The sequence below is a fragment of the Streptomyces lacrimifluminis genome, from assembly GCF_014646095.1.
Taxonomy (GTDB): domain Bacteria; phylum Actinomycetota; class Actinomycetes; order Streptomycetales; family Streptomycetaceae; genus Streptomyces; species Streptomyces lacrimifluminis.
The window spans coordinates 57,672-113,663 of sequence record NZ_BMMU01000006.1; the positions used below are offsets into that span (position 1 = coordinate 57,672).

At 70.4% G+C, this 55,992-nt stretch carries 53 protein-coding genes and 2 pseudogenes (2 of these 55 running past the window's edge); 18 read left to right on the top strand and 37 right to left on the bottom strand.

The genetic code is table 11. From position 1 onward, the window contains the following. A protein-coding gene (locus IEY89_RS11700) for a LysR family transcriptional regulator (protein ID WP_189147283.1) crosses the window boundary here: on the top strand, window positions 1-635 show its 3' portion. It extends 268 nt beyond the left edge of the window; only the last 635 of its 903 coding nucleotides appear in the window; its start codon lies off the left edge, out of view; the stop codon is at window positions 633-635. An 84-nt stretch (window positions 636-719) separates the two neighbouring features. Here the strand turns inward: IEY89_RS11700 and IEY89_RS11705 are convergent, their stop codons facing one another. Next, window positions 720-1,586 (bottom strand): phosphotransferase enzyme family protein, encoded by an 867-nt coding sequence (locus tag IEY89_RS11705; RefSeq protein WP_189147284.1) that lies wholly within the window; start codon window positions 1,584-1,586, stop codon window positions 720-722. Window positions 1,587-1,781: 195 nt separating this feature from the next. Here IEY89_RS11705 and IEY89_RS11710 point away from each other — a divergent pair, with 195 nt between their 5' ends. From IEY89_RS11710 to mgt, 4 genes and pseudogenes are all read left to right on the top strand, one after another. Next, on the top strand, window positions 1,782-2,720 hold the full coding sequence (locus IEY89_RS11710; RefSeq protein ID WP_189147285.1) for a carbohydrate ABC transporter permease: 939 nt from the start codon (window positions 1,782-1,784) through the stop codon (window positions 2,718-2,720). Continuing rightward, the gene (locus tag IEY89_RS11715; RefSeq protein ID WP_189147286.1) at window positions 2,717-3,550 is read left to right on the top strand and encodes a carbohydrate ABC transporter permease; all 834 of its coding nucleotides are present in this window, start codon (window positions 2,717-2,719) and stop codon (window positions 3,548-3,550) included. The genes IEY89_RS11710 and IEY89_RS11715 overlap by 4 nt, the downstream gene beginning before the upstream one ends. Continuing rightward, window positions 3,550-4,830, top strand: a complete 1,281-nt coding sequence (locus IEY89_RS11720; protein WP_189147287.1) for an ABC transporter substrate-binding protein — start codon at window positions 3,550-3,552, stop codon at window positions 4,828-4,830. The genes IEY89_RS11715 and IEY89_RS11720 overlap by 1 nt, the downstream gene beginning before the upstream one ends. A 16-nt stretch (window positions 4,831-4,846) precedes the next feature. Beyond that, a pseudogene (gene mgt, locus IEY89_RS11725) lies at window positions 4,847-6,167 on the top strand (macrolide-inactivating glycosyltransferase). A 126-nt stretch (window positions 6,168-6,293) separates the two neighbouring features. On the opposite strand, the gene IEY89_RS11730 reads toward mgt, so the two are convergent. Further along, a complete protein-coding gene (locus IEY89_RS11730) occupies window positions 6,294-8,564 on the bottom strand; it encodes an MMPL family transporter (protein WP_189147289.1) in 2,271 nt (756 codons plus the stop codon). Between the two features lie 235 nt (window positions 8,565-8,799). Between IEY89_RS11730 and IEY89_RS11735 the strand changes: the two genes are divergently transcribed. Next, window positions 8,800-9,381 (top strand): DUF1697 domain-containing protein, encoded by a 582-nt coding sequence (locus IEY89_RS11735; RefSeq protein ID WP_189147290.1) that lies wholly within the window; start codon window positions 8,800-8,802, stop codon window positions 9,379-9,381. A 5-nt stretch (window positions 9,382-9,386) separates the two neighbouring features. Beyond that, complete coding sequence (locus tag IEY89_RS11740; protein ID WP_189147291.1) at window positions 9,387-9,797, top strand: nuclear transport factor 2 family protein; 411 nt, start codon at window positions 9,387-9,389, stop codon at window positions 9,795-9,797. 146 nt (window positions 9,798-9,943) lie between these two features. Here the strand turns inward: IEY89_RS11740 and IEY89_RS40570 are convergent. From IEY89_RS40570 to IEY89_RS11850, 22 genes and pseudogenes are all read right to left on the bottom strand, one after another. Next, a pseudogene (locus IEY89_RS40570) lies at window positions 9,944-10,168 on the bottom strand (aldo/keto reductase); the annotation flags it as partial. Window positions 10,169-10,244: 76 nt separating this feature from the next. Then, a complete protein-coding gene (locus tag IEY89_RS11750; protein WP_189147292.1) occupies window positions 10,245-11,006 on the bottom strand; it encodes a sirohydrochlorin chelatase in 762 nt (253 codons plus the stop codon). A gap of 5 nt (window positions 11,007-11,011) precedes the next feature. Beyond that, complete coding sequence (locus IEY89_RS11755) at window positions 11,012-11,932, bottom strand: ABC transporter permease (RefSeq protein ID WP_189147293.1); 921 nt, start codon at window positions 11,930-11,932, stop codon at window positions 11,012-11,014. Beyond that, on the bottom strand, window positions 11,919-12,704 hold the full coding sequence (locus IEY89_RS11760) for an ABC transporter ATP-binding protein (protein ID WP_189147294.1): 786 nt from the start codon (window positions 12,702-12,704) through the stop codon (window positions 11,919-11,921). Before IEY89_RS11760 ends, IEY89_RS11755 begins: the two co-directional genes overlap by 14 nt. Window positions 12,705-12,738: 34 nt before the next feature. Next, complete coding sequence (locus tag IEY89_RS11765) at window positions 12,739-13,845, bottom strand: ABC transporter substrate-binding protein (protein ID WP_189147295.1); 1,107 nt, start codon at window positions 13,843-13,845, stop codon at window positions 12,739-12,741. A gap of 229 nt (window positions 13,846-14,074) precedes the next feature. Next, a complete protein-coding gene (locus tag IEY89_RS11775; RefSeq protein ID WP_189147297.1) occupies window positions 14,075-15,403 on the bottom strand; it encodes a sulfate adenylyltransferase subunit 1 in 1,329 nt (442 codons plus the stop codon). Between the two features lie 2 nt (window positions 15,404-15,405). Further along, window positions 15,406-16,344 (bottom strand): sulfate adenylyltransferase subunit CysD, encoded by a 939-nt coding sequence (gene cysD, locus IEY89_RS11780; RefSeq protein ID WP_189147298.1) that lies wholly within the window; start codon window positions 16,342-16,344, stop codon window positions 15,406-15,408. Further along, window positions 16,341-16,877 (bottom strand): adenylyl-sulfate kinase, encoded by a 537-nt coding sequence (gene cysC / locus IEY89_RS11785; RefSeq protein ID WP_006381298.1) that lies wholly within the window; start codon window positions 16,875-16,877, stop codon window positions 16,341-16,343. Before cysC ends, cysD begins: the two co-directional genes overlap by 4 nt. A 44-nt stretch (window positions 16,878-16,921) precedes the next feature. Further along, a complete protein-coding gene (locus IEY89_RS11790) occupies window positions 16,922-17,641 on the bottom strand; it encodes a phosphoadenylyl-sulfate reductase (RefSeq protein WP_189147299.1) in 720 nt (239 codons plus the stop codon). Further along, on the bottom strand, window positions 17,638-17,817 hold the full coding sequence (locus IEY89_RS11795) for a hypothetical protein (RefSeq protein ID WP_189147300.1): 180 nt from the start codon (window positions 17,815-17,817) through the stop codon (window positions 17,638-17,640). Before IEY89_RS11795 ends, IEY89_RS11790 begins: the two co-directional genes overlap by 4 nt. Then, a complete protein-coding gene (locus IEY89_RS11800; RefSeq protein ID WP_189147301.1) occupies window positions 17,814-19,508 on the bottom strand; it encodes a nitrite/sulfite reductase in 1,695 nt (564 codons plus the stop codon). Before IEY89_RS11800 ends, IEY89_RS11795 begins: the two co-directional genes overlap by 4 nt. A gap of 125 nt (window positions 19,509-19,633) precedes the next feature. Then, window positions 19,634-19,717, bottom strand: coding sequence for a putative leader peptide (locus tag IEY89_RS41890; protein WP_309486338.1), 84 nt, complete (start codon window positions 19,715-19,717; stop codon window positions 19,634-19,636). Between the two features lie 150 nt (window positions 19,718-19,867). Then, on the bottom strand, window positions 19,868-20,440 hold the full coding sequence (locus IEY89_RS11805; protein WP_189147302.1) for a GNAT family N-acetyltransferase: 573 nt from the start codon (window positions 20,438-20,440) through the stop codon (window positions 19,868-19,870). A 70-nt stretch (window positions 20,441-20,510) separates the two neighbouring features. Continuing rightward, on the bottom strand, window positions 20,511-21,917 hold the full coding sequence (locus tag IEY89_RS11810) for a hypothetical protein (RefSeq protein WP_189147303.1): 1,407 nt from the start codon (window positions 21,915-21,917) through the stop codon (window positions 20,511-20,513). Between the two features lie 190 nt (window positions 21,918-22,107). Then, window positions 22,108-23,415: a helix-turn-helix domain-containing protein gene (locus IEY89_RS11815; protein WP_189147476.1), complete on the bottom strand. Its 1,308-nt coding sequence runs from the start codon at window positions 23,413-23,415 to the stop codon at window positions 22,108-22,110. A 263-nt stretch (window positions 23,416-23,678) separates the two neighbouring features. After that, window positions 23,679-25,313, bottom strand: a complete 1,635-nt coding sequence (locus IEY89_RS11820) for an acyl-CoA dehydrogenase family protein (protein ID WP_189147304.1) — start codon at window positions 25,311-25,313, stop codon at window positions 23,679-23,681. A gap of 101 nt (window positions 25,314-25,414) precedes the next feature. Then, the gene (gene sbnA, locus IEY89_RS11825; RefSeq protein ID WP_189147305.1) at window positions 25,415-26,422 is read right to left on the bottom strand and encodes a 2,3-diaminopropionate biosynthesis protein SbnA; all 1,008 of its coding nucleotides are present in this window, start codon (window positions 26,420-26,422) and stop codon (window positions 25,415-25,417) included. A gap of 93 nt (window positions 26,423-26,515) precedes the next feature. Beyond that, entirely contained in the window at window positions 26,516-27,583 is a 1,068-nt protein-coding gene (gene sbnB / locus IEY89_RS11830; protein ID WP_189147306.1) for a 2,3-diaminopropionate biosynthesis protein SbnB, read from the bottom strand. After that, window positions 27,580-28,620, bottom strand: a complete 1,041-nt coding sequence (locus IEY89_RS11835; protein WP_189147307.1) for a TauD/TfdA family dioxygenase — start codon at window positions 28,618-28,620, stop codon at window positions 27,580-27,582. The genes sbnB and IEY89_RS11835 overlap by 4 nt, the downstream gene beginning before the upstream one ends. Window positions 28,621-28,648: 28 nt before the next feature. After that, the gene (locus IEY89_RS11840) at window positions 28,649-31,012 is read right to left on the bottom strand and encodes an amino acid adenylation domain-containing protein (protein WP_189147308.1); all 2,364 of its coding nucleotides are present in this window, start codon (window positions 31,010-31,012) and stop codon (window positions 28,649-28,651) included. Beyond that, entirely contained in the window at window positions 31,009-33,552 is a 2,544-nt protein-coding gene (locus IEY89_RS11845; RefSeq protein ID WP_373287232.1) for a Pls/PosA family non-ribosomal peptide synthetase, read from the bottom strand. Before IEY89_RS11845 ends, IEY89_RS11840 begins: the two co-directional genes overlap by 4 nt. Before the next feature lie 52 nt (window positions 33,553-33,604). Beyond that, complete coding sequence (locus IEY89_RS11850) at window positions 33,605-34,840, bottom strand: heparan-alpha-glucosaminide N-acetyltransferase domain-containing protein (RefSeq protein ID WP_189147310.1); 1,236 nt, start codon at window positions 34,838-34,840, stop codon at window positions 33,605-33,607. Window positions 34,841-35,434: 594 nt separating this feature from the next. Between IEY89_RS11850 and IEY89_RS11855 the strand changes: the two genes are divergently transcribed. Then, window positions 35,435-36,589: a YihY/virulence factor BrkB family protein gene (locus IEY89_RS11855; protein ID WP_189147311.1), complete on the top strand. Its 1,155-nt coding sequence runs from the start codon at window positions 35,435-35,437 to the stop codon at window positions 36,587-36,589. Window positions 36,590-36,618: 29 nt separating this feature from the next. Here IEY89_RS11855 and IEY89_RS11860 read toward each other — a convergent pair whose 3' ends face one another. Beyond that, complete coding sequence (locus tag IEY89_RS11860) at window positions 36,619-37,482, bottom strand: Rossmann-fold NAD(P)-binding domain-containing protein (RefSeq protein ID WP_189147312.1); 864 nt, start codon at window positions 37,480-37,482, stop codon at window positions 36,619-36,621. An 80-nt stretch (window positions 37,483-37,562) separates the two neighbouring features. Between IEY89_RS11860 and IEY89_RS11865 the strand changes: the two genes are divergently transcribed. Then, window positions 37,563-38,513 carry an AraC family transcriptional regulator gene (locus IEY89_RS11865; protein WP_189147313.1) on the top strand — a complete coding sequence of 317 codons (951 nt, stop codon included), beginning with the start codon at window positions 37,563-37,565 and terminating at the stop codon, window positions 38,511-38,513. 162 nt (window positions 38,514-38,675) lie between these two features. Here IEY89_RS11865 and IEY89_RS11870 read toward each other — a convergent pair whose 3' ends face one another. From IEY89_RS11870 to IEY89_RS11885, 4 genes are all read right to left on the bottom strand, one after another. Further along, window positions 38,676-40,001, bottom strand: coding sequence for an MFS transporter (locus IEY89_RS11870; RefSeq protein WP_229695171.1), 1,326 nt, complete (start codon window positions 39,999-40,001; stop codon window positions 38,676-38,678). Window positions 40,002-40,272: 271 nt separating this feature from the next. After that, a complete protein-coding gene (locus IEY89_RS11875; protein WP_189147315.1) occupies window positions 40,273-41,631 on the bottom strand; it encodes an acyl-CoA dehydrogenase family protein in 1,359 nt (452 codons plus the stop codon). A gap of 160 nt (window positions 41,632-41,791) precedes the next feature. Then, window positions 41,792-42,313, bottom strand: a complete 522-nt coding sequence (locus tag IEY89_RS11880) for a hypothetical protein (RefSeq protein WP_189147316.1) — start codon at window positions 42,311-42,313, stop codon at window positions 41,792-41,794. Window positions 42,314-42,337: 24 nt separating this feature from the next. Beyond that, window positions 42,338-42,943: a flavin reductase family protein gene (locus tag IEY89_RS11885; RefSeq protein ID WP_189147317.1), complete on the bottom strand. Its 606-nt coding sequence runs from the start codon at window positions 42,941-42,943 to the stop codon at window positions 42,338-42,340. A gap of 117 nt (window positions 42,944-43,060) precedes the next feature. On the opposite strand from IEY89_RS11885, the gene IEY89_RS11890 reads away from it, so the two are divergent. Together IEY89_RS11890 and IEY89_RS11895 are read left to right on the top strand one after the other, a co-directional pair. Further along, a complete protein-coding gene (locus IEY89_RS11890) occupies window positions 43,061-44,422 on the top strand; it encodes a TetR/AcrR family transcriptional regulator (protein ID WP_189147318.1) in 1,362 nt (453 codons plus the stop codon). A 134-nt stretch (window positions 44,423-44,556) separates the two neighbouring features. Then, the gene (locus IEY89_RS11895) at window positions 44,557-45,255 is read left to right on the top strand and encodes a helix-turn-helix transcriptional regulator (protein ID WP_189147319.1); all 699 of its coding nucleotides are present in this window, start codon (window positions 44,557-44,559) and stop codon (window positions 45,253-45,255) included. Here the strand turns inward: IEY89_RS11895 and IEY89_RS11900 are convergent. Beyond that, window positions 45,229-45,669: a VOC family protein gene (locus tag IEY89_RS11900; RefSeq protein ID WP_189147320.1), complete on the bottom strand. Its 441-nt coding sequence runs from the start codon at window positions 45,667-45,669 to the stop codon at window positions 45,229-45,231. The genes IEY89_RS11895 and IEY89_RS11900 overlap by 27 nt on opposite strands. A 234-nt stretch (window positions 45,670-45,903) precedes the next feature. On the opposite strand from IEY89_RS11900, the gene IEY89_RS11905 reads away from it, so the two are divergent. Beyond that, window positions 45,904-46,476, top strand: a complete 573-nt coding sequence (locus tag IEY89_RS11905; protein WP_189147321.1) for an RICIN domain-containing protein — start codon at window positions 45,904-45,906, stop codon at window positions 46,474-46,476. A 173-nt stretch (window positions 46,477-46,649) separates the two neighbouring features. Further along, complete coding sequence (locus IEY89_RS11910; RefSeq protein WP_189147322.1) at window positions 46,650-48,248, top strand: carboxylesterase/lipase family protein; 1,599 nt, start codon at window positions 46,650-46,652, stop codon at window positions 48,246-48,248. Between the two features lie 271 nt (window positions 48,249-48,519). Here IEY89_RS11910 and mmuM read toward each other — a convergent pair whose 3' ends face one another. Next, window positions 48,520-49,461, bottom strand: a complete 942-nt coding sequence (mmuM, locus tag IEY89_RS11915) for a homocysteine S-methyltransferase (RefSeq protein ID WP_189147323.1) — start codon at window positions 49,459-49,461, stop codon at window positions 48,520-48,522. A gap of 130 nt (window positions 49,462-49,591) precedes the next feature. Between mmuM and IEY89_RS11920 the strand changes: the two genes are divergently transcribed. After that, window positions 49,592-50,995, top strand: a complete 1,404-nt coding sequence (locus IEY89_RS11920; protein WP_189147324.1) for an amino acid permease — start codon at window positions 49,592-49,594, stop codon at window positions 50,993-50,995. A gap of 27 nt (window positions 50,996-51,022) precedes the next feature. Here IEY89_RS11920 and IEY89_RS11925 read toward each other — a convergent pair whose 3' ends face one another. After that, on the bottom strand, window positions 51,023-51,208 hold the full coding sequence (locus IEY89_RS11925; protein WP_189147325.1) for a DUF1737 domain-containing protein: 186 nt from the start codon (window positions 51,206-51,208) through the stop codon (window positions 51,023-51,025). Window positions 51,209-51,359: 151 nt separating this feature from the next. On the opposite strand from IEY89_RS11925, the gene IEY89_RS11930 reads away from it, so the two are divergent. Beyond that, window positions 51,360-51,749, top strand: a complete 390-nt coding sequence (locus IEY89_RS11930; protein WP_189147326.1) for a contact-dependent growth inhibition system immunity protein — start codon at window positions 51,360-51,362, stop codon at window positions 51,747-51,749. A gap of 70 nt (window positions 51,750-51,819) precedes the next feature. Here IEY89_RS11930 and IEY89_RS11935 read toward each other — a convergent pair whose 3' ends face one another. From IEY89_RS11935 to IEY89_RS41660, 3 genes are read right to left on the bottom strand one after another with little or no spacing between them, the layout of a single operon-like run. Then, complete coding sequence (locus IEY89_RS11935) at window positions 51,820-52,308, bottom strand: FtsZ/tubulin family protein (RefSeq protein ID WP_189147327.1); 489 nt, start codon at window positions 52,306-52,308, stop codon at window positions 51,820-51,822. 9 nt (window positions 52,309-52,317) lie between these two features. Continuing rightward, complete coding sequence (locus IEY89_RS11940; protein ID WP_308437430.1) at window positions 52,318-53,397, bottom strand: NsdA family TPR-like regulatory protein; 1,080 nt, start codon at window positions 53,395-53,397, stop codon at window positions 52,318-52,320. Then, complete coding sequence (locus IEY89_RS41660; protein ID WP_308437431.1) at window positions 53,394-53,765, bottom strand: helix-turn-helix domain-containing protein; 372 nt, start codon at window positions 53,763-53,765, stop codon at window positions 53,394-53,396. Before IEY89_RS41660 ends, IEY89_RS11940 begins: the two co-directional genes overlap by 4 nt. A gap of 312 nt (window positions 53,766-54,077) precedes the next feature. Here IEY89_RS41660 and IEY89_RS11945 point away from each other — a divergent pair, with 312 nt between their 5' ends. Genes IEY89_RS11945 through IEY89_RS11955 form a run of 3 tightly spaced genes read left to right on the top strand, consistent with a single transcriptional unit; the run spans window position 54,078 to window position 54,861 of the window. Continuing rightward, entirely contained in the window at window positions 54,078-54,302 is a 225-nt protein-coding gene (locus tag IEY89_RS11945; protein WP_189147477.1) for a hypothetical protein, read from the top strand. Next, complete coding sequence (locus tag IEY89_RS11950; protein ID WP_189147328.1) at window positions 54,299-54,676, top strand: DUF6415 family natural product biosynthesis protein; 378 nt, start codon at window positions 54,299-54,301, stop codon at window positions 54,674-54,676. The genes IEY89_RS11945 and IEY89_RS11950 overlap by 4 nt, the downstream gene beginning before the upstream one ends. Continuing rightward, a complete protein-coding gene (locus IEY89_RS11955) occupies window positions 54,673-54,861 on the top strand; it encodes a hypothetical protein (RefSeq protein ID WP_189147329.1) in 189 nt (62 codons plus the stop codon). Before IEY89_RS11950 ends, IEY89_RS11955 begins: the two co-directional genes overlap by 4 nt. Before the next feature lie 30 nt (window positions 54,862-54,891). Here the strand turns inward: IEY89_RS11955 and IEY89_RS11960 are convergent, their stop codons facing one another. Continuing rightward, complete coding sequence (locus IEY89_RS11960; RefSeq protein WP_189147330.1) at window positions 54,892-55,212, bottom strand: DUF6191 domain-containing protein; 321 nt, start codon at window positions 55,210-55,212, stop codon at window positions 54,892-54,894. 93 nt (window positions 55,213-55,305) lie between these two features. Continuing rightward, a protein-coding gene (locus tag IEY89_RS11965; RefSeq protein ID WP_189147478.1) for an autotransporter crosses the window boundary here: on the bottom strand, window positions 55,306-55,992 show its final stretch. It continues 1,422 nt past the right edge of the window; 687 of the gene's 2,109 nt are visible here — the last part of the coding sequence; its start codon lies off the right edge, out of view; it ends in the stop codon at window positions 55,306-55,308.

Genomic DNA, 55,992 nt, shown 5'->3' on the forward strand with positions numbered 1-55,992 from the left:
ACGGGGAGGTGTCCGTGGCGGCGTTCCACAGCGCGGGCGCCGCCTTCTTCCCGCTGCTGCTGCGGGCCCTCGCCGGACCGGACGGGCCGGTGCTCGCGCTGGCCGACGAGGACGTGACGCAGGACGACTTCCCGCCGCTGACCCGGGAGTACGACCTTGTCCTCGCCCACCGTCTGGAGCACGCCCCGCCCTGGCCGCGCACGGTGGCGGCGACCCCGCTGCTGCGCGAACCCCTCGACGTGGCCATGCCCGCCGACCATCCGCTCGCCGCCAAACGCCGAGTGACCCCGAGCGATGTGGCCGACCAGCCCTGGATCGCCGTACACGACGGCTTCCCGATCATGGCGACGATCGAGGCCATCGCCACCGCGGCGGGCCGCAGGCCCCATCTCGCCCATCGCATCAACGAGTTCGCGGTGGCGGCGGAGGCGGTCGCCGCCGGGGGAGGCCTCGCACTGATGCCCCGATGGACCTCCCGCCCGCACCCCGCCCTCGTCCTCAAGCCCCTCAGCGGAGTTCAGGCCAGACGCCGTATCGACGCCCTCCACCGCCCGGAACGAACAGCCCGCAGGGCGGTACGAACGGTACTGACGGAACTGCAGCGAGCAGCACAGACAATCAGGGCCGAGGAGTAACCCACCTAGCGCGGGGAACTGCGCGACAAGCCACACACGGCCCGCACCCGCCTGACAACAGCGGGCCCCCCACCCAATAGGCGCTCAGAACGGATACCACCGCACAGTCGAGTCCCCCGCCCGCAAGGACCCCACCCGCCGCGAGAACTCCACCAACGCCTTCGGATTGACAGGCGCATGCTGCGCCACCCACGCACAGCTGGCCGTCTCCCGCGCCCCGCGCAACACGCCACACCCGTCCCACTCCCGCACATCCCACCCGTACGCCTCCGTGAACGCGTCGTAGGACTCGGCAGGGAGGGCGTACCGGTCGTGGGACAGAGCCATGACCACCAGATCGTGTTCGCGCAGGTCGGCGGAGAAGGTCTCCAGATCGACGAGGACCGGGCCGGTGGGGCCGATGTGGACGTTGCGGGGGAGCGCGTCGCCGTGGATCGGGCCCGGCGGGAGCTGCGGGGTGAGCGCGGCGGCGGCTGCGGCGAAACCGTCGCGGCGCTCGCGCAGGTATGCGGCGTCCGCCGGGTCGATCGCGTCGCCCGCGAGCCGCAGCCAGCGTTCGACGCCGCCCAGGAGCTCGCGGGGCGGCAACGTGAAGGAGCGGGGGAGCGGCAGGGCGTGCACGATCCGTAGGAGTTCGGCCAAATCCCGGGAACCGGCCGGGCGTACGGGATCGGGCAGCCGGTGCCACACCGTCACCGGGTGCCCCTCGACGAGGTGCGCCGTCGGGTCGGCCGCCCGTACCGCCGGGACGTACGCCTCGGCGAGCCAGAGCGCGATGTCCAGTTCCCGTCGCGCACGGTCGAGGAGTTCGGCGTCGCGGCCCACCTTGACGACCAGGTCACCGGCGGCGAACACGGCGTTCTCGCCCAGCGCGAGGAGCCGTGCGTCCGGGGCCGTGCCGGGCAGTACGCCCGCCGTTGCCAGTACGTCCCGGGCCAGTGCCTCGTCCATCGTCCGCCTCCCGCGCAGTTCCCTCGTACCCGGCCGTCCAGCTCCGTGTACGTCCGCGAACGGCGTCGGGTTCACGCCATCCGCCGGTCAGTGTCGCATTCGCACTGGTGGGAGCGTGTGCGCGGTGCCTTGACGGGCCACCCGGGCTTCACGACCATGACGGGGCCACCTTGGGCGACCAAAGGAGCCGAGCACGTGACATGGGTGACCGGGTCGGGCCGGCCGGCCGAGCGTGACACCCGCGCCGGACCGGGTGGCGGTCGGATCTCCGGCCACGGCGCCTGGTTCCTCGTCCTGCCCGCCCTGATCCCGATCCTCGTCCTGAGCGTGGGACCGCTGCTGTACGGGATCCTGCTGGCGTTCACCGACGCCCAGTCCGGCCGTACCGCGTCCACCCGGTGGATCGGCACGCTCAACTTCCAGGATCTGCTGCACGACACGCTGTTCTGGGAGTCGTTCCGGATCGGGCTGGTCTGGGCGGTCGGGGTGACCGTGCCGCAGTTCCTGCTCGCCCTCGGTCTGGCCCTCCTTCTCCACCAGGAGTTACGGCTGCGCTGGCTGGCCCGCGCCCTCGCGATCATCCCGTGGGCGATGCCCGAGGTCGTCGTCGGCATCATGTGGCGGCTCGTCTACAACGCGGACGCCGGTGTCCTCAACGAGACGCTGCGCGACCTGGGCCTGGGCGACGGCCGCGACTGGCTGAGCGGCCTGGGAACCGCGCTGCCCGCCGTCATCGTCGTCGGTGTCTGGGCGGGGATGCCGCAGACGACGGTCGCCCTGCTCGCCGGGCTGCAGAACACCCCGCGCGAACTGCACGAGGCGGCGGCCATGGACGGCGCCGGTGCCTGGCGCCGCTTCCGGACGGTCACCTGGCCCGCCCTGCGGCCGGTCGCGCTCGCCATCACCGCCCTCAACCTGATCTGGAACTTCAACTCCTTCGCCCTGGTGTACGTCCTGACGAACGGCGGGCCCGGCGGGCGTACCCGGCTTCCCATGCTCTTCGCCTACGAAGAGGCCTTCCGCTACGGCCAGTTCGGCTATGCGGCGGCGATGGGGTGTGTGATGGTCGCGCTGATCTCCGTCCTTCTCGCACTGTTCCTCGTCGGCCGGCTGAGGGGAGGTGAGGAGAGTTGAGGACGCGCAAGAGCGCTCGCGTCGGCCAGTACGCGGCCCTCCTCGCCTATCTCGCCTTTCTGGCCCTCCCGTTCCTCTGGCTCCTGTCCACCGCCTTCAAGTCCCCCCGCGAACTGGGCAGTCCGCACCCCAGCTGGATCCCGGAGGACCCCACTTTCGGCAACTTCCGGCAGGCTTTCGACGAGCAGCCGCTGCTGCACGCCGCGTCCAACTCCCTGCTCGCGGCGGCCTCGGCCGCGCTGGTCGCCGTACTGCTCGCGACCCCGATGGCGTACGTCATGGCCAGGCACCGCACACTGCTCGGCCGGGCGGCGACCGGGTGGGTGGTGGTCAGCCAGGCGTTCCCGTTCGTACTGGTGATCATCCCGCTGTTCCTGGTGCTGAAGAACCTGCGGCTGATCGACTCCGTCTTCGGGCTGGTGATGGTGTACGTGGTGTGGTCGTTGCCGTTCGCACTGTGGATGCTCGTCGGGTATGTACGGGCCGTGCCCGCCGAGTTGGAGGAGGCGGCGGCCGTCGACGGCGCCGGACGGCTGCGCACCCTGGTCTCCGTCACGGCGCCGCTTCTCGCGCCGGGGATCGTGGCTACGGCCCTGTTCGCGTTCATCACAGCCTGGAACGAGTTCTTCTTCGCCCTGGTGCTCCTCAAGACCCCGGAGAAGCAGACCCTGCCGGTCGTCCTCACGCACTTCATCGGCGCGGAGGGCGTGGCGGATCTCGGCCCGCTGGCAGCCGCCGCGTTTCTGGCGACGCTGCCCTCGCTCGTCGTGTTCGCGCTCATCCAACGCCGGATCACGGGCGGCATGACGGCCGGGGCGGTGAAGGGCTGATGCGCGCGCGATGGACCGTCTTCCTCGCCCTCCTGCTGCTTCTCGCGGGCTGCACAGGCGGAGGCGACACCGCCACGGACGGCAGGATCACCCTCCGTTTCCAGTCCCTCGCCTGGCAGGACGAGTCCGTGGCCGTCAACAAGGCGCTGGTGAAGGAGTGGAACGCGACCCATCCGGACGTCAGGGTCGAGTATGTGCAAGGGAGTTGGGACAGCATCCACGACCAGCTGCTCACCTCCTTCGAGGGTGGTGAGGCCCCTGACGTCATCCATGACGCCTCGGACGACCTGGCGGACTTCGCGTACGGCGGCTATCTCGCCGATCTGCGCGAGCTGCTGCCCGAGCGGCTCAAGTCCGATATTCCGCAGCGTAGTTGGGAGACGACGACGTTCGGGGACGGCGTCTACGGCGTGCCGTTCCTCCAGGAGCCGCGGGTACTGATCGCCAACGCGAAGTGGTTGCGGGAGGCGGGCGTACGCATCCCGACCCCCGAACAGCCTTGGAGCTGGCCGGAGTTCAGGCAGATCACCCGGCAGCTCAGCGGCGACGGCAGGTACGGCGTGGCCTGGCCGCTCAAGGAACCCGTCTCCGCCACGCTCAACCTGTCGCTGTCGGCGGGCGGGCAGCTGTTCCACCGGGGCGCGGACGGCAAGGTGACCGTCCGCTTCGCAGCGCCCGAGCAAGTGGTCCCCCGAACGATCCACGACCAGGTCAACTCCGATGACAGCGCGTCGAGTTCGACGCTGGGCAGCGGCGGCTCCGACACCCTGCCCGGGTTCTTCGGCGGCCGGTACGCGATGGTCCCGCTCGGCTTCTCCTACCGGCAGCAGATCGCGCAGCAGGCACCGAAGGGCTTCGAGTGGCAGGTGCTGCCCGCACCGGCGGGCGCCGACGGACTCACCCAGGGTGTCAGCCCGCAGACCCTCTCCATCGCCGAGGACAGCCGACACCAGCGGGAAGCGGCCGAGTTCATCGACTTCATGCTGCGCCCCGAGAACATGGTCCGCCTCGCCCTCGGTGACTGGATGCTCCCCACGGGCACCCAGGCCCTGAAGTCCCCTTCCCTGCGGACCCGGAAGGACGGCTGGGCCACGGGCACCGCCCTCGCCACCCACCTCCGCTCGGCCCCCGCCCAGTCGGTACGCGGTTACCCGGAGTGGAAGGACAAGGTCGCGACACCGGCGTTCCAGGAGTACTACAGCGGGGCGATCGACCTCCACGAACTGCGCAAACGCCTGGAGGACGACGGGAACCTGGTGCTGGCGCGCTATCAGCGGTGAGGCGCGGCCCGATGGGATCCCGCGAAAGAGATTGCACGAGACGTATCGTCTCGTTTACGGTCGGGAGCATGACTACCGCCCGCACGGCTACCGCTCGCGTGGCCTCCGCCCACATCGCCATGTTCTCCATCGCCGCCCACGGCCACGTGAACCCCAGCCTTGAGGTGATCCGCGAGCTGGTGGCCCGCGGCCACCGTGTCACCTACGCGATTCCGCCCGCCTTCGCCGAGAAGGTGACCGAGGCCGGGGCGGAGCCCGTGCTCTACACCTCGACGCTGCCGGGCCCCGAAGCGGACCCGGAGGCGTGGGGCGCCACCCTCCTCGACAACGTCGAGCCCTTCCTCGCCGACGCCGTCCAGGCGCTCCCGCAGCTCATCGAGGCGTACGAGGGCGGTGCGGGAGGCGAGGGAGGCGAGGGGCGCGAGGATGACGTACCGGACCTCGTCCTGCACGACATCGCCTCCTACCCGGCCCGCGTCCTCGCCCACCGCTGGGGTGTCCCCGCGATCTCCCTCTCGCCGAATCTCGTCGCCTGGGAGGGGTACGAGGAGGAGGTCGCCGAGCCGATGTGGGCCGAGCCCCGGCAGACGGAGCGGGGGCGGGCCTACTACGAACGGTTCGAGAGCTGGCTGAAGGAGAACGGGATCACCCAGCACCCCGATCCCTTCGTCGGCCGCCCCGCCCGCTCCCTCGTCCTGATCCCCAAGGCGTTGCAGCCGAACGCCGACCGCGTCGACGAGCGTGTCCACACCTTCGTCGGTGCCTGCCAGGGCGACCGCGCCGCCCAGGGGGACTGGCAGCGGCCCGCCGGCGCCGAGAAGGTGGTCCTCGTGTCGCTCGGGTCCGCCTTCACCAAGCAGCCGGAGTTCTATCGCGAGTGCGTGCGGGCCTTCGCCGACCTGCCGGGGTGGCACCTGGTGCTTCAGGTCGGCAGGCATGTCGACGCCGGCGAGCTGGGACCCGTCCCGCCCCATGTCGAAGTGCGGTCCTGGGTAGCGCAGTTGGCGGTCCTGCGGCAGGCCGACCTGTTTGTCACGCATGCGGGGGCCGGTGGCAGCCAGGAGGGGCTGGCCACCGCCACGCCGATGATCGCCGTACCGCAGGCCGTCGACCAGTTCGGCAACGCCGACATGCTGCAGGGGCTCGGGGTCGCCCGCCATGTGCCCATGGAGGAGGCGACCGCCCGGACGCTGCGCGCGGCTGCCCTCGCGCTCGTGGACGATCCGGAGGTCGCCCGGCGGCTCGCGGAGGTCCAGGCCGTGATGGCGGGGGAGGGCGGCACCCGGCGGGCCGCCGATCTGATCGAGGCCGAGCTGCCGGCCGTACGAACGGAGTGAGCGACAGGAGCGACATGAGCGACTTCGACGAGAAGAGGGCCCGTTGGCTCCCCGGTGACCAACGGGCCCTCAGATCAAGGGACGTGCAGGGTGTTCAAGCGGTGTGGAGAGTGGGTGAGGGAATGCTCAGACCCCTACCCGATCGCCCTCCACGGCAGGCGGCGGAGGCGGTGACACGGGCTCCGGGGCCTCGTCGTGCGTCAGGTCCGGCAGGCGGTCGAGCCACTTCGGGAAGTACCAGTTGCGCTCGCCGAGCAGCGCCATCACCGCAGGCAGCAGCACACCCCGGATGATCGTCGCGTCGATGAGCACCGCGGCCGCGAGGCCCACACCCATCTGCTTCATGGACTGCATCGACAGCGTCCCGAAGATGGCGAACACGGCGACCATGATGACGGCGGCACTGGTGACGACCCCGGCGGTGGTGACCACCCCGTGCTGGATCGCGTCCTTCGTCGTACGCCCCCGCAGATGCGCCTCGCGGATACGGGAGACCACGAACACGTGGTAGTCCATCGACAGGCCGAACAGGATCACGAACAGGAACAGCGGCAGCCAGGTGACGATGGCGCCTACGCCCTCCGCGCCCACCAGCGCTGCGCCCCAGCCGTGCTGGAAGACGGCGACCAGGATGCCGTAGGCCGCCCCGACCGAGAGCAGGTTGAGCACGATCGAGGTGATCGCGATCGTCAGGGAGCGGAACGACAGGAGCATCAGCAGGAAGGCGAAGACGACCACGAAGGCGAAGACCGGGGTGACCGCGCCGGCCAACTGGTCGTTGAAGTCCTTCGAGCCCGCGACCTGCCCGGTGATCGGCGCCTCGACGCCGTCCACCTTGCCGAGTGTGGCCGGGCGCACCTCGTCGCGCAGCTTGTCCAGGCTCTCGGCCGCCTTGTCCTGGTCGGAGCCGCCGACCAGCGGGACGTACACGAAGGCGATGTTCTCGGCGTCGTGCAGCTTGATGTCCACCGGACCGCGCGAGGCGCCCGAACTGATCGCCCGCTCACGGAAGTCGGCGAGAGCGGACTGCACGTCGGCCGCGTTGATGTCCCGCGCCTTGACGATCACCTCGGCCGGCTCGGAGCCGCCGGGGAACGCGTCGTTGACTCGGTTGTAGGTGCCGACGATCGGCAGCGAGTCGCCGAACTCCTGGTCCAGGGTGAGGTTCTGGGTCTTCATCCCGAGCGCGGGCGCGGCCACGGCGAGCAGAGCACCGGCAGCGACCACCAGTGAGATGGCGGGCCTGGCGAGGACGACCTTCAGGACGGCCGTCCAGAACCGGCTCTCCCCGTTGCCCTTGCCGCTGGTGCCGTTCCTGCGCCGCCTGTCCGGGTGCAGGAAGGGGATCCTGCCCTTCTCGACCCGCTCACCGAGCAGCGACAGCAGCGCCGGAAGGACCGTCACCGAACCGACCATGGCGACCGCCACGACCATCAGCGAGGCCAGTCCCATCGCCTCGAACGAGGCGAGCCCGGTGAACAGCATGCCCGCCATCGCCACGCACACCGTGACACCGGAGACGACGATCGCGCGGCCACTGGTCGCCGCGGCGATCTGGAGCGCGGCCTCCGGACTGCGGCCCGCCGCCCGCTCCTCGCGCTCCCGGCGCAGATAGAACAGGCAGTAGTCGACGCCGACGGCGAGACCGACGAGCAGCATCACGGAACTGGCGGTGTCGTCCATCGGCTGGAGGTGGCTGACGATGCCCATCAGACCCATCGTCGCCATGATCGCGGTGACCGCCAGCGCCACCGGCAGCAGCGCCGCCACCAGCGCACCGAACGCGATCAGCAGAATTCCGAGGGCCACCGGTACGGCGGACAGCTCGGCCCTCTTGAAGTCTTCACCGAAGGCGTCGTCGAACGTCTTGTTCATACTGGCGCCGCCGATCTCCTCGATCCGCAGCTCCGAGTGCTTCTTCTGCACGTCCGCGACGGCCTTCAGCACCGGCTCGACCCGCTCGCCCGCCGTCTCGGCGTCACCCCGCATGTCGAACTGGACGAGCGCGCTGCGACCGTCCTTCGAGAAGGTGTCCGTGTCGTACGGGGACTGGACGTCCGTGACCTTGCCGGTCCCGTCGACCGCCTTCATGACGTCGGCGACGGCCGCCCGGAACGCGGCGTCCGTGGTCTTGACGCTCGTGTCCTTCGCCTGGATGAGGACGGTTTCGCTCGCGGGTTCGTCGATCCCGGCGTCCTCGATGATCTTGGCGGCCGTGTGGGTCTCGCCCCCCAGCTGGTCGCTCTCCTTGATTTCGACACTGCCGGCCGCCGTGCCCAGACCCATCGCCAGGACGACGAACAGCACCCAGATCCCGACGGCCGCCCAGCGATGCTTGGCGCTCCAGCCGCCGGCCCGGGCTGCTATGCCCCGTACCCGCGTTTCTCCGTTCCCCATGATGGGCCTGCCCCCTTGTAAGCGGCGACAGCGCCCTGCCATCACCTTTAGTTCGAAGGTATGGGCAGGGTAAGGACGTCTCATCGTGCTTGCCGGTGAGGTGAGGCCGGCGAAAGTCCTCCCGTCGGGTACCCGCGTCTCCCCACTGGGTAGGACACCGGCCCCCTACATCTAAAAGACGATCTCGGGGTGGTTCGTCAGGGGGACTGTCAGTGGGCCGCCTTATGGTGAGCGGATGACGACAGGTGAGCAGGCGACGACCACCTACGCGGCGCTGCTGCGCGGCATCAACGTGGGCGGCAACAAGAAGGTCCCGATGGCCGAGCTGCGCACGCTGCTGGAGGGCCTCGGGTACGACGCGGTACGGACGTATCTGCAGAGCGGCAACGCCGTGTTCGCCACCGGTCGCGGGGACGAGGAGTCCCTCGCCGGGGAGATCGCCGAGGCCATCGAGCGGCATTTCGGATTCACCGTCGACGTGATCGTGCGCGACCACGCCCAGCTGCGGGCGATCAGGGACAACTGCCCTTTCCCCGCAGCCGAGTTGGAGGGCAAGCAACTCCACGTCACCTACTGCTCCACCCCCGTCGACGAGAGCCGCTTCGCGCACATCGACCGGGCCGCCCACCTCCCCGAGGAGTTCCGGCTCGGAGACCGCGCGCTGTACCTGTACGCGCCCGACGGGCTCGGCCGCTCCAAACTCGCCGAGCAGCTCGCCAAGCCCCGGTTCGCGAAGGGCCTGATCGCGACCACCCGCAACTGGAACACCGTCGTGAAGCTGGTCGAGCTGACCGGGGACGAGACCCCGGGGAAGTGAGTCCCATGCGTGACGCCCACCATGACGAGGTTCGCGACCCGGCCGTGGAGGCCGCCATCGAGGCCGAGCTACGGCTGCTCGACCCGGAGGTCCGCGGCTCACCCGAGCTGACCGGAGCGCTGCTGCACCCCGGGTTCCACGAGTTCGGCGCCTCGGGGCGGCACTGGGACCGGGCGTCGATCATCGCGTCCCTCGCCGCGACCACCGAACCGGGAGCCCGCCCGTTCGCCGTCTCGCACATGAAGGGCGTACGGCTCGCCGCCGACCTGGTCCACCTCACCTTCGACACCGAGAGCAACGGCCGCCGCGCCCACCGGAGTTCACTCTGGCGACGGCACACGGAAGGCGACGGCTGGCTGCTGTACTTCCACCAGGCGACACCGTTCGACGACGGGGACGGAGCCGGGGCCGGCTGACCTACCGGCGTTCCAGGCGCGCCAGTTCGTCCCCGGACAGCCGTACGGGCCCGGCGTCCAGGTTCTCCTCCAGGTGTACGAGGGAGCCGGTGCCCGGGGGTCGGGCAGAGCACCGGGGAGCGGTGCGGCAGCCAGGCCGGCGCGAGCTGGGCCGGGGTCGCTCCGTGCGCGGCGGCGACCTCCGCGCACGCCGGGTCCGACGCCAACTCGCCGTTGCCCGGCGGAAACCACGGCAGGAACGCGATGCCGTGCGCCTCGCACAGCTTCAGCAGTGGCTCGGAGGAGCGGTCGAGGAGGTGATAGCGGTTCTGGGCGGACGCGATCGGTCCGATGCCGGTCAGGGAGCTGATGCGCCCGGCGGACCAGGCGATGGAGGCCGGCCGGGCGGTCCAGGCCGGTCGTCACCTTCCCGTCGCCCGCCCGGAGACCGGGCGAACCGGGGCACCTCTACGCACTCACCGCGGCCCGCCCCGGCAACGGCATCCGTACCGCCGCCTCCGCGTACCGCCGCAGCAGCAGCCGGGCCACCTCGGGCGCCGGTCCCAGGACGTCGGCGAGGATGTCCGCCCGCTCCGCGCCCCGTGCGATGCGGTCCGGGAGGAAGCCCGGGGCGAGGACGTAGGGCGCGACGGCGACCCGCTGGCAGCCCAGCTCCCGCAACTCCCGTACGGCGTCCTCGGTGCGCGGAAGGGATGCGGAGGCGAACGCGGGCCGCACGGCGCACCAACCGGTGTGCCGCCACTCCCGCGCGATGTCAGCGATCACCGCGATCGCCTCCGGGTCGGTGGACCCCGCCGAGGCCAGCACGACCCCGGTCGAGGACTTGTCGGCGGGCGTCAACCCCGCCTCGTACAGGCGCCGTTCGAGCGCCGAGAGGAGCAGCGGGGACGGGCCCAGCACCTCCGCCTGGCGGATGTTCAGCTGCCTCGGCGCGTCCCGAAGGACCGCCGGGATGTCCGCCTTCGCGTGGAAGGCGCGGGTCAGGAGGAGGGGCAGGGCCACCACATCCCGTACGCCCTCCGCCGCCAGGGACTCCAACACTCCTTGTACGGACGGGATGTTGAAGTCCAGGAAGCCGGTCTCCACGCGCAGCCCCGGCCGCAGCGACCGTACGCGCCGCACGAGGGCGTGCACGGTCGCCGCGTGCCGCGGGTCGCGGCTGCCGTGGGCGATGACCACGAGGACGGGGCTGACCGGCTTGTCGTACATGGGTCTCAGCTCTTCACCAGGAGGCCGCGGCTGCGGAGCACCCGTCGTTCCAGCGGGCTGAAGATCAGCAGGTCGACGGCGATACCGACGAAGAGGATCAGGAAGATCGCCTCGAAGATCATCGGCATGGAGCTGGCGTTGCGGCCGTTCTCCAGCAGGGCGCCCAGACCGATGCCCAGGTCGGGGGAGGAGGCGATGATCTCCGCCGCCATCAGCGAGCGCCAGGAGAACGCCCAGCCCTGCTTCAGACCGGCCAGATAGCCCGGCAGCGAGGCGGGCAGGACGATGTGCCAGGCACCCTTCCACCCGGTCGCGCCCATTGTGCGGCCCGCCCGCAGGAACAGCGGCGGCACCTGGTCGATGCCGGAGACCAGACCGTTGGCGATGGACGGGACCGCGCCGAGCAGGATCACCGCGTACATCATCGAGTTGTTCAGACCCAGCCACAGGACCGCCGGCGGCACCCATGCCACCGAGGGCAGCGACTGGAGTCCCGACAGGACCGGTCCGATCGCCGCGCGCACGAACTTCACGCGGGCCACGATCAGACCCAGCGGGGTGCCGATCGCCAGTGCCAGCAGGAAGCCGAGCAGACCGCGCTCGGCACTGGTCCAGATGTAGCCGAGAAGCTTGCCCTTCAGCCAGGCGTCCTTGAACTCGGCCGCGACATCGCCGGGCGAGGGCAGCCTGGTCGGGTCGGTGACGACGTTGAAGGTGATCAGCGCCTGCCAGATCACCAGCACCACACCGGTCGCGATGAGCGGCGGGAGGATCTTGGCGCGGAAGGTCACCGAGAAGGGCGTGCGCGCGGTGGCCACGTTCTCCAGGGCGTCCAGACCGGCCTCCAGGCCGGCGGTCTGACGGTTGCCGTCGGCCTGCGCCTGGCGCGTGTCGGTCAGGCCCGACTTCGTGTCACTGCTGGCCATGACGGCGGATCTCCCCACGCAGTTGTTCGGTGATCTCGATGGACAGTTCGGCCACGGGGGCGTCCTCGATGCGGCGCGGCTGCGGGATGTCCACCGTCCACTCGTGCGCCACCCGGCCCGGCCGGGACGACAGCAGGACGACGCGCTGCGCGAGCCGCACCGCCTCCCGCACGTTGTGCGTGACGAACAGGACGGAGACACCCGTCTCCGCCCAGATCCGGGTCAGCTCGTCGTGCAGGACGTCACGCGTGATCGCGTCGAGTGCCGCGAACGGCTCGTCCATCAGCAGCAGTCGGCTCTCCTGCGCCAGCGCACGCGCCAGTGCGACCCGCTGGCGCATACCGCCGGACAGCTCGTGCACCCGCTTGTCGTACGAGCCCTGCAGCCGGACGAGGGCGAGCAGCTCATCGGCGCGACCGCGCCGCTCGTTCTTCGGAACTCCCCCCAGTTTCAGAGCGAGTTCGATGTTCTTGCCTGCGGTCAGCCACGGGAAGAGGGCGTGCTCCTGGAACATCAGAGCGGGACGCCCGTCGGTCTTGATACTGCCCGCGCTCGGGTCGTCGAGACCCGCGACGAGGTTGAGCAGGGTGGACTTGCCGCAGCCCGAGGCCCCCAGGAGGGTGACGAACTCACCCGGTGCGACATCGAGCGTGATGTCGTCGAGGACGAGCTGCTGCCCGGCGGGCCCGGCGAAGGACTTCGATACGTGCTCGATGCGGGCGGCGTAGTCGACTGACTCGGCCCGTTCGGCCTTGGCGATCGCGGTGGCCATGGTCGTCACCTCCTGGGAACTCTCGGGATCGGGGCTACTTGACGCCGAGACCGGCGTCGTCGACCGGACTCTCGCCCGCGGCCTTGAGGACGTTGTTGAGCGGCGTGAGGTCGTAGATGCCCGTCAGCAGCGGGTCCTCCAGCAGACCGGCCTTGACCGCGTGCTCCGCCTCGGTGTTGAGGGTGGAGGCCAGCGGGTCGTTGGTGAACTGGATGGACTTCCACGCCGGGTCCAGGACCGCGGCAGGCAGCTCCTTGCCGGAGTCGATGCCCAGCTGCGCGTTGGCCGCGGCCTTCGCCGCGTCGGAGTTGGCGTTGATCCACTTGTTGGTGTCGACCGAGGCCTTCAGGACCGCCTCGACGGCCTTCGGGTGCTCCTTGAGGAACTTCTGCGACACGATGATGTTCGTGATCACGAACTTCTTGTCCGGCCACAGGTCCGCCTCGTCGAGCAGCACCTTCGCGCCCTCGGCGACCAGCTTGGACGCGGTCGGTTCGGGCACCCAGGCACCGTCGATGGAACCGGACTTGTAGGCGTCCGGGGTGACCTTGTTGTCGGTGCGGACGACCGACACATCGCCCTTGCCGCTCTCCGCGTCGACCTTCCAGCCCTGATCGGCGATCCAGTTGAGGAACGCCACGTCCTGGGTGTTGCCCAGCTGCGGGGTGGCGATCTTCTTGCCCTTGACGTCCTTGACGGACTTGATCTTCTTCGGGTCGACGACGAGCTTCACACCGCCGGACGCCGAACCGCCGATGATGCGGAGGTTGGTGCCCTTGGACTTGGTGTAACCGTTGATCGCCGGGGAGGGGCCGATCCAGCCGATGTCGATGGAACCGGAGTTGAGGGCCTCGATCTCGGACGGGCCGGCGTTGAAGACCTGGTACTTCGCCTCCGTGGCGCCCAGCGCCTTCTGGAAGTACCCCTTGTTCACACCGACCAGCGCCGTGCCGTGGGTCAGGTTGCCGAAGTAGCCGATCTTGACGGAGTCGAGCCCGTCGATCTTCTGGGCGCCGGCGGCGACCTTGGCGGTGGTGTCGTCGTCCTTCGCCTCGGAGCCGTAGCCGCAGGCGGCGAGGGTGAGAAGGGGGAGCGCGGCGAGCACAGCGAGTGTGCGGCGTACGGCGGTCTTGGCAGGCACGGGAGGGGTTCCTCTCGTTGGCCCGGCGGTCACGCCCTCAGGTCGTGGCCGGGAGGTCGGCAGGTCTTCGTCGATGTCGGGACGTCCGGTGGGGGGACAGGGCGCGCAGGCGGTGCGCGTACGTCAGCACGCACATCGCGCGACTCCGCCCTGCCCGCTGCCGAGGGCGCCGCTGCCGACGCGGCCGCCCTCCTTCGCGAACGTGGAGTAGTAGTCGGTGCAGTTCATGTCAGAAGTCCCACCCGTCGTCCTCGGCCACGTCCTTGACGGGCTCCGGGGACGCGAACGACTCGCCGACCATGCCCGCGGTGAGCGTGGTGCCGTCGTTCGGGTCGATCAGGATGAACGAGCCGGTGCGCCGCGAGTCGGCGTACGAGTCGACGGGCAGCGGCTCCGCGGTGCGGATCTTCACGCGGCCGATGTCGTTGGCGACGAGCTGTCCCGGATGCGGGTGCAGGGACAGGTCGTCGAGCGTGAGACGGGACGGGATGTCCTTGACGATCGCCTTCACCGTGCGGGTGCCGTGCTTGAGGAGCACCCGGTGGCCGACCGTCAGCGGCGCGTCGGCGACATGGCACACGGTCGCCTCGACGTCCTGCGTGGTCGGCGGCGCGTCCTTGCTGGGCACGATCAGATCGCCGCGCGAGATGTCGATGTCGTCCTCCAGGAGGACGGTCACCGACTGTGTGGTCCAGGCGATGTCGACCGGCTTGCCGAGCAGGTCGATACCGGCGATCCTCGACGCGTGGCCGGACGGCAGGACCGTCACGGACTCGCCGACGCGGAAGGAGCCGGCGGCGATCTGGCCCGCGTAGCCCCGGTAGTCGGGGTGCTCGGCGGTCTGCGGCCGGATCACGTACTGCACGGGGAGCCGGGCGTGGCAGTGGCTCAGGTCGTGGGCGACCGGGACCGTCTCCAGGTGCTCCAGGAAGGTGGGCCCGCCGTACCAGTCCATGTTCGCGGACGGGTCCACCACGTTGTCGCCGGCCAGCGCCGAGATCGGGATCGCGGTGATCTCCGGGACGCCCAGCTCCAGCGCGTACGCCGTGAACTCCTCGGCGATCGCGGCGAACACGGACTCCTGGTAGTCGACGAGGTCCATCTTGTTGACGGCGAGCACCACGTGCGGGACCCGCAGCAGGGCAGCGAGGGCGGCGTGCCGCCGGGTCTGCTCGACGACGCCGTTGCGGGCGTCGATCAGGATCACCGTCAGCTCGGCCGTGGAGGCACCCGTCACCATGTTGCGGGTGTACTGCACGTGACCGGGCGTGTCGGCGAGGATGAACCGGCGCTTCGGCGTGGCGAAGTAGCGGTACGCCACGTCGATCGTGATGCCCTGCTCGCGCTCGGCGCGCAGGCCGTCCGTGAGCAGCGCGAGGTCGGGGGTCTCCTGGCCGCGGCTCGCCGAGGCGCGCTCCACGGCTTCCAGCTGGTCGGTGAGGATCGACTTGGAGTCGTGCAGGAGCCGGCCCACGAGGGTGGACTTGCCGTCGTCGACGGAACCGGCGGTGGCGAACCGCAGGAGCGTGGTCTCGGGGAGTTCCGTGGTCGTGCTCATGGCTAGAAGTACCCCTCGCGCTTGCGGTCTTCCATCGCTGCCTCGGACATCTTGTCGTCGGCGCGGGTGGCGCCCCGCTCGGTGAGCCGGGAGGCGGCGATCTCGGCGATGACGTCGTCCAGTGTCACGGCGTCGGAGTCGACGGCGCCCGTGCAGGACATGTCACCGACGGTGCGGTAGCGGACCTGCCGCTTCTCGACGGTCTCGTCGGCCTTCGGGCCGCCCCACTCGCCGGCGGTCAGCCACATCCCGGCCCGCTGGAACACCTCACGCTCGTGCGCGAAGTAGATGTCCGGCAGCTCGATGCCCTCACGGGCGATGTACTGCCAGACGTCGAGCTCGGTCCAGTTGCTCAGCGGGAACACGCGGACGTGCTCGCCGGGTGCGTGCCGCCCGTTGTAGAGGTTCCACAGTTCGGGACGCTGGCGGCGCGGGTCCCACTGCGAGAACTCGTCCCGGAGGGAGAACACCCGTTCCTTCGCCCGGGCCTTCTCCTCGTCACGCCGGCCGCCGCCGAAGACGGCGTCGAACCTCTCGGCCTGGATCTTCTCCGTCAGCGGCAGCGTCTGGAGCGGGTTGCGGGTCCCGTCCGGGCGCTCCTTCAGCACACCGCGGTCGATGTAGTCCTGCACGGAGGCGACATGCAGCCGCAGACCGTGCCGGTCGACCGCGCGGTCGCGGTACTCCAGCACCTCGGGGAAGTTGTGCCCGGTGTCCACGTGCAGCAGCGTGAAGGGGACCGAGGCCGGGGCGAACGCCTTCAGCGCCAGGTGCAGCATGACGATGGAGTCCTTGCCGCCGGAGAACAGGATCACCGGCCGCTCGAACTCACCCGCCACCTCACGGAAGATGTGCACGGCCTCGGACTCCAGCGCGTCCAGGTGGGAGAGGGCGTACGGCACGCCGGTACCCTCCTCCACCTTGGCAACGGTCGTCGTCATGCCAGTCCCCTCTCGGTGAGCAGCGCGTGGACCGCCGCCGCGGACTCCTGGACGGTCTGGTCCTGCGACTCGATGCGCAGATCCGGCGTCTCCGGCTCCTCGTACGGGTCGTCGACCCCGGTGAGCCCGGTCAGCTCGCCCGCGGCCTGCTTGGCGTACAGACCCTTCACATCGCGTACGGAGCACACCTCGACCGGGGTCGCCACATGCACCTCGACGTACGCGGTGCCGCTCTCCTGGTGCCGCTTGCGCACCGCCTCGCGGCTGTCCGCGTACGGCGCGATCACCGGGACCAGCGTCTTGACGCCGTTACGGGCGAGCAGCTCGGCGAGGAAGCCGATGCGCTGCACGTTCGTGTGCCGGTCCTCGCGGCTGAAGCCGAGGCCCGCCGAGATGAACTCACGGATCTCGTCGCCGTCCAGCACCTCGACGAGGTGGCCCTCCTCGCGCAGCCGGCCGGCCAGTTCGTACGCGATGGTGGTCTTGCCGGCGCTCGGCAGACCCGTGAGCCATACGGTGGCTCCGGTCGTCACTGGTATCTCCTGGTCCTCGGGGGTCGCTGTCTCGGTCTGCGTCATCAGCCGTGCAGCCCGCACTCGGTCTTGCCGCGGCCCGCCCAGCGGCCGGCGCGCGCGTCCTCGCCCTCCAGCACCCGGCGGGTGCAGGGCGCGCAGCCGACGGACGCGTAGCCGTCCATCAGCAACGGGTTGGTGAGTACGCCGTGTTCGGCGACGTACGCGTCCACGTCGTCCTGCGTCCAGCGGGCGATCGGGGAGACCTTGACCTTCTGCCGCTTCTCGTCCCAGCCGACGACCGGGGTGTTCGCCCGGGTGGGGGACTCGTCGCGGCGCAGGCCGGTCGCCCAGGCCGCGTACCCCTGGAGGCCCCGCTCCAGGGGCTCGACCTTGCGCAGCCTGCAGCACAGGTCGGGGTCGCGGTCGTGCAGCTTCGGGCCGTACTCGGCGTCCTGCTCGGCGACACTCTGGACGGGGGTGAGGGTCAGGACGCGGACGTCCATGACGGCCTCGACCGCGTCGCGGGTGCCGATGGTCTCGGGGAAGTGGTAGCCGGTGTCGAGGAACACCACGTCTACCTTGGTGTCGCCGGGCATGGCACGGGACGCGAGGTGGGCGACCACCGCGTCCTCCATGGAGGAGGTCACACAGAAGTTCTTACCGAAGGTGGCTGTGGCCCACGTGAGAATCTCCAGTGCGGAGGCGTCCTCCAGGTCACGTCCCGCCTGCTCGGCGAGCGCCTTCAGGTCGTCGGTCGTACGGTCTTCCTGAACGGTGGTCATATCTCGTCCCCTCCCGTTTCCGGCTGCCGAAGTCCGCGGGCGAGCAGCCCGAGGAACTTCAACTGGAAGGCTCGATTGCAGGCTCCGCATTCCCAGGCGCCATGGCTCGCTTCGTTCGGGCGCAGGTCCTCGTCGCCGCAGTAGGGGCAGTGGAAGGGGGCGGCGCGCTCGCTCATGAGAGGGACTCCTCGCCGGCCCGCGCGGCCCACGTGGCGAACCGCTCGCCGTCCTCGCGCTCCGCCTGGAAGTTCTTCAGCACGCGCTCGACGTAGTCCGGCAGCTCTTCCGAAGTCACCTTCAGACCACGGACCTTACGGCCGAAACCGGCCTCCAGACCGAGGGCGCCGCCCAGGTGGACCTGGAAGCCCTCGACCTGCTCACCCTCGTCGTTCAGGACCAACTGGCCCTTGAGACCGATGTCCGCGACCTGGATACGGGCGCAGGCGTTCGGGCAGCCGTTGATGTTGATGGTGATCGGCTCGTCGAACTCCGGGATCCGGCGCTCCAGTTCGTCGATCAGCGAGGCGCCGCGCGCCTTCGTCTCGACGATCGCGAGCTTGCAGTACTCGATGCCGGTGCAGGCCATCGTGCCGCGCCGGAACGGGGAGGGCTTCGTGGTGAGGTCGAGTGCCTCCAGGCCCTCGACGAGCGAGGCGACCTGCCCCTCCTCGACGTCGAGCACGATCATCTTCTGCTCGACGGTGGTGCTCAGGCGGCCCGACCCGTGGGCCTCGGCGAGGTCGGCGATCTTCGTCAGCAGCGTGCCGTCCACGCGGCCGACGCGCGGGGCGAAACCGACGTAGAAGCGGCCGTCCTTCTGACGGTGCACGCCGACGTGGTCGCGCCAGCGCTCGACGGGCTGGGCCGGGGCCGGGCCGTCGGTCAGCTTGCGCTTCAGGTAGTCGTCCTCAAGGACCTGGCGGAACTTCTCCGCACCCCAGTCGGCGAGCAGGAACTTCAGGCGGGCGCGGGTGCGCAGTCGCCGGTAGCCGTGGTCGCGGAAGATCGAGATGACGCCCTCGTAGACGTCCGGGACCTCGTCGAGCGGGACCCAGGCACCCAGGCGCTGGCCGATCTTCGGGTTGGTGGAGAGGCCGCCGCCGACCCAGACGTCGAAGCCGGGGCCGTGCTCGGGGTGCTCCACGCCGACGAACGCGACGTCGTTGATCTCGTGCGCCACGTCGAGCAGCGGCGAGCCGGAGATCGCCGACTTGAACTTGCGGGGGAGGTTCGAGAAGTCCTTGTTGCCGATGATCCGGCGCTGGATCACCTCGATGGCGGGCGTGCCGTCGATGATCTCGTCCTCGGCGATCCCGGCGACCGGCGATCCGAGGATGACGCGGGGCGTGTCACCGCAGGCCTCGGTGGTGGACAGGCCGACCGCTTCGAGACGTTCCCAGATCGCCGGGACGTCCTCGATACGAATCCAGTGGTACTGGACGTTCTGCCGGTCAGTGAGGTCGGCCGTGCCGCGCGCGAACTCCTGCGAGATCTCGCCGATCACCCGCAGCTGGCCGGTGGTGAGCCGGCCGCCGTCGATCCGGACGCGCAGCATGAAGTACTCGTCGTCCAGCTCCTCCGGCTCCAGGATCGCGGTCTTGCCGCCGTCGATCCCGGGCTTGCGCTGCGTGTACAGGCCCCACCAGCGCATCCGGCCGCGCAGATCGTTGGGGTCGATCGAGTCGAAGCCCCGCTTGGAGTAGATCGTCTCAATGCGTGTCCGCACGTTGAGACCGTCGTCATCCTTCTTGAACTGCTCGTTCCCGTTGAGCGGGGTGAAGTGACCCGCGGCCCACTGACCCTCACCACGGTGACGGCTCACCTTGCGGCGGGGCGCGGCGGCAGGGTTCTGCGGGGTGGCGGCCATGATTCTTACGTCCTTCGGGACAGGCGGAAAGCGGCTCTTACCTGCGCGTACGGGCGCATGGTCAGACCCGCGCGGCTCTGCGCGGGCTGAGGCAAAGGGGAGGGGGGCGGCGGTGCTGCGGCTCGTCAGCTCGCCGGACAGATGGCGCTGGACATGCGGCCGAGGTCGACGTGCCGCCGACTCACCAAGGCAATCCCAGTTCCAGACATGACGGAAGCGTGTCACGGGGATCTGGACACAGTCCAGCATTGTCCGTCATGCGGACACCCTTGTCTCGTACAGCGAGACGAGGGTGTCATCGGTCACATGGCGGGTGCACGACAGGACCAACATCTCGCGGCCGACCCTTTCCGAGCAGGTCAGCCGTTGTGTGCTCCCGGCCAGGGTCCGGGTGCGGTCACCTCCGCCTCCTCCTCGACCTTGGTGTCGAAGAGGGCGAAGCCGCGGCGCAGATAGTTGTCCATCGCGTGCTCGCCGTCCTTGCTGCACGTATGCAGCCAGACCCGCTTCGTCGGGGTCAGACCCGGCCAGCGGTCCCCGAGGTCCCAGGCGCGGGCGGCCCCGTACGACAGGAGGTGTCCGCCGATCCGGCGGCCCCGGAAGGCGGGAATCAGCCCGAAGTAGACGATCTCCACGGCACCGTCGTCCTGGGGCTCCATCTCCACGTAACCCGCCGGCGTGCCCCGGTCGTAGGCGACCCAGGTCTCCACGCCCGGCCGCTCCAGGTGTTCCCGCCAGCGGGCGTACGTCCAGCTCAGCCGGTCCGTCCAGCGGATGTCGCCACCGACGGAGGCGTAGAGGTAGCGGCTGAACTCCGGTGAGGGCACCTCGGCGCGGACGATCCGTACGTCTCCGTCGGGCCCGGCCGCGGGCAGCAGGTCGGTCGGTGCGGTCTGTTCCAGGGACCAGGTGGTCACGGCGATGTTGCTCATAGCGGTCCAGGGAATCATCCGGGCCTGCGGGCTGTCGATCGCCCGAGGCCCGGTGAGGCCTGTACCCGGCCTATTTCAGCGAACCGGTGATCGACGACAGCGGTACGGCGTACAGGACCCGCTCCGGGACCGGTGTCCCGCGCCAGCCGGATCGTTCGTCCGCCGCCGACTCGGTCAGTGACCAGACCTCGCCGGTGCCCTCCCAGTGGGAGAGGGACTCGGCGCGTTCGCCCCAGCAGCGGCGGGACTGCTCGTCGGAGCCGCAGCGGGCGGCCTTCGCGCCGTCGGCGTCGAGCCGCCACAGGGTGCCGTGCCGGTCCTTGGCGCGGGGGGCGAGACCGACGTACCAGTCCGCCTTCTCGTCGCCCGCAGACCGGTAGGACAGCACGCCCTGGATGCCGGTGGCCTTCGTCGAGTACGCCTCCACCGCGTTCACCCGGCCCATGGCGTTGGCGGCGAGGAGGCCGGAGCGGTCGCCCGCGCGGCTGAACGAGTAGCGCCAGAGGCGGCTGCGCCGGTCGTCGCCGGCCCGGAACGACTCGCTCGCGACCAGGCTGTCGGGGGTGGAGCTGCGGTCCAGGGAGAGGGAACCGAAACAGGGGGTGCGGTCGTCGGCCGCCGGGTCGCACGTGCCCCCGGTCAGGCTGTACGAGGCGACGGCGGGCATGACGTACCCGTAGCCGTGCGCCGACCAGCCGCCGGGCACCCGGCCGACCGCCGGGCTGTCGACGGAGGCGCGCTGGATGCGGTTCATGTCGTAGACGTACAGGGACTTGCGGTCGGTGTCCGTGGCGGAGGCGGTGACCAGCAGCTTGTCCTGGTACCAGACCATGCCGGAGATCGAGGAGGCCAGCCTGCGGTAGTCCGAGCCGTCCTCCGTCGGGACGACCAGGAGCACCCAGCGGTACGTCATGTCGGACAGGTTGTTCGCGTCGATGACCGCGACCCGCGCGAGGCCCCGGGAGACCTCGGGCTCGCCCGGTTTGGCGTCGTTGTGCGTCCAGCCGGAGAGGATCACCCGGTTGGCGCCCCAGCGGCCGTCCTCGTCGGCGTCGCCGGAGGTGGTGACGGACTGCGGCAGCCAGCGCTGGCTGGCCGCGTCGGCGTCGTCCCAGCAGTACGCGCGGGTGGCCGTCGGGGCGACGGGCAGCGCCCCGGTCTCGGTGGGGGCACATTCGGCCGCGCCGCGCATCGTGCGGTTGGTGTGCTCCAGGACGGTGCTCACACCCACCGTGCCGCCCATGGAGGTGGCCAGCCGGTCGAGCGAACTCTTCGAAGCCAGATGCTCCTTGAGCTGGAAGTCCTTCAGCTCGGCAGCGGACGTGACGGACTTCAGAGGCCCGGGGTTGTCGCTGCTCACGGCCTGGGAGGCGCTGACGATGGTGGCCGCCGCGGTCAGGGCGAGGGCGGTTCCGGCGAGAACGCCGCGCAGCGCTCTGCCCCTCTTCTGCCTGCGGTGTCTGCCGCGATGTGTCATTCATCCTCCCGAGGCAGGCCAACTGCGGCTCGCGGTCCGTACGTTGAACCGGGGTCGCAGTGTGGGGGGCCGTGGGATGGATGGTACGTCAGGGGACGCCGGGCCTGGTCGAATACTCCGGAATCCGTACCCCTGTGTTGCACTTGGGGACCGTTCGGACGCGTTTGCTCACCCCGGCGTCACGTACGGGTCACTGTCCGTCGTGCGTCGACCGTCCGTCGAACGGTCCGTCGGCTTCCGCGCCCCGCCCCCGGACCACGGTCGGTGTCGTCGAGTGGGGCAGCAGATCGCGGGGATCGTCCGGACGGAGGACGGCCACCTCCGTGTCCTCGGCGAAGCGGTACGGGCGATGGTCCAGGAACGTCCCCAGATACCGCCTGATCCGCGACATCTCCGCGCGTACGGTCACGGTGCGGGCCGGGTCGCCGAACACGTCGTCGGCCAGGCCCGCCGCGCTGCGGCCGGTCGGGTGCAGGCTCAGGAGGTAGAGCAACTCGGCGTGCCGGGGACTCAGTTCGTGGGTCCAGGAACCCGCGGGCCCCGACACCGCCACCGACCAGCGGCGCGGTCTGCGCAGATCCAGGACGATCCGGGAGGCGCCGCGCGGTTCGGGCTCGGCGGCGGCGCGGATCAGCCAGCCGCCGGCCAGCGGCTCCACCGCGCACACTCCCAGCGCCGGCAGCAGGCGGCGCCCCGGGGACAGCGACGTGGGCAGGGCGACGCGGTTCGTGTACGGCAGGCCGGTGACCGCGGCGGTCCAGCCGTCCCGGTCGACCGCCAGCGTCCGCCCGCCGAGCCTCGCCAGCGCGGGCGCCGCCGCCGCGCGCAGCCGCTCCAGCGACTGGTGGTGCCGCTCCCGCAGCCGCGCCTCGGCGAGTTTGGCGACCGAGTCGACCCAGGCGAGCGTGGCCGGGTGCACGGTCTCCAGCGGGCCGCTGACATCCACCACGCCGATCAGCCTGCCGTCGCGGGGGTCCAGGATGGGGGCGCCCGTGCACGTCCAGGTGGCGAGCGACCGTACGAAGTGCTCGGAGGCGAAAACCTGTACGGGGCGCCGGGCGACCGCCGGGGTGCCCACACCGTTGGTGCCGACGACCTCCTCGGCCCAGTCGGCGCCGGGCTCGATCCCGAACCGGTCGGCCTTGCGCAGCACCGGCGTACTGCCCTCGCGCCACAGCACCCGGCTGTCCTCGTCCGCGACGACCATGATGTGCTGGGAGGCGTCGGCGACCGACAACAGCCCCTGCCGCAGCACCGGGAGGACATGCCGCAGCCGGGAGGTCTCCCGCCGCCGCTCCAGCTCCTCGCGGGTCAGCAGCCCCGTCCGGACGCCGTGGTCGGGGTCGACGCCGCTGCGCAGCACGCGGTCCCAGGACTGGCCGATCACCGGGCGGGGCGCCTGGAGCGGTCGCCGGCCGGTCAGGCGGGCCGCGCGTACGTCGCTGAGCAGCCGCGCCGCCCGCGCCGCGTCCCGGGCGGCGAGTTGCGAGACGTCCATCGGCGGATTCGCCACTGTGTCCTCCCAACCCGTATTGACTCGAAGTCTTATGGTGCCGCCCCGGGGGAGCGGAGGACCACGGTCCGCACACAGACGCCAACAAGTTGCAACCCCCTGCAACCCTGGTGAACCGCCCTGCGGTGCTTGAAACTTGGGCGACGCCGCCCGCGCGGCGTCCGTGCTCCCGATCGATGCGGGGCAACTGGGCGGGGGCGGTGCCGTGTCGGCGCAGCACCACCCCCGCCACATGAGCGTCCGAGGGGTTACGCGACGGGCCGTGCCCGCTCCACGACCGACGCCAGGTCCAGGGTGTGCGGGAGGGTGCCGAAGGCGCTGCCCCAGTCGCCGCCCAGACGCGAGGCGCAGAACGCGTCGGCGGTCTCCGGGGGCGCGAACCTGACCAGCAGCGAGCCCTGCAGCACCAGAGCGATCCGCTCGACCAGCCGCCGCGCCCGGCCCTCGATGCCTGCCAGGTCGGCTAGTTCGGTCAGCAGGCCCTTGATGGCGCCGTCCAGGCGGTGGTCGGCTCCGCGCGCCTTCCCGACCTCCTGGAGGAACGCGTTGAGCGCGGCGGGTTCCCGCTGGATCGCCCGCAGCACATCCAGCGCCTGTACGTTCCCGGCGCCCTCCCAGATCGAGTTGAGCGGCGACTCGCGCAGCAGCCGGGGCATGCCCGACTCCTCGACATAGCCGTTGCCGCCCAGGCACTCGGACGCCTCCACCACCAGCGGGGTGCAGCGCTTGGTCACCCAGTACTTGGCGGCCGGCAACGCGAGCCGCAGGAACGCCCGTTCCTGCTCGCCGTCGTCGTCATAGGCGGCGGCCAGCCGCAGCGCGAGCGTCGTCGCCGCCTCCGACTCCAGGGCCAGATCGGCCAGTACGTTGCGCATCAGCGGCTTGTCGACGAGCCTCCCGCCGAAGGCCTCGCGGTACGTGCAGTGGTGGACGGCCTGGGCCACCGCCTGGCGCATCAGCGCGGTGGCGCCGAGCACGCAGTCGAGCCGGGTCGCCGAGACCATCTCGATGATGGTGCGCACCCCACGACCCTCGTCCCCGACCCGGCGCACCCACGTCCCGTCGAACTCGACCTCGGCGGAGGCGTTGGACCGGTTGCCCAGCTTGTCCTTGAGCCGCTGGATCCGGAACTCGTTGCGTGTGCCGTCCGCGAGGACGCGCGGCAGCAGGAAGCAGGTCACGCCGCCGGGGGCCTGCGCCAGCACCAGGAAGCCGTCCGACATGGGCGCCGAGCAGAACCACTTGTGGCCCGTCAGCTCGTACGTCCCGTCCTCGGCCAGCGGCCTCGCGACGGTCGTGTTGGCCCGTACGTCACTGCCGCCCTGCTTCTCCGTCATACCCATCCCGAAGAGCACACCGGTCTTCCGGTCCGCAGGCCGGAGCCCCTCCTCGTAGACGGTGGACGTCAGCCGGGGCTCCCACTCGGCGGCGAGCGCCGGGTCGGTGCGCAGCGCGGGCACCGCCGCGTGGGTCATCGACAGGGGGCAGCCGTGGCCCGCCTCGGCCTGCGACCAGACCACGAATCCCGCGGCCCGCCGGACATGCCCGCCCGGCCGCGTCCAGGCCGCCGTCATCCCGGCCGAGACCCCCTTGCCGAGCAGCCGGTGCCAGGCCGGATGGAACTCCACCTCGTCGATCCGGTTGCCGTACCGGTCGTGCGTCCGCAGTTTCGGGGGGTTCTCGTTGGCGAGCGCCCCCCATTCCTGCACCTGTGCGGAACCGGCGGACCGTCCGAGCCCCGAGAGGTCGTCCCGGGCCTCGTCCAGAAGCCCGGGGTCCAGGTGCCGCTCGACGGCCGCGACCAGGGCCTTGTCGGCGGTGAACACGTCATATCCGACCAGGGGCGGCACCTGGTTGGTCACGGTGTGGGTGCTGGCTGCCATAGAGGGAACCTACCGTCTGTACGCACCTGGTCACCCCGCGCCCGGAGGCCGCCGATGGACACGGCCCCCCGCAGCGCGGCACCCCGTGACGTGCTCGCCCGTCAGGCAGGCCGGGAGAGCGCCGCCAGTTCGTCGGAGGCGAGGGACGCCAGGTTCTGGCCGGCGGCCCGCTCGCCCTGGAGGGCCTCGAGCCACCCGGGGTGGTACACGGTGTCCAGGTAGCGCTCACCGAGGTCCGGTGCGATCGCCACCGCCGTGAGGTTCCGCCCGTCGTGCCGGGCCAGCCACTGGGTCGCCCCGCTGACCACCGTGCCCGTGGACCCGCCGAACAGGAAGCCCCGGGACGCCAGCCGGCGGCAGACGCGCACCGCGTCCGGTTCCTCGACGCGGATCACCTCGTCGATGTACGACTCGTCGAGCAGCTGCGGCCGTACGCTCGTGCCCAGGCCCGGGATCATCCGGGGTCCGGGCGGCCCCCCGAAGGTGACCGAGCCCACGGCGTCCACGGCGACGATCCGCACCCGCCGGTTCCACTGCCAGAACCAGCGCGCGCAGCCCATCAGCGTGCCGGTGGTGCCGGCGCCGACGAACAGAACGTCCAGGCCAGGGAACCGGCGGGCGATCGCCGGCGCCGTCGTACGGTAGTGCGCCCGCCAATTCCCCTCGTTGGCGTACTGGTTGAGCCAGACGTACCGCTCGTCGGACGCGCACAGCGCGCGGACGTATCCGATCCGGGCGCCCAGGAATCCGCCGTGCAGATCCGGGTGGTCGATGACGTGCACCCGGCTGCCCAGCGCCTCCATCAGACGGATCGCCTGCGCGTTGCAGCGCGAGTCCGTCACACACAGGAACCGGTAGCCCCGGCTCGCCGCGAGCACACTGAGCGCCACGCCCAGATTGCCCGACGAGGACTCCACGAGAACGGATCCCGGCCGCAGCCTGCCGTCCCGTTCGGCGGCCGTCACCATCTCGTAGGCGGCCTTCATCTTGATCGAACCGGCGAAGTTGAAGCCCTCGCACTTCAGGAAGAGGGGGATCCCGACGGTGGCCCGGAGGTCGACGTAGAGCTCATCCTCGTTGAAGTCCGATGGTTGGGAAATGACTGGCATGTTGTCCCCCTGTGTGCGGCGTGCCTGTGCTCGGCGCGCCTGATCTGTGGCACGGCGCCCGGCGGCCGGGCGCTGAGACTGCCCCCTGACGGGTCAGCCGTGCCGGCGCAGTTCGTGGAAGAAGCCGTCGACGACACGCAGTTCGCCACGGCGGGCCACCTCGTCGTGGACGAACCTGCCGACGGCGAGGTCCAGCACTCCGAGGCCGAAGGGCGAGAACACCACCGGCCGGTCCACCGGGACCCTCGTCCGCCCGGTGAGTACGTCGTCCAGCGTGCCGTCGATGAACTCCCGCCCGCCGGTGAGCTGTTCGGCGAGATGCGGAGAGGTCTCCGCCTTCAGGCAGTGCTCGACGTCGTCGACGTAGTTCGCCGAGGCGAGCAGGATCTCGGGCGCGAGGTCGCGCAACGAGACGTGCAGGACGAGCGGATGGTGGTCGAACCACGACACGTCGTGGATGTGCGGCTTCGCCGCGACGGTCGCGAACACCAGCAGGTCGCTGGACCTGACCAGCTGTTCGGCACTGTCGTGCACGGTGACCTTGCCGCCGCCGGCCGACCGCTCCAGATAGCCCCGGAAGCCGGCCGCGCTGTCGGCGGACAGGTCGAACACGCCCGTCTCGTCGAACTCCCAGCCGGTGGCGGCCAGATAGGTGTGAATGTAGCGGGCGATGAGCCCGGTGCCGACGAACCCCACGCGCGTGGGCCGGGCGCGCCCCCGGCTCAGCCGGTCGGCGGCCAGCGCGGCCGAGGCCGCCGTGCGGGCGGCGCTGATGATGGAGCTCTCCAGGCAGGCGAACGGATAGCCCGTGTCGTGGTCGTTGAGGATCAGCACGGCCGACGCCCGCGGTATCCCGGCCGCCACGTTCTCCGGGAAACTGGAGACCCACTTCAGCCCGTCCACGTGCACGTCCCCGCCGATCGACGCGGGCAGCGCGATGATCCGCGACGACGGACGGTCCGGGAACCGCAAAAAGTACGAGGGCGGGTTCACCGAGTCCCCGGCCCCGTGCAGCCGGTACACCGCCTCGACCAGGTCGACGACGTCGGACTCCCGCCCCTGGAGGGCCTGTTGGACCTGTTCACCGGCGACGACCGCGAACGCCGGGACGGTGAGCGCGGCCGGCTGCTGCGAGTTGATTTCCGAGTTGTACGTGGTCATGAGGCTGTCCCTTCGAAGGAACCGGTGGTGTCGGCGAAGTCGGTGCGGCGGACCGGGTCGGCCAGGGCGGCGAGGACCTCGCGCGGCCCCTCGAAGGGCTCCCGGCTGTGCGCCGTACGGATGTTGTCGACGAGCAGCAGGTCGCCGGCGCGCCACGGCTCGCGCACGGTGTGTGCCGCGTACACCTCGTTGAGGGTCTGTACGACGTCCTCGCCGATCGGATCGCCGTTGCCGTAGCGCGTGTTGAAGGGGAGTCCGTCGGCGCCGTACACGTCGACCAGGTACTCGTGGACCTCCGGGTCCATCGTCCACTCGTTGAGAAACGCGATCTGGTTGAACCAGCAGCGCTGGCCGGTGACCGGGTGGCGCAGCACGGCGCTCCGGCGCTGGCGGGTGCGCAGGGAACCGTCCAGCTCCCAGACGAACTCGATGGCGTGGGACCGGCAGTACCGCTCGACCAAGGCCCGGTCGGAGGTGCCGAACGCCTCGGCGACCGTCGCGCCTATCTCGTCGTTGAACGTCCGGGTGAGCAACCAGCCCTCCCCCTCGAAGCGTTGGACGAGTCCGGCGGGCAGGGCGTCGAGCACGGCCGCCGAGTCGGCCACCCCGGTCGCACCGCCCTCGGCGGGCGCTTCGAGACAGGCGAACAGCAACAGGCCGGGGAACTCCAGCGCGTAGCTCAGCTCGTGGTGCATGCACATCGGCTGGTTCGGCGGCCACTTGGAGGATGAGTACACACCGTCGGCGTACCGCCGCCGGGGCGCGAAGGCCTCCTGGTCGCTCATCAGACCGTCGGCCAGCCGCCGCAGGACGGCGCCGGTCATGGCCGGCTCGCGCAGGCCGAGGCCGCGCACCAGCAGCGAGCCGTGCTCGGCCACGGCTGCCCGCAGCGTGTTCCGGTGGACGCCCGCCCACTCCGCCGCGTCGGCGACGGGCGGGGTGCGCAGGATCGGCGGTCGGCCCGGGAGCAGCTCGATGCCGGGAAGTGCGTTCCGGGAAAGGGAAGTTGACGTCGACGAAGAGGACGAGAGTGTCATGGTGTCGTTCCTTTCGGTGCGGCCGTCGTCAGGCTGTGGCGGCCGGCGCGTCGAGCAGCTCGGCCAGGTCCGCGAGGACCGGGTGGCGGATGACGTCCTTGAGGGTGATCGCCCGGTCGAGGGCGATCGCGAGCCGGACCGCGGACAGCGAGGTGCCGCCACGGTCGAAGAAGTGGTCCAGACGGGCGATCCGGTCCGCCGGAACGCCGAGCACCTCGGCCCAGGCGGCGGCCAGCCGCCGCTCACCGGCGGTCTTCGGCCCCAGCACGCCGTCCCCGGAACGGTCTTCGGCCGAGGCGAGTTCCTCCGCGAGCGCTGTCAGCGTCCTGCGGTCGGTCTTGCCGTTGGCGGTGAGCGGCAGCCGCTCCCGCCAGTGCACGGCCGCCGGGACCATGTACGCGGGGAGGGACTCGGCCAACCGCTCCTGTACGCCGACGAGTTCGGCGCCGGTGCAGAACGCCACCAGCCGGACGCCCCGCACGACCACCACCGCGCCGTCCCGGACCCCGGGCACCCGCAGCAGAGCGTTCTCGACCTCGCCGATCTCGATCCGGAAGCCGCGCAGCTTGACCTGGGTGTCCCGGCGACCGAGGAACTCCAGCCTGCCGTCGGGCAGCCAGCGCCCGTGGTCACCGCTGCGGTAGAGCCGCTCACCGGGCCGGTACGGGTCCAGGGTGAAGGCCGCCGCCGTGCGCTCGGGGTCGTTGACGTACCCGCGCCCGACACACACCCCGGAGAACACGATCTCACCGGGCGCCCCGAGCGGCACGGGCGCGAGGTGCTCGTCGACGACGTACACGCGTACGTTGCGCACGGGCCGGCCGAGCGGAACGCGGGGCCCGTCCGGGACCCGGTCCATCACCTCGTGGTTGGTGTCGTCCGAAGTCTCGGTCAGGCCATAGGCGTTGGCGACCTTGATGCCCGGCTGGGCGGCGAACCAGCGCTGCACCAGCTCCCGCTTCACCGCCTCCCCGGTGACCGACACGCAATGCAGATCGGGTAGTTCGCGTGGCCGCTGCTCCAACTCGGCCAGCACGGCGTCGAGATACGACGGCACGATCTGGAGCACATTGACCCCGCCGTCCACGATCGTGTCCACGAACCGGGGCACGTCCAGGATCACGTCCTGCGCGACCAGCAGGGTCCGGCCGCCGACGAGCAGCGCGGACACCAGCTGCCACAGCGAGATGTCGAAGCACTGGGGAGCGGTCTGCGCGACCACCTGACCCTCGCCGACGCCCAGATCCTCCAGCTTGGCGAGGACGTGGTTGACGAAGCCCGCGTGCTCGCACATCGCGCCCTTGGGCTCACCGGTCGATCCGGACGTGAAGTAGATGTAGGCCAGTTGGCCCGCGCCGACACCCACCCCGAGGTCGTCGTCCGCGTGCCCCTCCGCCCCTGCCTCGTCGACGTACAGCCTCGGTACGTCCGTGCCCGTCCCGTCCAGCGTGGTGGTGCTGCCGTGTTCCGTGACGACGAACGCGCACTCGGCGCGGGTGAGGGTGGCGGCGATCCGCTCGGCCGGGAAGTGCGGCTCGACCGGCAGATAGACACCGCCCGCCTTGAGCACCCCGAGGACGGCGGCCATCCAGTCGAGGTTGCGCTCGGTGACCACGGCGACGACAGCCTCGCGGGCCAGCCCTCGGGCCAGCAGCGCCCGGCCGAGCTGGTTCGCACGGGAGTTGAGCTCCCGGTAGGTCCATTCCGTGTCGCCCTGCACGGCCGCGACCGCGTCCGGGTGCTGCCGCACCCGCTCCTCGAACAGCTCGTGCACCCGGCGGTCCGGGAGTTCACGGTCCGGGCCCGCCAACCCATCCAGCTGGAAGGCGAGTTCCTCTCCCGACAGCAGGCTCTGCGACTCGTGGTCGGCGTCCGGGTCGGCGGTCATCAGGGAGAGCGCGGTCAGGTGGTAACCGGCGATCCGGGCAGCCGCGCCGGTGTCGAGGACATCGGTGCGGTGCCGCAGGCGCAGGGTGCGCTCGCCGACGCTCAGGTGCAACACGGCGCCGTCGGCGCTGTCGGCGCCGTCGTCCGAGTGGGCGCCGCCGTGCGGGTCGAGCACGGTCTCGTACGGCGGCTCGTCCACCGCGCCCACCTCGTCGGCGAGGTCCGTCAGCGCCAGCAGCTCCCGCCAGGAACCGGGGCCGACCAGCATCCGGCGGGGCGCCGGCCGCCCGCCCTTCGCCGCCACGTACCCGGTGACGACCTCCCGCTCACCGGAGAGCGCGGCGAGGACCTTGGCGTGCGCGGCGAGCAGCGCGGACTCGAACGAGGCCGACCGCAACAAGCTCGCGTCGAGGGGGACTTCGTACTCGGCGTACACCGAGTGCCGCCCGTCCTGCGGGTCGTTGCCCGGCACCGGGCCGGGTATCCAGCGTGGGATCGTGTTCATCGGACTGCCCCCGTCGAAATCTGTGCGGTGTGTGCGGTCTGGTCGGTCTGTCCGGCCGGCGCGATCTGGTCGCTGCGCAGGGCCACCGCCGGGTTGCCGCCCCAGCGGGCCAGGCACGGCACGTCCTCGCCCTTCATCAGGAAGGAGTCCGGGGCGAGTTGGGAACCGTCGCCCATCGACACGCCGTAGTGGACGAGCGCGCCGGTGCCGAGCGTGACGCCCCGGCCGAGGACGATGTGGTCGGATTTGAAGGTGCCGTCCTCCTGCGAGTGCGCCTGGATCTTGCTGTGGGCCCCGAGCGTGCAGTCGTCGCCGATCGCGGTGAGCGTGCGCTCGGTGATGGAGACACCGTCGTCGAAGACCCGGCGCCCGATACGGACGCCCAGCAGCCGCCACAGCAGGTTCTTGAACGGCGTCCCGTTGAACACGACGAGGAAACCGACCGGCACCTTCCACAGCCGTTCCTGCCACCAGAAGTGCGGATCGTAGATGGAGACCAACCGCGGTTCCAGGCGCCGGAACCGGGTGATGAGCCGCTCGACCAGCACGTAGTACCCGGCGGTGAGCACGAGCCCGACGGCCAGGGAGGCGCCGGCCAGTGCGCCGGCGGCGATGCCGTGCGTGCCGTACACGGCGAACGCGGCGAAGCCGAGCACCGTCAGCAGGAACGAGTGCAGCCAGCGGACGAACAGGAACAGGCCCATCGTGCGCAGGTTGTAGCGGTTCTTCGCGCCGAGACGACGGCGGAACTCGTCGCCCTCGCGCAGATGGTCGAAACTGCTGTCGCGCTCCACCGATCGCGGGATCTCGAAGGACGGTGAGCCCAGCAGACCGACGTTCTCCCGGAGTTCGCCGTCGAGCGGAACCATCACCTTGGTCGCCAGCAGGACGTTCTCGCCCGTGCGGCCCCCGACCGGGTACGCGATGTAGTTGCCGAGGAAGCTGTGCGCTCCGATCGACACCCGCGAGACGCGGAAGGACGTGGCGGAGTAGTCGGCGTTGAGGACCGACAGCCCGTCGGCGACCATCGTGCCGCGGCCGACGGAGACCAGGTACGGGTTCTCGTGCCGTACCTCCGTACCGAAGTTGGAGCCGGTCTGCTCGACGTGCGAGAGGTCGTAGCCGATGGCCCGCAGATAGTGGACGATGTACGAGCTGTCGCCGCACAGCCACTGGAAGAACTTGAGGTTGGTCATGCGCGTGACGGCCCGTTGCGCCCCGTAGTGCGGGCCGTACAGCGGATAGACCCGGTCGGGCCGGATCGCCAGGTTCAGCAGCCGGGGCACCAGGGACACGGTCCCGGCTCCGACGACGATCACGGCGGTGAAGAGCGCGAGGGAGAGGCCCACGGCCTCGGCGTAGAAGCCGACCGAGGACATGTCGGCCACGTCCGGGTCGAACAGCGCGTCGGGGCGGGGTGCCACGTCGAGCAGCAGATACCCGCCGCCGACCGCCAACGGCACATACACCAGCAGGAGTTGGAGGAGACTCGCGAGACCGTAGGCGGCTCGCCGGACGGTGGAGCAGTGGGCCTCGGGGATCCGTACGTGGTCCACGTCCGTGGGCTGGGCGGGCGAGCCGTGCCGGCGCTGGCCCGCCGGTACCGTCTGGCCTTCGAACAGTGCGGAGGTGTGGCCGAGTTGGGACCCGTCACCCATCGACGTACCGATGTCGAGGACGGTCTTCTCACCGACGTGGACGTTCCTGCCGAGGGTGACCGGCCCGGTCTGGACGCGTCCGGCGACGACCCGGTAGCAGAGGAAGTGGGAGTCCTTGCGGATGATCGTGCCCGCGCCGACCGTGAGCAGGTCGGTGCAGACCGGGAGGGCCGGCGAGAGGATGGTGACGCCCTTGCCGATCCGCGCGCCGAGCGCCCGCAGGTAGAACACGTAGAGCGGGTTCCCGGTGAACAGGCGCATCGGGCTGGCGTTCAGCAGCGCCCTGACCGTCCAGAAGCGCAGATAGGCGAGACCCCAGACGGGGAACTCGGTCCGCTGCCACCGGCCGACCAGCACCCACTTGGCCACCACCGGCAGCACACACATCCCGGCGAAGGCGGCACCGCCGAACACGACCGATCGCAGGTAGACGTCGATGGCCCCCGAGCCGGCGTTGATCCACTGGTAGCCCTGGACGGTGACGAGCCCGGTGAGGAAGCAGTAGGCGAGGAAGACGAGCAACTGCGCGCCCCCGCACAGGACATACCGCGAGGTGCCGGCGGGCACCGGGGCCTCGGCCGGCGGCGCGACGGGCGTCCCGGCCGGGGCGCCGGTGAGCGCCGCCGTCAGACTCCGGATCGTCGGATTGCCGTACACGTCCTTCATCGACACCGACGGCAGATCGTCCCGCTTCCTGACCCGGGCGCAGAAGTGCGCCATGACCAGGGAGTTGGCGCCGAGATCGTCGAAGAAGTGGCTGTCGAGCGGGACTTCCTTTCGCTTCACCACACCCGCGAGCACCTCCGCGAGAATCTGCTCGGTGCCGCCCCCGGCGCCGGTCGGGTGCCTGGTCGTGTCCTTGATCGGATCGGGCGGTGGCACGGGCGCCAACTCGATCGGTTTTCCCCCCACTTGTCCCCCCACGATGAGCTCCTCAGCGATGCTGGTCTTGGCTTTCGGTTCGTTCGGATCGGTGGACCGGCGGTTCGGGCGGGCTTCCCTGCGCCCGCCCCCGCCCCCGCCCCCGTTCCCACTCCCGGGCCCGCCGCGCCGCCCCCGCGACCACGGTCTCCAGGGGTCCCCGGCCCCTGGAGAGCCGCCACCCGGCCGCGAAGAGCAGTGAGCCCGCGACCAGCACGGCGTACTGGATGCCGGGGGAGCCGTTCAGCGCTCCGGTGGCGAGGAACAGGACATGGGCGGTGTAGAGGGTCAGCGGCATGCTCCCGGCAGCCGCCAGCGGGAGCAGCGCGCGCCGCACCACGGTGACCCGGGTCAGCAACAGGACCGCGGCGAGCAGTGCGGTGGCCGCGCCGAGGGTGTGCAGCAGGTCGAACGGCGAGGTGGAGTGCGGGGCGCGGGAGATCATCGACCACCAGGTCTCGCCGTCCGGGGTGTCCCACAGGACCTCGTCGCGGGTGTGCGGCCCGGTCGCGTCGGGGAACTCGTTCCGCCGCAGCCGCTCCAGACCGCCCCAGCGGAACAGCCACAACGAGCAGGCCAGCCAGGCTGTGGCGGCGAGCGCAAGACCGCCGCCCAGCAGCCGGATCGCGGCACGCCGGTCGAAGAGGTCGAGGCGCCCGATGGCGAGCCCGGCGCACAGGTACGCCATCCACGCCAGGACCGGGTAGGCGCCGTGGACGAGAAGGCCGCCGAGGAGGCCGGCCGGGTCGGTGACGACGTCCTGAAGTGTCGGATCACCGTCGAAGGCGGGTTCGGGCAGCGCCCCCCGGAGCAGGTGGACGAGGAACGGCGCGACCACCCCCAGGGTGAGGGCGATGCAGGCCAACGTCCGTGCCCGCAGGGCCAGCAGAGGCAGCGCGAGCAGGAACAACAGGGCGTAGCAGGCGAGGATGACGTCGACTTCGAGACCCCCCGCGTTGGCGGCGTAGCCCAGGAGCAGCCCGATCAGACCGACGGACAGCGCCCGGGCGGTGACCGCGGCGAACGAGCCGCGGCCGGCACGGGGCGTGCGCCCGCCGGTGGTGAAGGCAAGCCCGACCCCGGCCACCAGTGCGAAGGTCGCCGAGGACCGGCCGCCCGCCAGCTGCCAGGCCACTGTCGGCGAATTGTCCGGCTCGAACGCTCCGAATACGTGCACGGAGAACATTCCGAGCAGTGCGAGGCCACGGACCACGTCCACACCGGCGATGCGCGGTGTCGTCAAAGGCATGGGTCGCTCCGTAAATTGGCACGATGGATTTCGCGCCCACTGTGCGTCCGCGGTACGACTGCGGACGGAAGTGACAGGTGGCGCGTCAAGGGAATGGCGTACGGGACGAAAAGACGTATGAGGCGGATGAGCGGGAATTGTCGATGAGCCCAGCGTGCGGAACGGCGCCGACCCGCACGTTTTCGAGCGGAGCGCGAGGTGGATGTGGTCCGGCGAATGCAATCCGAATTGTTTCGACCCGGTTATGAACGGGTCAAGGTGGCCCGGCGTAATGTCGCTTTCCTGTTACAGAGTCACGACTTTTCGTACAGCTGGCGACCGCCTGTTCGTCCGCCTCACCAGGAAGCTTTCCATAGGGCAGGTGTAATTGCCCGGCGGTATTCCGTTTATGAGCGCCGGAATATGGCCGCCAAGAGCATGACAGAAATAGTATTCGATTTATCTGCCGTATCGTTTCGCCCGGTTCCCGCTGGGTTTCTCGTCGTTTTCTGCTGCGTCACGGGAGCGGAGGGAAGGGAGCGGCGTCCGGGCGCTGCGCCGTGACCTGGGCACCGGAGGGTGAGCGGGGTAGCGCCCGCCCGATACCGTTAGGGCGTGCAGGCAGCAAGTGAACTCCCCGAGAGCCCCAGCGGCCGACTCCACCGCGCGCGCGTCCTCTACCGGAACGTCTCCAAGCGCAGGACCGTGTGGCTGTTGCTCAAGGACACCGTCAACTCGTGCATCGAGTACCGGATCCTGGGTCTGGCGGCGGAGGCGGCGTTCTTCACGCTGCTGTCGGTGCCGCCGCTGCTGCTGAGCCTGATCGGGCTGCTCGGCTACGTCGACGACTGGACCGGCACCGACACCATCACCAGCCTGGAGACCAACATCCTGGAGGCGTCCCGCACGGTCCTGTCCGACAAGGGCGTCGCCGAGATCGCCCGGCCGATCCTGAACGACGTGATGCAGGGCGGCCGGCCCGACGTCATCTCCATAGGGTTCCTGTTCGCCCTCTGGTCCGGCTCGCGCGCGGTCAACGTCTTCATCGACACCATCACCGTGATGTACGGCCTCGACGGCGTCCGCGGCATCGTCAAGACCCGGCTCGTCGCCTTCGTGCTGTTCATCGTGGGGCTGCTGATCGGCTCGGTCGCGCTGCCGCTGATGGTGGCGGGCCCGGACGCCGTGCTCAACGTCCTGCCGTGGTCGGAGACGCTCGTACAGGTCCTGTACTGGCCGGTCGTGATCCTGCTGTCCATCGCCTTCCTGACGACGCTGTTCCACGTGTCGGTCCCGGTGCGCTCACCGTGGATCGAGGACGTCCCGGGCGCGCTGATGGCCCTCGCGATGTGGGTGCTCGGCAGCTTCCTGCTCCGCATCTACCTGACCAAGACGATCGAGGGCGCCACGATCTACGGATCGCTCGCCGCCGCCGTCGCCGTCCTCCTGTGGGTCGGCGTGTCCGCGTTCGCGGTGCTCGTCGGGGCCGCCGTCAACGCGGCGATCGACCGTGTCTGGCCGGCCGCCGCCACCGCCGCGGCACGAGCCGACAACGAACGGATGCGCAAGGAGGAGGCCGCCGAGTACGTCGCCCGGATGACCGCCGCCCAGGCCTACGAGCCCGACGACGACCCCGACGACTGCGACATGCCCTCCGAGTTCCCGGAACGCTGGTCGCGCTTCCTGCCCCCGGAGGACGTGACGTCCCGTCTGCGGACCCATGCCAAGAGCACGCCCAGGACAGCGGAGGGCCCGCCCCCCGAGAAGTGACGGGGAACGGGCCGCCGGCCGCTTCGGCCTCACACCTTCCACACCCCGGCCGCCGCGTTCTCCCGTACGAAGTCGGAGAACCCGCGCGGCTCACGGCCGAGGACCTGCCGGACGCCGTCCGTGAGGCGGGAGTTGCGGCCGTCGAGGAGCCCCTCGAAGACTTCCACCAGGAACGCGGCCTCCTGCGTCGGCACCCCGAACCCCTCCAGCGCCTCCCCGTACGCCCGCGCCGGCACCGGCGTGTACGTCAGCTCGCTCCCCGTCGCCCCGGCGATCTCCGCGACCGCCTCCCGGAAGCTCAGCAGCCGGGGCCCGGTCAGCTCCAACGTCCGCCCCACGTAACGCTCCCCGGAGACCAGCGCGGCCACGACGACGTCCGCGATGTCCCGCACATCGAGGAACGGCTCCGTCACCTCGCCCGCCGGAAAGACGAGTTCACCGTGGCGCAGCCCCTCCACCAGCGGCCCCTCGCTGAAGTTCTGCGCGAACCACGAGGCCTGTACGACCGTCCAGTCCGCGCCCGACGACTTCAACTCCTCCTCCGTCGCCCGGGCCTGCTCCTCCCCGCGTGCCGACAGCAGCACCAGCCGACGCACCCCGAGCCCCACCGCCTCCCGGGCCAGCGCCCCGACGCCCTCGGTCGCATCGGGCGAGCCGACATCGGACGGGTACATCAGATACGCGGCGTCGGCACCGGCGAGGGTGTCCGCCCAGGTGGTCGGATCCTCCCAGTCGAAACCGTCCGCACGGGACGCGGCCCGCACGGTGAGCCCGGCGCCGCGCACCGCCTCGGCGACCCGGCTGCCGGTCCGCCCGGAGGCCCCGGTCACGACCACGGTCATGCCCCCGCGGTCACTGTGGTTGCTCTGCCTGTTCTCCGTGTTCTGCGTCATGCCTCCAGTCAACGGCCGCACGATCCGGGCGCCCATCGCTGAACGGCTCGCTCCCATGCGTACGCGTCTACGCTGGCCGCATGGATGCCCTTGCAGGCCTGTTGGAGGGTCCACGCGCGCGTGGCGCCTTCATGATCCGCGCGTGTTTCGAACCGCCGTGGTGTGTGCGCGTCGAGGACGAGGCACCCCTGACGGTGATGCTCATGGTGCGGGGTGACGCCTGGATCACCCCGGACGCGGGGGAGCGGCTGCACCTGCGGGCCGGCGACCTTGCCATCGCACGCGGCCCCGCCCCCTACGCCTGCGCGGACGACCCGGCGACACCCCCGCAGGCGGTGATCCTGCCGAACGCCGAGTGCCGCTATCCCGACGGCCGTTCGCTGAACGGGGTGATGGACCTGGGCGTACGCACCTGGGGCGGCCGTCTCGACGGCTCGGCGGTGATGCTGATCGGCACGTATCTCATGCAGGGCGAGATCAGCGGCAGGCTGCTGGACGCCCTGCCGTCGCTGCTGTCGCTCACCTCGGACGTGTGGCAGTGCCCCCTGACCCCGCTCCTCATGGACGAGGTGGGGCGCGACGAACCGGGCCAGGAAGTGGTCCTGGACCGTCTGCTCGATCTGCTGGTCATCGCCGCCCTGAGGGCCTGGTTCTCGCGCCCGGAGGCGGCGGCCCCGGCCTGGTACGCGGCGCTGGCGGACCCGGTCGTGGGACGCGTCCTGCGCCTGGTCCAGGACGATCCCGCCCACCCCTGGACGGTGGCCACGCTCGCCGCCAAGGCCGGGCTGTCCCGGGCCGCCCTCGCCCGCCGCTTCACGGATCTGGTGGGCGAACCCCCGATGACCTACCTCACCGGCTGGCGTCTCGCCCTGGCCGCCGACCGCCTGCGCGACACCGACCACACCCTCGACGCCATCGCCCGCCAGGTCGGCTACGGCAGCGCCTTCGCCCTGTCCAGCGCCTTCAAACGGGTGTACGGGATCAGCCCGCAGGAACACCGGGCGCGACGGGAGCCGGTGCGAATCCAGTGACTCCTACGCTCGCCCCCGAAGTCCTGGCCGCCCAGCACCGTGAACGCCCGCGTCCGCAGCGGGCACCGTCGCCGCCGGGTCCGGCCACAGCCCCGGGCCGCTCGCCGGACCAGTGCGAAACGACTGCGCCCGGCGGTACGGGCGTCTGTACGGGCGGCGGGGCTATGAAGTGGTTGTCGGCGGACCGGGCACAGCGCCCGTGGCGGGGGTCTGCAGCACCCACGGTCGCGGGTACTTCGGAAGGAGCAGAGCGAGAACCACCGCGATCCCGGTCAGAACGACGAGCATCAGCAGGGGAAGGGTGTAGCTGCCGGTACCGGACTTGATCGCACTCACTCCGTATGGAGCCAACGCCAGAGCCGAGCCCGAGATCGCGAGGGTCAGACCTTGCATCGATCCGAAGGACTTCAGCCCGAGGTACTTGGCGATCAGAGCCGGGCCAAGCGCCGATTCCGCGCCGGTCGCGAAGCCGAGGAACGCCATGGCGACGTAGAAGAGTGCAAGAGAGCTGCCGTTGATGAGCACGAGCGCCAGACCGACCGGCACCGTCCCGATGAGCACCGCCACGATCCACGGACGGCGCGCTCGGTCGAGGACGGCTCCGGCGACGAGCAGCCCGGCGACCGACGCGCTGAAGAGCACGGAGAGCCCGAGCGAGACAGTTGAGGAATCGATGCCGTTCTGACCGAAGAGGTCAACGGCGTTCTGGCGTATCGAGACCGGTCCCGTGGACACGAACGTGAGGAGCAGCACGATGAAGATCCAGGCGCGGGTTCGAATCGCCGCCCGGAACGGCAGACCGGGCAGATCGGCTTCCAGGAGTTTGGGCCCGGCAACCGTGGTGACCTTCGGTTCGGAGATGAGCCAGAGGGCGGCCGGGATGCCTATGACGGCGATCGCGATCGCGACCAGGTAGTACACGCCGTCCCAGCCGAATCCCGTGAACACCCCGGGGTCGACCGCGGAGACCGTCGGCGCACCGCTCGGCGGAGTCGTGGGGAGATCGGATCCTCCCGAGGAAGCTGCCGGGGTGTTGCCGTTCACGAGCCACTGGCACACCGGAGAGAGGACGGCGCTGGCCAGACCCGACACCACCCCGACGAGGCCGAAACCGATCCCGCGGTGCTTGGGAAACCACGTCGAGATGACCTTGAAGACGACGCCGAGGCTTGCGGCGAACCCGAAGATCGACGCAAGGATGAGGAGTGTTTCCAGCAGCCAGGTCCTCCCCGCGCCGAGCGGGACGGCCGCTGTGGTGATCGCGTACAGGATCACTGCCGGAATCGCGACGCGCCGAGCGCCTTGCCTGTCGACCCGGCGTCCGACGACAGGCAGGAGGAGCGGGCCGATGACGAGCGGCACGGTGACGAAGAGAAGGATGGCGTTCGACGGTGTCGCCCCGGTATTCATCGCGTACGCCGGCGCGACATACGGGGTGAGTGCCGAGAGGGCGGAAGGGCTGATGGCCACGAGCATCAAACTGCCCATGAGCGCGGTCTTGGCCTGACGGGGCGAATTCACGAAGTCGGCGACGTACTGTTTCCAGCTGCCCTTCGGCGGAGCGTCGTCGGGCGTCGGTGCGGTCGTGGACGGGTCAGGGTTGGGGGGAGACCCCGGCGTTACCGATGAATGCGTCGTTGGAGGCATCGGAACTCCTTGAACTCGGTGAACCGGGCGTCGGCTGTGACGACCTGGCTATTCAGTTGTCGGTGCTGGTGATCGGGGGGCTACCACAGCGGGTGCGAGCGCGAGGTGACGGTCACTCAGGCTTCGGGGCTTTCGGCGGGCCCGCACTCGGAGCAGGGGAACCGAGGGCGGCGATCATCGGGAACGGATCGAGGCCGAAGAGGTCTCGGCCGTTGATCTCGGCCATCGGATCGAGGCGGAACCCACCATGCGTCCCCAGCACGTGGATGTCGCGGACCGCGCGCTGGAGCGGATTGCTGAGGGCGACGGCGGACGAGCCGAGTGCGAGCAGCAGGCCGTCGACCACGCGGAGGCACTCGTGGATCTGGTGGACCAGATCCATCGTGATCGAGGGCTCCTCCCAGGGGAGGAAGTCCTCCCCCGCGAGCGCCCGGCGGTCGATCTCGTCGGCGTGACGCCAGAGCACCGCGTTGGCCGCGTTGACGACCGCACGCGCCTTGCCCGCGACGATCTGGATCGACGCCATCTCGGACATCGTCCTGTACGGGAGGTTGAACGGAGGCCGCTTCGCCGCCTGTTCAACGAACGACTCGAGGGCGCCCTCCGCGATGCCGACCGCGAGTGCGGCGAAGGCACAGGTGGTGGCGACCATCCCGCCGATCGGGCTGTGCTTGAAGGCCAGTCCGGCGTACTCACCGCGCAACCCGTCCATCAGCCGCGGGAGATCGTTCGTGTGGACGACGCGGTAGTCGGGGACGAAGACCTCCTGGTCCGCTCGCACGCTGTTGGAGTTCGTCGCCCGGAGACCCATGACGTGCCAGTCGTCGACGATCGTGTACTGGTCGCGGGAGAGGATGCCCATCGCACGTCGACGTTCTCCGCCTGCCGGGTCGTCGTACTCGAATCCGACCGAGCCCCAGGCCGCGTGCTTGCTGCCGCTCCCGAAGGACCACTTCCCCTGCACCAGGTAGCCGCCGTCGACCTTCCGGCCGTCGCCGACCTTCGGTGCGAAGACGGTGGCGCCGAACATGATCGGCCCGACCCAGTCGGTGATGCCGGCGAAGACCTCGTCGTGGGCCTTCGGATCGAAGCCCAGCGCGTTCCTCGCGGCGCTGGAGACGATCACGAGCCAGCCGGCCGAGGCATCGCCCTGACCGAGCACCTTCACGATCTCCGCGGTGTCGCGTGCGCCCAGCGCGTACCCGCCGAGTTCGATCGGGATCGTGATCTTGAAGGCACCGACGCGGTCGACCGCCTCGAGCGTGGCGGGCGCGAGCGCTCCGAGTTCCTCGCCTTCGGCCGCGTGCTCGCGCAACAACGGCAGCATCTCGACGATCTCGTCGCGCATCCGGCGCCCGGCCTCGCTGAGGTGAGGCGACTCGGGGAACTTCGGCCCGGGAGCCCGGGGCCCGCCCTGCGGCGGCAGTTTTGGCGGGGGACCGCCGACGGGCGGTGTGACTACCGAGGCCATCAGTTGCTCCATTTCACCGTGCTTGAGGATCGGGTCGGACCAGGGGCGAGGCCCTTGCGGTGGTCCGGTGGAAGCAGCGCTGCGGGCGGGCTCACGGCCCGCGGTTTCCCGCTCCGGCGCGGACGGGTGCTCCCGTTGACGATCTGCGGCTCCGGCATTCTCAATCGCCCATCGGGTTCTGGCCGGGCTTCACCTTGCGGAAGGTGCTCCAGTGCTCGGCGATCCTGCCGCCGTGCACCCGGAAGACGGTGAGGATGTTCCACTCGTACGTCGCGTCGGGCACGACCGGATCGGGGGCGAGTTCGCGCATCATGAGGCAGGCGACCTCGCCGTCGAGAATGACGCTCACGACGGGCGGCGGCGTCGAACCGACGATGGGCACAAGCCGGAACTGCTCGATGAGGTTGTCGCGGCCGTGGCCGAACGCGTTCGGATCGCGCTGGATGTAGTCCTCGGCGATGTACTTCGTCATCACCTCGACGACCTGTTCCTGCACCACGTTGTCGCGGACGATGCGGGAAAGATCGGCTTCGAACTCGATGAGCAACCGCTTGATCGCGGTGCGCTCCGCCGACGGGTCGGCCGCGACGGCGGCCTTGAACTCGTCGTTGTCGAGCCAGTTCGTGTAGATCGCGGGGTCGCTGATCTCAGCGACGCCGTTGACGATCGTGAATCCACCCACGGTCGGGGTCCCTTCTTCTGGGCTCTAGGTCGCGCTCGGGCACGGCGCGGCCGGTGACGGGCTCGTACAGTCCCTGCAGGTTCTTGTGGTCGAGGCGTCCAGTCGCCGGAAACTGCTGCCGTGAAAGACCAACGGCTCCGCCGCGGGCCGGGTCCACAGGCGGTCGACTCCCAGCAGCGCGATGCTGTGATCCCCGGCCTCTACCTCGTCACGCAGGACGCAGGAGTACCAGGTGACCGTGGCGTGGAGGAACACCGCTCCGTCGTCGCCGGCTTCCCAGGCGCAGTCGGTGAACCGGTCCTGCTCGGGACCGGCCAGCGCTCGGCACAAGGGCCCCTGATCCTCACCCAGGACGCTGAGCCCGAGGCGCGGCAGGTCTCGTAGCCGTGCCCATGTCCTGGAGGAGCGCTGCAGGCAGACCGACGCGATCGGCGGTTCGAGCGACACGGGGGTGAAAGAACTCACCGCCATGCCGAGCGGTCGACCGTCCACCATGCCGCACACGGCGGTGACTCCGCTGGGGAAGCTCCCGAAGGCCTCCCGCAGCGTGGACGCATCCAGTGCGGCCGTCAGGCGCGGCCCGAGGTCCACGGTGTGGTCGCGAACCTGTTGTCGGCAGCTCAAGGTCATCAGGCCCCTTCCCTTCTCGGACGGATTCCAGTAACTGAACTGTACCGTTCAGTATGAACTGGACCGTACGGTAGGGTTCAGGTCACGTCAAGAGGCAAGAGGGTGGGGGAACGGGCTATGGCGACGGGCGGGACGACCAGGGACGCCGTCCCGCGCGGGACGGCGTCCCAGGGCAAACGGGAGGCCGTGCTCGACGCGGCGGTCGAGCTGTTCCTGGCCGGCGGCTTCGACGGGACCTCGATGGACGCGGTCGCCGCCCGTGCAGGCGTCGCCAAGACGACCGTCTACGCCCACTTCGGCGACAAGACCGAGCTCTTCCACGCCGCGACCGAACGCGGCGGCGCCTCGGTGGACCTCGACCTCGACAAGGTCGTACTCGCCGCCGCCGACGACCCCGAGCAGCAGCTCACACAGATCGTGTTCAAGGTGCTCGAGGCCACCACGGCCCCGCAGTTCCTGGCCTTCCTGCGCGTCATGGTCACCGAAGCGGTCCGTCGTCCCGAGCTGACCGGAGTCGTCCGCTCCCTAGGCGTTCCCCACATCGTCGAGCTGGTCGCCAGGGCCCTGCGCGCGGACGCGCGCCGGCACGACTACGTCCTGCCCGATCCGGACGCCTACGCCGGGCTGTTCATCGGGATGGCCTCGTCGGCGCTGCATATCGACGCCCTCGTCGACGTGGGCCGCAGCCGCGACACCGCCTTCCTCCAGGCCCACGCCGAGTTGACGACGAGTATCTTCCTGCGTGCTCTGCGGAACGGGGACGCCGGGAACCTGCCCGATGCCCCGGCCGTCGCACGCACGGGTCCAGCGCCGCGCTGCGAGCCCACCCGGAGCCCTCCGCCTGGCATCGCCTCAATAAATTGCCATGGTGCTGAAGCATCGCGCCCGGGGCCTCGTCCTGCGGAGATCGTGCTGTCCGACGAGGAGCGTGGCGAGCTGCGCGGGTGGGCGCGCGGCGAGGTGCCGCCCCGGCTGGCCGACCGGGCGAAAGTCGTGTTGGCGTGTGGGGAGGGCCTGTCCAACGCCGCGGTCGCGTCCAGATGCGGGGTGGGTGGGGCGACGGTCACCAAATGGCGGTCGCGGTTCGCCGAGCAGCGGCTGGCGGGTCTGCGCGACACGCCTCGATCGGGACGGCCCACGACGGAGCTGGTGCTCAGCCCGGACGAACGCGCCGAACTTACCCGGTGGGCAAGGTGTACGGCGACGTCCCACGCCTTGGCGCTGCGCTCGAAGATCGTCCTGGCGTGTGCGGATGGCGCGGACAACAAGACGGTCGCGGACGAACTGCGGTGTGCCGCGGCGACGGTGGGCAAGTGGCGGGCCCGGTTCGTGGAAGACCGGTTGGACGGTCTCGCCGACGAGGACCGCCCGGGCAGGCCCGCCTCGATCACGTTGGACCAGGTGGAGGACGTGCCGATGTCCACGTGGGAATCGACTCCGAGAGACGCAAACCCACCACAACTTATTAAACGAATTTAAGGCGGGGAGCGGTAGCGGGCACGGTGGTCGTTCGGGATCACGCCCGGGCCGTGGGGTGCGGCACGCACTCCCCCGGAGGGGGACAGCGACAGATCCCGGCGGGGCGCGGGCGCGGGCGGCGTAGCGTGTCGTACGTGTACGAGGAAAGGCCCTCCCGACTGCCGGGCGCGACGGTGTGGACGAACACCCCGGCCGGCATCGGCGACGCACGGCCCGTCCTGCCCGACGGCTGCATGGACCTGCTGTGGAGCGAGGGCCGGCTGCTGGTCGCGGGCCCCGACACCCGCCCGTACGTCCCCGAAGGTGCCCCCGCGCACTGGGCGGGCGTCCGTTTCCACCCCGGCACGGCGCCCGCCCTGCTGGGCGTACCCGCGCACGAACTCCGCGATCGGCGCGTCGAGTTGGCCGAGCTGTGGGGAGCGGCCGAGGTGCGACGGCTGAGGGGGCGCTTCGACGCGGTGGCCGACCCGGCGACGGCACTCGAGGAGCTGGCACTGGAACGGGCGGCGCGCACGGACCCGCCGGACCCCCTGCTGGGCGGCCTGGTCGCGGCCCTGAAGGCGGGCCGCCCGGTCGCGCGTACGGCCGACGAACTGGGTCTCAGCGCCCGCCAGTTGCACCGCCGCTCCCTGACGGCCTTCGGCTACGGCCCCAAGACGCTGGCCCGCATCCTCCGCCTCCAGCGCGCACTCGCCCTGGCCCGGAAGGGGATGCCCTTCGCGGAGACGGCCACCCGCGCGGGATACGCAGACCAGGCACACCTCGCCCGGGACGTACGGGAGTTGACGGGGATGCCGCTCGGGAAGCTACTCGGTGGGGGAGGGGGCGGCTGAGTCCAGCGGAGCGAACAGGTCGACCCCGTTGCCGTCCGGGTCGAGCACGCACGCGTACCGCTGTCCCCAGACGGCGTCCCAGGGCTTCAGCTCGCTCCGATATCCCGCACCCACCAACTCCTCGTACAGGGAGTCGACTTCGGCGGCCGATCCGCACAGCATGGCCAGCCCGATCCGGCCGCCGCCGCTGGGTGCCCGCCACCCGGGGTGGAAGGACCGGACGGTTTCCTCGGTGTCGAGCAACAGCCTCAGCCCGCCCGGCAGTTCGGCCTCGACATGGGGCTGCTTCTCGGCCCCCTCGGGGAAGTCGAGCCCGAGCCGGCGGTAGAAGGCGACGGAGGCTGCGAGGTCGGCGGTGACGATGCCGATGGCGTCGAACCGGGGTGTGGGGCGTGGGGTCGGTTGTGAAGTCATACGGCCAGGTTAGGCGGGGTGCCCAGGGCCGGTCTTGAACGAATCGGACACGCCGGCGTCCCCGGTCCGGCCCCGGTTGCGGGCCGGGCGGGGGGCGCCAATAGTGGGAAGGACAGCTGCACCTTGATCGGTGGCCGGAGCCCCGCACAAGGAAGCCTGCTCGGTCTCCTGACCGCGGCTGCCCACCGCCCCACATCTCGCTGACCTCTCCCTTGCCATGAGAGGAGTGCTGCCATGCGCAAGCACCCCCGGGCACATCGACTTCTGACGGCATCGACGGTCCTGTTCGCCGGCGGTGTCCTGCTGCTGCCCACGCCCACGATCGCCCAGCCGGAGAAGCCGGACTCGCGGGACTCCGCAGCGGTGGTCCCCGCATCCGAGTTCCAGATAAGGAACCCGCAGACCGGCAAGTGCATGACGGTCGCGGGCGGGCGCTCGACCGAGAACAACGTACGACTCGTCCAGTTCAACTGCGACAAGGACTCCTCGCGCCGCTGGAAGCTCACCGGCGGAAGCGACAACTCCTACCAGCTGGTCAACGCGCAGACACGCAAGTGCGCGACGGTCGCGGGCGGGCGCTCGACCGAGAACAACGTCGAACTGGTCCAGTTCGACTGCGACTCGGACGCCTCACGCCGTTGGAGCCTCGTCAACTGGGACAGCGGCGCCTTCGAACTCGTCAACGACCGGACGGGCAAGTGCGCGACGGTCGCCGGTGGCCGGTCCACCGAGAACAACGTCGGCCTGGTGCAGTTCGACTGCGACGGCGACCGCTCCCGGACCTGGATCCTCAGCTTGGCGGGCTGACGGGGTCACACCGAGGATCGGTCCCGAGCCCGCGGCAGGCGGAGCGTACGCCGAACAGCCGCACGATCAGCCACCGAAAGGCACCGAAAGGCTTCTTCCGCGGGAATACCGGCAGGTCATGTGTTGCTCTGATCTGAACGGTTCACGAGCGGCGGCGAGGAGCTGGTGGGCAGATGATCGACAAATCTACGCAGCCCGTGGTGCAAACGCCCTACGGGGACGTCCGCGGCAGATACGAGGGCGACGGGATCGCCGTGTTCCGCGGCATCCCGTACGCCGCACCGCCCTTCGGCCCCCGCCGGTTCCGGCCGCCCGTGCCGCCCACCCCCTGGGACGGGGTGCGTGACACGGGCGGCTTCGGTCCCACCGCGCCGCAACCGCCGTACTCCGAGGCTTTCGCCCGGCTGCTGTCGGACCCGGTGGTGCCCGGCGACGACTGTCTCAACCTCAATGTCTGGACACCGGAGCCCGGCCGAGGGGCCCGGCTTCCCGTCATGGTGTGGATCCACGGCGGCGCCCTGACCCGTGGCTCCTCGGCGGTTCCCGTCTACGACGGCCATGCCTTCGCCCGCGACGGCGTGGTCCTCGTCTCCATCAACTACCGCCTGGGCGTCGAGGGTTACGGCCTCTTCCCCGACGCGGCCCCGAACCCCGGCCTCCGCGACCAGCTCGCCGCGCTGGAGTGGGTGCGGGCATCGGCCGAGGCCTTCGGCGGCGACCCCGACCGCGTCACCGTCTTCGGCCAGTCGGCCGGAGCGATCAGCACCGGCGCGCTCCTCGCCTCCCCACGGGCCCGGGGTCTCTTCCGGCGGGCGGTGCTGCAGAGCGGCCCGCCCGAGGTGAGCGACCGGGACAAGGTACGGCGGATGGTGCGCCGGATGGCGGCCCGGCTGAAGATCCCGGCGACCGCCGAGGCCTTCGCCGCCGTCGACCGGGAGCTGCTGCTGCGCGTCCAGGGCGAGGTGGGCCGGCTGAGCAGTCCGGTGCTGGGCGGGCCCGCCTTCGGCATCGTCGTCGACGGTGACCTCGTACCCCGCGACCCTCTTGAGGCCCTGGTCGACGGGGTCGCCGCCGACGTGGACCTGCTCCTGGGCTGGACCCGGGACGAGTACCGGCTGTGGCTGGTGCCCGGCGGGCTCCTGGAGCGCGTCGACCGGCTCGGCGCGGTCGCCCTGGCCGGCGCGATGGCCCGCTGCCACTGCGGCCCCGAGGTCCCGCGCGGCTACCGCACCCTGCATCCCGGCACCGGCACGGCCGACCTCGTCGGCCAGCTGGTCACCGACCACCTGCTCCGCGTACCGCTGCACCGGCTCGCGGACGCCCGGGGCGAGGCCGGGACGTACGTGTACGAGTTCGCCTGGCCGTCCACCCGGCCCGGCCTGGGCGCCTGCCACGCCCTCGAACTGGGATTCGTGTTCGATACCCACCAGGACCCCGAGTCGGCCAAACTGGCGGGTCAGGGCGCCCCGGAGGAACTCGCCGAGGCCATGCACACGGCGTGGGTGCGCTTCGCCGTCGACGGCGACCCGGGCTGGCGGCCCTGGGACGCCTCGCACCCGGTGCGCGTCTTCGGCGACGGCGACCCGCACACCGTAGAGGGCCCACGGGACCGCGAACTGGCCCTGTGGGCGGCCGACCGGGCCAACGTGACCGCGACGATTCCGGAATCCGCGCCAGGGTCGGCCACCCGGCCCCGGTTGCCCGCTCGGGGTGCGGAACCACTGTCCGTCGTACGACGGCTGCGCCGCCCCGGTGGCGTTCCCCGACGCTGAACACCCTGACCCGGCGGTGGTCAATCCCGTGGCCGGCCTCGTGCAATTGAATTGGCCTAGGCCACGTGCGCCGCAATGACAGGCGCCCTGTGACGCCGACACCTCGCCTCGGTGGGCAGGGGACGCGGACGTACGCCCGGCGTAGGACCGGCACGGTGGCGGTGTGCCCTTCCGCGTCACCGCCGTGACGCCACAACGCATGGTGGATGTGGCATGCAAACCGGCCGCTACGGAAGGTGCCTCGCCGCGTATGCCGTCGCCGTGTACGCCGTCACCGCAGCGTGTCGGCGATCGACGTGATCGCCTGCGGCCCCACCCGGCAGCACCCGCCGATCAGCCGCGCCCCCGCGTCCCGCCAGCCCGTCACCTGACCGGCGGCGAAGGTCGAACTGCCGGTCCAGGCGCGGGCGTCGGCGTCCCAGACCTCACCGCTGTTGGGATAGACCACGACCGGTTTGCCGGTCACCCGGGCCGCCAGCTCCACGGCGCCGTCCACGTCCTCGGGCACACAGCAGTTCACACCGACGGCGACGACCTCGTCCGCCGCACCGGCCAGCGCGAACGCCTCGGCCAACGGCTGCCCGGCCCGCGTCAGCTCCCCGGCCACGCTGTACGACAGCCAGACCGGCACCCCGAGCCCGCGCACCGCGCGCAGCAGGGCCTCGGCCTCGTCGGCATCCGGAACCGTCTCCAGGGCCAGCACATCGGGCTCGGCGGCGGCCAGCACCTCCACCCGCGGCCGGTGGAAACGCTCCAGCTCCGCCACGCTCAGCCCGTACCGCCCCCGGTACTCGGAGCCGTCCGCGAGCATCGCCCCGTACGGCCCGACCGACGCCGCCACCCACAACGGCCGCTCCGTTGTCGCCCGCCGCGCGGCCTCGCGGGCCAGCTCCACGCTCAGCGCGAGCAGCTCGGCCGCCCGCTCGCGGCCGATGCCCCGCTTGGCGAAGCCCTCGAAGGTGGCCTGGTAGCTGGAGGTGATGGCGACGTCCGCGCCCGCCTCGTAGTAGGCGAGGTGCGCGTCGACGATCGCCTCCGGCTGCTCGACGAGCAGCCGCGCCGACCACAGCTCGTCGCTCAGATCATGCCCGGCGGATCCCAACTGGTTGGACATGCCACCGTCGAGGACGAGGGGCGCGCCCGAGGCCAGGGCGGCGGAGAAGGGGGAGGCGGCGGCGGAGGAGCGGGCGGCTTCACTGGTCTCGCTGGTCATGCCTCGACGCTAGTCGACGGCGGACCAGGCGGTCGTATGTGTCCAGTACATGAACAGATGGCCCACCATGTGGGACGCCGAGTTACGATCACGCCCTCCCCACCCACCCTCCCCGTCCACCGGAAGTGTCATGACTGCCCCCAGCACCACCGAGGCCGACGAGCCGGAGCTGACTCCGACCGCGCCGACCGAGGCCACGCCCCGCCGCACCTTCGGCCTGGCCGCCGCCACCGCGCTCGTCATGGGCAACATCATCGGCGGCGGCATCTTCGTCCTGCCCGCCACGGTCGCCCCGTACGGCTCGATCAGCCTGCTCGCCTTCCTGGTCCTGTCGATCGGCGCGGTACTGCTCGCCCTGCTCTTCGGCAAGCTGGCCCGCCGCAGCCCGGTCACCGGCGGCCTGTACGTGTACCCGCGCGACGCCTTCGGCCCCTTCGCGGGCTTCCTGTCGGCGTGGTCGTACTGGACGATGACCTGGGTCAGCATCGCCGCCCTGGCGGTGGCGGTGGTGGGTTACGTCGACGTACTGATCCCCCTGAACGACAGTCACGCCCTGGGCGCGCTGGTCGCGATCCTGGCCCTCTGGCTGCCGGCCGCCGCGAACTTCGCGGGCACCCGATGGGTGGGCGGCGTGCAGATCGTCTCGACGATCCTCAAGTTCGTGCCGTTGCTGGTGGTCGCCACGGTCGGCCTGTTCTTCATCGACACGGACAACTTCGGCGCGTTCAATGCCTCGGGCGACAGCGTCCCCGGCGCCCTGGCAGCCTCCGCCGCACTGCTCCTCTACAGCTTCCTGGGTGTCGAGTCGGCGGCGGTCAGCGCGGGCGAGGTGGAGAACCCCGAGCGCAACGTCGGCCGCGCGAGCGTCCTGGGCACGCTGGGCTCGGCCCTCGTCTACATCCTCGGTACGGTCGCCGTCTTCGGCCTGGTCCCGCACGACAAGCTGGTCGACTCCGGCGCCCCCTTCGCCGACGCGGTGAACGCGATCACCGGCGGCGGTTGGGGCGGCACCGCCATCGCGCTGGTGGCCGTGGCGTCGATCGTCGGCTGCCTGAACGGCTGGATTCTCCTGGCCGCCCAGATGCCGTACGCGGCGGCCCGCGACGGTCTCTTCCCGGCCCCGTTCGCGAAGGTCGGCAAGGGCGGGGTGCCCGGGTTCGGCGTCTGGGCATGCGCGATCCTCGGCACGATCCTCATCGCCTTCAACTACACGGCGGGCCCGGACACCACGTTCCGCGTCCTGGTCCTGATCACGACGTTCACCGGCTGCGTCCCGTACCTCCTCTCGGCGGCGGCCCAGCTGTACTGGCTGGCCAAGGGCTCCCGCGACCACGTCCGCCCGGCCGGCCTGGCCCGCGACCTGATCGTCGCCGCACTGTCCTTCGCCTTCTCCTTCTGGCTGATCGCGGGCGCGGGATATGCGGCGGTGTATCAGGGGGTGCTGTTCCTGTTCGCGGGGATTCCGGTGTACGTGTGGATGCGGGGGCGGCGGGGGGCGGAGGAGCGGGGAGAGAGTGAGAGGGGGGCGGCCTGAGGGCATCGCAGCCGCCGCTCCCAAGGTCTATGCGTGTGTCGGCCAGACCAACGCCTGGGCGATGATGACGTTCTCACCGTTGAAGGTGACGGCGGGGCCTTCGTGCAGTTCGTAGCCGAGGCCGATCACCTCGCTCACACGCTGACAGAACGTGACGTCGTCCGGACCGGTCAGGACTCGGTAGATGGGCAATCCATCTGGTGGCGTGCTCATGAGGAGAAGGATCCCAGATCTTCCGCCAACGGAGCCGTCGGGCGGGCACGTTCCGAGTCGCTCGGTGTCAGGGGAGTACGTCTGTATGGGCACGCGAAGCGAGACCGTGTTCGGGATCTCGGCACGAGACAATCGCCGGGTGAATCGATCCGTGAACCGTGACCGTTCCCTTGAGGAGCTGGAGCGTGACTGCTGGCCGGCTCCTTCGGTGGGCGCGAGCCGGCTCGTCGCGACCGCGCATGCTTTGCGGCGTCAGCCGATCGGCGAGCTGACCGTCGAGGACATGCGGTTGTTGATCAGACAGAACGTGGGACTGCCGACCCTGTTGCCGATGGCGCTGGAGATCCTGCGTGCCAACCCGCTGGCCGAGGGCGACATGTACGCGGGTGACCTGCTGTCCGCAGTCATCACCAGAGACCCGTCGGCCTGGACCGAGTCCCCCGAGCTCGGTCAGGAACTTCGCGGGATCGTCGCGGAGCTGGACGGTCTGCCTCCCGCTCTCCAGCAGGACATCGAGCGGTTTCTGAGTTCCCGCTGCTGAGACCGGCACTTTCGCGCGTCCCGGCAAGCGGACGCTGTGTCGCTACGCCGTGGGTTCAGCTGCGCCATGGTCAACTCCGGCGCGAGGCACCGTCCGGCCAGACGATGTCGACAGGCAGGCCTGCCTCACGCGCCTCGACGACGGTGTCCGCGGTGCCGCCGCCCTTGCCGGTCGGAGGCTCTCCGTTCCACACGGCCACGAGTCGGTCAGCGCGCTGGAGGAGTGTCCGGTTGGCATCCTCGTACGCTGACCGATCGGCCGTCTCGTTGGGAAGCACGAGCACCTCGTCGGCGGACTCTGTCAAACGGTCGAAGGTCTCGGCATGGTCGGGCTTGACCTTGTTCTGCCGGTAGTCCCGTGAGGGAACGACAGCGACCAGACGCCCGCCGAGTTCCAACACCACCTCGGCGAACAGAGAGTCGGCCCCCTTGGCGATGCACGACACGCCGGTCAGACCGGAGCCGGCGAACGGCTTCAGCGTCTCCCGGAGCGCATCGCGCACCAGGGGCACACTGGCGTCGGTCAGGTCCATGTGCCCGGTCACGGCGATGGTGGTCACGTTGCTCCTTCAGTTCGACAACAGGTCGCGGATCATAGTGCGCGCCTCGCTCACGGCCCGAGACGACGCCTTGCCAACGGTGTACGGGTACAACTGAGTGAGCTGTGTGCGCACACGAATGGACTGTGTTCGCTCAGCGGCACCGACCGCTTGGCGCGTGTGGTCAACGGCGGTAGTGACGTCGCCGAGCAGGAAGCTGCACTCGGCTAGGCCGATCAGGTCCAGAGCGTGGCTGCGCCCGGCCTCAGGCCCGCGCGAGGCGAGGGCCTGCCGGATGGTGTTTGCCGCATTCTCCGCGTACTGCCGTGGGTCTTTCCGGGCCAGGTCCAAGAGGCGCCCGCCGGTCACACCGGCCAGCTCGGCTTCGTCGAAGTAGGCGATCCAGTACGGTTCTTCGCCGGGCTGCGCTTCCGCGAGAGCGTCGGCTGCTTCTCCCGTGGCTCGTTGAAAGGCAGGGCCGCGGCCCATGGCCGCATACGCCCAGGCCTCCCGGGTGTGGAGCATCGCGTGAACCCGGGGGCTGACGGCTTGGCGCGTGCGCTTCTGGGCCAGGTGTACAAGTTCGAGGGCGTCCTGTGGCCGGTCCCGATACAGCATCTGCCGGGCCATGCCCGCGATCACGTTGGCTCCGAATGCGTGATCGCCACCAGCATGAGCGGCGCGCAGTGCAAGTTGGTAGTAGCTCTGCGCTTGCTTCTGCATGCCGGAGTCCCATGCGATGGTCGCAGCCGTACCGCCGAGATAGGCCATGACCCGGAATAGGCCCTCTTCAATGTGCGGCACTTGGTGTTCTTCGAGGTGCCCGGCTACTTCATTGAGCTGGCCGACGACGGCCTTGCGGCGCAGACCTCCACCGAACTTGTGATCCCAAGCGCGGAACGCGCGTGCTGTCGCTTCGAGTTGTTCGACTTCACGCTGACCGAGTCGGCCGCGCCTGCGTATCCGCTCCGTGACGGGCGCTGCTTGGAGCCACCCTTCGAGCGAGTCGAGCAGAGCGGCGCCGGTGACGGCGGCACCGGCCAGGGCGCGCGTTGCTGCGCGGCGGTCCATCACGAGGTCGCTCCGGGTCAGGTCTGAGGCCAGGTTCACGGTCGCATGGGGGAGCCAGGGTGAGTCCTCGGGTGACCGTGAAGCCAGAGGCTCGGGCGGATCCGGATTGGGGGGGGCTGTCCTTCCCAGGATCGGTCGGCGAGGCCGAGCATGCGGCCGGGGATACGGAGGCCATCGGAGATGCGGCAGATGACGTCGAAGCTAGTGACCTGGTGTCTACCTCGGATGATCGTGGAGACCTTGCCGGGGGTCAGCTGGCAGGCCGAGGCGATGCGGTTCTGGGAGAGACCGCCCCACTTCTTGATCAGTGCGAAGGCGGCAGCGAAGTCGTGCTCTGCCAGGGCTCTGCGGAGGTCGTCCCGGTCGAGGACGTCAGGGGCGAGTGGGCCGGGGGTGGTGGCGTCCATGCGGGCTCAACTTCCGGAGTGATCGTATGCGCGATGAGGCGCTGTTCCGAAGGTGAAACGAGTGTATTACCGCTTCGGTAACCCCTGCCGGTCATCCCGCAGTCGCCCGCAGACGACGACGCTCAGTGCATGAACACGATGGACCCCGGCGATCGTGTGATCGGTCCGGGGCCTGGTCGACTGCAAGGAGCCAACTGTGAACTGTCTGCCGCTGGTGCTCGAACGGGTGAGAACGCTCCTGGCAGGGTCGCCCCGATCCTGCCGTCAGAGCTGTCCGATGCGGGACGTGTCCCGGAGGGCGGCCGGGTGACGATGACCGTGTACAAGCCTCGCCTTGGCGACACCGTCGAGGACGCCAGCACCAAGAAGATCGGAAAGGTCATGGGCTTCGAGGGGCCCTACGTACAACTGCGGCCGGTCGGCGGCGGCCTGGAGTGGGACGCGCAGCCGGGGAATCTCCAGCTCGTCGCGGTCGCCGTCGCGCTGAGTTCGGCAGTTGCGGCGGCCAACGCCCGGTCGCGGGGAGAACAGTTGTGACCGTGAGCTTCTCTCTACCCGTCGACATCGCGACGCTGCGCGCCAGCGCGCACACTCTGCTCAAGCCGGACGCCGAAGCGCCCTCCGAGGAAGAGTTGGAGACGCTGACGCTCATGTTGACGGGGCACCTGGCGCTCATCATTCTCGAACTGGAGCGGGTTGCCGCAGGGCGGCGCGGTGACGACGACATCCCCCGGGTGTGCGCCCGGATGGCCGTCTCAGAGAGTCTCAGGAAGCTGCGTAGCAAACCCGGTCAGGGCCTGAGTGCACACGTCGCGTACGCGCGTCGTCTCTCCCGCTCGCTCAACTCCTTGTGCCATCACTACGAGCAACTGCGTGGTGCCCAGTCGGAAGGACGCGAAGGAACACCATGAAGGACGGGAAACCCTGGGTCGGCGACCAGGTGTACGACCACGGCGCCGGTAAGGGCGCCATCGTCACCGACGTCCGGGACGGGACGTACCTGCTCCGCCCCCTCTGCGGTGGAGGTCAGGCGTGGACGGTGCCCAGCGACGAGAACCTGTCGGTCAGCGTGCCTCGGCCGGAGTGTCCGGAATGACGTTCGCGAATGACGACGTCTACCCGCGCCCTACCGGTCGGCCTGCGGCATCCGCACGACCGCGACCCCACCCTCCAGATCCACCGTCGTCCGGTTCGGCGGCGCCCCGTCCTCCTCGTCGTCCCGCATGAGCAACGACGACTGTCGCTCCTTGAGCTCGTTCTGCTTCCCGGGGGAGAAGGCCGCGTGGAGTTGTTCGAACCCGGTCGCCGATATCTGGCCCTGGCGAACGCTGTTGCGCCAGGGGAGCCATCCGGCCCGCCCCGCGCGCAAGAGCAGCTGATCCGCGAAAGCCGCAGCGGTCAACAGGAGGACCAGCCCCGGCAAGGTCATGAAGACGGCGTATCCCATGCTCGTCAGTATCCCGTGGAGCAGGCGAGGCGGACAGGGCCCGCTCGCCCACCCCGGATCAGTTCAGCTCAGTCCCGCACAGTTCAGCTCAACTCAGCCCTGCGCCGCGTGCCGGCCGCCCCGTCGCCGCCCGTTCCCGCGCCCCCGGACCTTCCGGGCAGCCGGAATCATCAGCCCCGCCAACAGCCCGACCGCCATCGCGTACGGCCAGAACCCGAGCCCCGTACCGGCCGTCGCGGAAACGGAGTTGGTGCTCGCGTCGGCCGCCGCCACCGAGCCTGAACCAGGCCCCGCAGCACCAGAACCCGGAGCCGACGACGCACTCTTCGCGACCGCCGTCAGCACCACGTCGTTGCCGTCGCCGCCCCGATAGCTGATCCGGTACTTCGTGTCGTCGAGCTTCAACGCGGTGCCCTCCTTCAGCCCACTGAACGCACCGGTCGTCTTCGCGTGCCCCGCGTGGTTCAGCACCGTGATCGTGCGGGCGGAAGTGGATGCGGATGCGGATGCGGATGTGGAGGCCGAACCCGCCGCCGACAAGTCCAGCGTCCCCGCCAGCCGTACCGCGCCACCGACCTTCAACGGCCGCCCCCGCCAGACCAGTTCGCCCTTCGCGCCCTGCACGTAACTCCCCGTCACCGTCAACCCACCAGCCACCGCACCCTCGTTCGTCACCGAGCCCTGCACCGTCCCCGAGCCGGTGAGCGTGGTCCCCACGCGCAGTCCCGCCGAGCCCACGTCCAGCCGGGCGCCCGTCGAAGTCAGCCGAATCGCCTTGCT

What these genes read in the sequence shown, in the direction of transcription:
- IEY89_RS11705 (WP_189147284.1), bottom strand. Translation starts at nt 1,586, where the DNA reads ATGGACGAGGCACTGGCCCGGGACGTACTGGCAACGGCGGGCGTACTG.
- IEY89_RS11720 (WP_189147287.1), top strand. Translation starts at nt 3,550, where the DNA reads ATGCGCGCGCGATGGACCGTCTTCCTCGCCCTCCTGCTGCTTCTCGCG.
- IEY89_RS11730 (WP_189147289.1), bottom strand. Translation starts at nt 8,564, where the DNA reads ATGGGGAACGGAGAAACGCGGGTACGGGGCATAGCAGCCCGGGCCGGC.
- IEY89_RS11735 (WP_189147290.1), top strand. Translation starts at nt 8,800, where the DNA reads ATGACGACAGGTGAGCAGGCGACGACCACCTACGCGGCGCTGCTGCGC.
- IEY89_RS11740 (WP_189147291.1), top strand. Translation starts at nt 9,387, where the DNA reads ATGCGTGACGCCCACCATGACGAGGTTCGCGACCCGGCCGTGGAGGCC.
- IEY89_RS11750 (WP_189147292.1), bottom strand. Translation starts at nt 11,006, where the DNA reads ATGTACGACAAGCCGGTCAGCCCCGTCCTCGTGGTCATCGCCCACGGC.
- IEY89_RS11755 (WP_189147293.1), bottom strand. Translation starts at nt 11,932, where the DNA reads ATGGCCAGCAGTGACACGAAGTCGGGCCTGACCGACACGCGCCAGGCG.
- IEY89_RS11760 (WP_189147294.1), bottom strand. Translation starts at nt 12,704, where the DNA reads ATGGCCACCGCGATCGCCAAGGCCGAACGGGCCGAGTCAGTCGACTAC.
- IEY89_RS11775 (WP_189147297.1), bottom strand. Translation starts at nt 15,403, where the DNA reads ATGAGCACGACCACGGAACTCCCCGAGACCACGCTCCTGCGGTTCGCC.
- cysD (WP_189147298.1), bottom strand. Translation starts at nt 16,344, where the DNA reads ATGACGACGACCGTTGCCAAGGTGGAGGAGGGTACCGGCGTGCCGTAC.
- IEY89_RS11790 (WP_189147299.1), bottom strand. Translation starts at nt 17,641, where the DNA reads ATGACCACCGTTCAGGAAGACCGTACGACCGACGACCTGAAGGCGCTC.
- IEY89_RS11795 (WP_189147300.1), bottom strand. Translation starts at nt 17,817, where the DNA reads ATGAGCGAGCGCGCCGCCCCCTTCCACTGCCCCTACTGCGGCGACGAG.
- IEY89_RS11800 (WP_189147301.1), bottom strand. Translation starts at nt 19,508, where the DNA reads ATGGCCGCCACCCCGCAGAACCCTGCCGCCGCGCCCCGCCGCAAGGTG.
- IEY89_RS41890 (WP_309486338.1), bottom strand. Translation starts at nt 19,717, where the DNA reads ATGTCTGGAACTGGGATTGCCTTGGTGAGTCGGCGGCACGTCGACCTC.
- IEY89_RS11805 (WP_189147302.1), bottom strand. Translation starts at nt 20,440, where the DNA reads ATGAGCAACATCGCCGTGACCACCTGGTCCCTGGAACAGACCGCACCG.
- IEY89_RS11810 (WP_189147303.1), bottom strand. Translation starts at nt 21,917, where the DNA reads ATGACACATCGCGGCAGACACCGCAGGCAGAAGAGGGGCAGAGCGCTG.
- IEY89_RS11815 (WP_189147476.1), bottom strand. Translation starts at nt 23,415, where the DNA reads ATGGACGTCTCGCAACTCGCCGCCCGGGACGCGGCGCGGGCGGCGCGG.
- IEY89_RS11820 (WP_189147304.1), bottom strand. Translation starts at nt 25,313, where the DNA reads ATGGCAGCCAGCACCCACACCGTGACCAACCAGGTGCCGCCCCTGGTC.
- sbnA (WP_189147305.1), bottom strand. Translation starts at nt 26,422, where the DNA reads ATGCCAGTCATTTCCCAACCATCGGACTTCAACGAGGATGAGCTCTAC.
- sbnB (WP_189147306.1), bottom strand. Translation starts at nt 27,583, where the DNA reads ATGACCACGTACAACTCGGAAATCAACTCGCAGCAGCCGGCCGCGCTC.
- IEY89_RS11835 (WP_189147307.1), bottom strand. Translation starts at nt 28,620, where the DNA reads ATGACACTCTCGTCCTCTTCGTCGACGTCAACTTCCCTTTCCCGGAAC.
- IEY89_RS11840 (WP_189147308.1), bottom strand. Translation starts at nt 31,012, where the DNA reads ATGAACACGATCCCACGCTGGATACCCGGCCCGGTGCCGGGCAACGAC.
- IEY89_RS11850 (WP_189147310.1), bottom strand. Translation starts at nt 34,840, where the DNA reads ATGCCTTTGACGACACCGCGCATCGCCGGTGTGGACGTGGTCCGTGGC.
- IEY89_RS11860 (WP_189147312.1), bottom strand. Translation starts at nt 37,482, where the DNA reads ATGACGCAGAACACGGAGAACAGGCAGAGCAACCACAGTGACCGCGGG.
- IEY89_RS11865 (WP_189147313.1), top strand. Translation starts at nt 37,563, where the DNA reads ATGGATGCCCTTGCAGGCCTGTTGGAGGGTCCACGCGCGCGTGGCGCC.
- IEY89_RS11870 (WP_229695171.1), bottom strand. Translation starts at nt 40,001, where the DNA reads ATGGGCAGTTTGATGCTCGTGGCCATCAGCCCTTCCGCCCTCTCGGCA.
- IEY89_RS11875 (WP_189147315.1), bottom strand. Translation starts at nt 41,631, where the DNA reads ATGGCCTCGGTAGTCACACCGCCCGTCGGCGGTCCCCCGCCAAAACTG.
- IEY89_RS11885 (WP_189147317.1), bottom strand. Translation starts at nt 42,943, where the DNA reads ATGACCTTGAGCTGCCGACAACAGGTTCGCGACCACACCGTGGACCTC.
- IEY89_RS11890 (WP_189147318.1), top strand. Translation starts at nt 43,061, where the DNA reads ATGGCGACGGGCGGGACGACCAGGGACGCCGTCCCGCGCGGGACGGCG.
- IEY89_RS11900 (WP_189147320.1), bottom strand. Translation starts at nt 45,669, where the DNA reads ATGACTTCACAACCGACCCCACGCCCCACACCCCGGTTCGACGCCATC.
- IEY89_RS11905 (WP_189147321.1), top strand. Translation starts at nt 45,904, where the DNA reads ATGCGCAAGCACCCCCGGGCACATCGACTTCTGACGGCATCGACGGTC.
- IEY89_RS11910 (WP_189147322.1), top strand. Translation starts at nt 46,650, where the DNA reads ATGATCGACAAATCTACGCAGCCCGTGGTGCAAACGCCCTACGGGGAC.
- mmuM (WP_189147323.1), bottom strand. Translation starts at nt 49,461, where the DNA reads ATGACCAGCGAGACCAGTGAAGCCGCCCGCTCCTCCGCCGCCGCCTCC.
- IEY89_RS11920 (WP_189147324.1), top strand. Translation starts at nt 49,592, where the DNA reads ATGACTGCCCCCAGCACCACCGAGGCCGACGAGCCGGAGCTGACTCCG.
- IEY89_RS11925 (WP_189147325.1), bottom strand. Translation starts at nt 51,208, where the DNA reads ATGAGCACGCCACCAGATGGATTGCCCATCTACCGAGTCCTGACCGGT.
- IEY89_RS41660 (WP_308437431.1), bottom strand. Translation starts at nt 53,765, where the DNA reads ATGGACGCCACCACCCCCGGCCCACTCGCCCCTGACGTCCTCGACCGG.
- IEY89_RS11945 (WP_189147477.1), top strand. Translation starts at nt 54,078, where the DNA reads ATGACCGTGTACAAGCCTCGCCTTGGCGACACCGTCGAGGACGCCAGC.
- IEY89_RS11955 (WP_189147329.1), top strand. Translation starts at nt 54,673, where the DNA reads ATGAAGGACGGGAAACCCTGGGTCGGCGACCAGGTGTACGACCACGGC.
- IEY89_RS11960 (WP_189147330.1), bottom strand. Translation starts at nt 55,212, where the DNA reads ATGGGATACGCCGTCTTCATGACCTTGCCGGGGCTGGTCCTCCTGTTG.